This is a genomic window from Lentibacillus persicus, assembly GCF_900112705.1.
GTDB classification, from domain to species: domain Bacteria; phylum Bacillota; class Bacilli; order Bacillales; family Amphibacillaceae; genus Lentibacillus; species Lentibacillus persicus.
This window is the reverse complement of record NZ_FOMR01000004.1, coordinates 115,343-173,013: the sequence shown is the minus strand read 5'-3', so window position 1 is coordinate 173,013 and position 57,671 is coordinate 115,343. Positions and strand designations below refer to the sequence as shown.

60 protein-coding genes (1 of these 60 cut by a window edge) are annotated in these 57,671 nt (G+C 41.1%); all 60 read left to right on the top strand.

The features are described 5' to 3' along the window. The first annotated feature begins 11 nt into the window (after window positions 1-11). The gene (locus BMZ22_RS07010; RefSeq protein ID WP_177183370.1) at window positions 12-779 is read left to right on the top strand and encodes a ribonuclease HII; all 768 of its coding nucleotides are present in this window, start codon (window positions 12-14) and stop codon (window positions 777-779) included. Between the two features lie 12 nt (window positions 780-791). Then, window positions 792-2,051 (top strand): hypothetical protein, encoded by a 1,260-nt coding sequence (locus tag BMZ22_RS07005; protein ID WP_090083563.1) that lies wholly within the window; start codon window positions 792-794, stop codon window positions 2,049-2,051. Beyond that, entirely contained in the window at window positions 2,048-2,326 is a 279-nt protein-coding gene (locus BMZ22_RS07000; protein ID WP_090083558.1) for an EscU/YscU/HrcU family type III secretion system export apparatus switch protein, read from the top strand. Before BMZ22_RS07005 ends, BMZ22_RS07000 begins: the two co-directional genes overlap by 4 nt. Before the next feature lie 90 nt (window positions 2,327-2,416). After that, entirely contained in the window at window positions 2,417-3,577 is a 1,161-nt protein-coding gene (sucC, locus tag BMZ22_RS06995; protein ID WP_090083555.1) for an ADP-forming succinate--CoA ligase subunit beta, read from the top strand. A 43-nt stretch (window positions 3,578-3,620) separates the two neighbouring features. After that, the gene (gene sucD / locus BMZ22_RS06990) at window positions 3,621-4,523 is read left to right on the top strand and encodes a succinate--CoA ligase subunit alpha (protein ID WP_090083553.1); all 903 of its coding nucleotides are present in this window, start codon (window positions 3,621-3,623) and stop codon (window positions 4,521-4,523) included. Window positions 4,524-4,586: 63 nt separating this feature from the next. Continuing rightward, the gene (gene dprA / locus BMZ22_RS06985; protein ID WP_090083550.1) at window positions 4,587-5,480 is read left to right on the top strand and encodes a DNA-processing protein DprA; all 894 of its coding nucleotides are present in this window, start codon (window positions 4,587-4,589) and stop codon (window positions 5,478-5,480) included. A gap of 114 nt (window positions 5,481-5,594) precedes the next feature. Beyond that, window positions 5,595-7,673 (top strand): type I DNA topoisomerase, encoded by a 2,079-nt coding sequence (topA, locus tag BMZ22_RS06980; RefSeq protein WP_090083547.1) that lies wholly within the window; start codon window positions 5,595-5,597, stop codon window positions 7,671-7,673. Between the two features lie 329 nt (window positions 7,674-8,002). Then, the gene (xerC, locus tag BMZ22_RS06975; protein ID WP_090083544.1) at window positions 8,003-8,917 is read left to right on the top strand and encodes a tyrosine recombinase XerC; all 915 of its coding nucleotides are present in this window, start codon (window positions 8,003-8,005) and stop codon (window positions 8,915-8,917) included. Between the two features lie 17 nt (window positions 8,918-8,934). Next, window positions 8,935-9,483 (top strand): ATP-dependent protease subunit HslV, encoded by a 549-nt coding sequence (gene hslV / locus BMZ22_RS06970; protein ID WP_090083541.1) that lies wholly within the window; start codon window positions 8,935-8,937, stop codon window positions 9,481-9,483. A 16-nt stretch (window positions 9,484-9,499) separates the two neighbouring features. Continuing rightward, window positions 9,500-10,900, top strand: coding sequence for an ATP-dependent protease ATPase subunit HslU (hslU, locus tag BMZ22_RS06965; RefSeq protein WP_090083539.1), 1,401 nt, complete (start codon window positions 9,500-9,502; stop codon window positions 10,898-10,900). 25 nt (window positions 10,901-10,925) lie between these two features. Further along, a complete protein-coding gene (codY, locus tag BMZ22_RS06960) occupies window positions 10,926-11,705 on the top strand; it encodes a GTP-sensing pleiotropic transcriptional regulator CodY (protein ID WP_090083536.1) in 780 nt (259 codons plus the stop codon). A 458-nt stretch (window positions 11,706-12,163) separates the two neighbouring features. Continuing rightward, entirely contained in the window at window positions 12,164-12,559 is a 396-nt protein-coding gene (flgB, locus tag BMZ22_RS06955) for a flagellar basal body rod protein FlgB (RefSeq protein WP_090083534.1), read from the top strand. A gap of 2 nt (window positions 12,560-12,561) precedes the next feature. Next, window positions 12,562-13,020: a flagellar basal body rod protein FlgC gene (gene flgC / locus BMZ22_RS06950; RefSeq protein ID WP_090083531.1), complete on the top strand. Its 459-nt coding sequence runs from the start codon at window positions 12,562-12,564 to the stop codon at window positions 13,018-13,020. Window positions 13,021-13,081: 61 nt separating this feature from the next. Further along, window positions 13,082-13,390, top strand: coding sequence for a flagellar hook-basal body complex protein FliE (gene fliE, locus BMZ22_RS06945; RefSeq protein ID WP_090083529.1), 309 nt, complete (start codon window positions 13,082-13,084; stop codon window positions 13,388-13,390). A 107-nt stretch (window positions 13,391-13,497) separates the two neighbouring features. Beyond that, a complete protein-coding gene (gene fliF / locus BMZ22_RS06940; protein ID WP_090083526.1) occupies window positions 13,498-15,108 on the top strand; it encodes a flagellar basal-body MS-ring/collar protein FliF in 1,611 nt (536 codons plus the stop codon). A gap of 15 nt (window positions 15,109-15,123) precedes the next feature. Next, window positions 15,124-16,134 carry a flagellar motor switch protein FliG gene (fliG, locus tag BMZ22_RS06935; protein WP_090083523.1) on the top strand — a complete coding sequence of 337 codons (1,011 nt, stop codon included), beginning with the start codon at window positions 15,124-15,126 and terminating at the stop codon, window positions 16,132-16,134. Beyond that, the gene (fliH, locus tag BMZ22_RS06930) at window positions 16,127-16,879 is read left to right on the top strand and encodes a flagellar assembly protein FliH (RefSeq protein ID WP_177183369.1); all 753 of its coding nucleotides are present in this window, start codon (window positions 16,127-16,129) and stop codon (window positions 16,877-16,879) included. The genes fliG and fliH overlap by 8 nt, the downstream gene beginning before the upstream one ends. Continuing rightward, window positions 16,876-18,195, top strand: coding sequence for a flagellar protein export ATPase FliI (fliI, locus tag BMZ22_RS06925; protein WP_090083519.1), 1,320 nt, complete (start codon window positions 16,876-16,878; stop codon window positions 18,193-18,195). Before fliH ends, fliI begins: the two co-directional genes overlap by 4 nt. Then, the gene (gene fliJ, locus BMZ22_RS06920) at window positions 18,195-18,665 is read left to right on the top strand and encodes a flagellar export protein FliJ (protein WP_245745251.1); all 471 of its coding nucleotides are present in this window, start codon (window positions 18,195-18,197) and stop codon (window positions 18,663-18,665) included. Before fliI ends, fliJ begins: the two co-directional genes overlap by 1 nt. Next, window positions 18,643-19,236 carry a MotE family protein gene (locus BMZ22_RS06915; RefSeq protein ID WP_177183368.1) on the top strand — a complete coding sequence of 198 codons (594 nt, stop codon included), beginning with the start codon at window positions 18,643-18,645 and terminating at the stop codon, window positions 19,234-19,236. Before fliJ ends, BMZ22_RS06915 begins: the two co-directional genes overlap by 23 nt. Window positions 19,237-19,268: 32 nt before the next feature. Beyond that, window positions 19,269-20,525 carry a flagellar hook-length control protein FliK gene (locus BMZ22_RS06910; RefSeq protein WP_177183367.1) on the top strand — a complete coding sequence of 419 codons (1,257 nt, stop codon included), beginning with the start codon at window positions 19,269-19,271 and terminating at the stop codon, window positions 20,523-20,525. A gap of 9 nt (window positions 20,526-20,534) precedes the next feature. Further along, the gene (gene flgD / locus BMZ22_RS06905; protein ID WP_090083974.1) at window positions 20,535-20,999 is read left to right on the top strand and encodes a flagellar hook assembly protein FlgD; all 465 of its coding nucleotides are present in this window, start codon (window positions 20,535-20,537) and stop codon (window positions 20,997-20,999) included. 1 nt (window position 21,000) lies between these two features. Next, complete coding sequence (locus BMZ22_RS06900; protein WP_090083508.1) at window positions 21,001-21,375, top strand: TIGR02530 family flagellar biosynthesis protein; 375 nt, start codon at window positions 21,001-21,003, stop codon at window positions 21,373-21,375. Between the two features lie 84 nt (window positions 21,376-21,459). Continuing rightward, the gene (gene flgG, locus BMZ22_RS06895; protein WP_090083506.1) at window positions 21,460-22,341 is read left to right on the top strand and encodes a flagellar basal body rod protein FlgG; all 882 of its coding nucleotides are present in this window, start codon (window positions 21,460-21,462) and stop codon (window positions 22,339-22,341) included. 150 nt (window positions 22,342-22,491) lie between these two features. Continuing rightward, window positions 22,492-22,698 carry a flagellar FlbD family protein gene (locus BMZ22_RS06890; protein ID WP_090083971.1) on the top strand — a complete coding sequence of 69 codons (207 nt, stop codon included), beginning with the start codon at window positions 22,492-22,494 and terminating at the stop codon, window positions 22,696-22,698. Then, window positions 22,691-23,110, top strand: coding sequence for a flagellar basal body-associated protein FliL (fliL, locus tag BMZ22_RS06885; protein ID WP_090083504.1), 420 nt, complete (start codon window positions 22,691-22,693; stop codon window positions 23,108-23,110). The genes BMZ22_RS06890 and fliL overlap by 8 nt, the downstream gene beginning before the upstream one ends. A gap of 46 nt (window positions 23,111-23,156) precedes the next feature. Further along, window positions 23,157-24,152 carry a flagellar motor switch protein FliM gene (gene fliM, locus BMZ22_RS06880; protein ID WP_177183366.1) on the top strand — a complete coding sequence of 332 codons (996 nt, stop codon included), beginning with the start codon at window positions 23,157-23,159 and terminating at the stop codon, window positions 24,150-24,152. Beyond that, on the top strand, window positions 24,145-25,257 hold the full coding sequence (fliY, locus tag BMZ22_RS06875; RefSeq protein ID WP_090083502.1) for a flagellar motor switch phosphatase FliY: 1,113 nt from the start codon (window positions 24,145-24,147) through the stop codon (window positions 25,255-25,257). Before fliM ends, fliY begins: the two co-directional genes overlap by 8 nt. Before the next feature lie 29 nt (window positions 25,258-25,286). Continuing rightward, window positions 25,287-25,649: a response regulator gene (locus BMZ22_RS06870; RefSeq protein WP_090083500.1), complete on the top strand. Its 363-nt coding sequence runs from the start codon at window positions 25,287-25,289 to the stop codon at window positions 25,647-25,649. Between the two features lie 15 nt (window positions 25,650-25,664). Then, window positions 25,665-26,321, top strand: coding sequence for a flagellar biosynthetic protein FliO (fliO, locus tag BMZ22_RS06865; protein ID WP_090083498.1), 657 nt, complete (start codon window positions 25,665-25,667; stop codon window positions 26,319-26,321). Continuing rightward, window positions 26,314-26,979, top strand: coding sequence for a flagellar type III secretion system pore protein FliP (gene fliP / locus BMZ22_RS06860; protein ID WP_090083496.1), 666 nt, complete (start codon window positions 26,314-26,316; stop codon window positions 26,977-26,979). Before fliO ends, fliP begins: the two co-directional genes overlap by 8 nt. A gap of 15 nt (window positions 26,980-26,994) precedes the next feature. Continuing rightward, window positions 26,995-27,264, top strand: a complete 270-nt coding sequence (fliQ, locus tag BMZ22_RS06855; protein ID WP_090083493.1) for a flagellar biosynthesis protein FliQ — start codon at window positions 26,995-26,997, stop codon at window positions 27,262-27,264. A 3-nt stretch (window positions 27,265-27,267) separates the two neighbouring features. Further along, the gene (gene fliR, locus BMZ22_RS06850; protein WP_090083490.1) at window positions 27,268-28,047 is read left to right on the top strand and encodes a flagellar biosynthetic protein FliR; all 780 of its coding nucleotides are present in this window, start codon (window positions 27,268-27,270) and stop codon (window positions 28,045-28,047) included. Continuing rightward, window positions 28,048-29,133 carry a flagellar biosynthesis protein FlhB gene (gene flhB, locus BMZ22_RS06845; RefSeq protein WP_090083488.1) on the top strand — a complete coding sequence of 362 codons (1,086 nt, stop codon included), beginning with the start codon at window positions 28,048-28,050 and terminating at the stop codon, window positions 29,131-29,133. It abuts the gene before it with no gap. Between the two features lie 83 nt (window positions 29,134-29,216). Beyond that, window positions 29,217-31,247, top strand: a complete 2,031-nt coding sequence (flhA, locus tag BMZ22_RS06840) for a flagellar biosynthesis protein FlhA (protein WP_090083485.1) — start codon at window positions 29,217-29,219, stop codon at window positions 31,245-31,247. Then, entirely contained in the window at window positions 31,244-32,356 is a 1,113-nt protein-coding gene (gene flhF / locus BMZ22_RS06835; RefSeq protein ID WP_090083483.1) for a flagellar biosynthesis GTPase FlhF, read from the top strand. Before flhA ends, flhF begins: the two co-directional genes overlap by 4 nt. Next, window positions 32,346-33,200, top strand: a complete 855-nt coding sequence (locus tag BMZ22_RS06830; RefSeq protein WP_090083480.1) for a MinD/ParA family protein — start codon at window positions 32,346-32,348, stop codon at window positions 33,198-33,200. Before flhF ends, BMZ22_RS06830 begins: the two co-directional genes overlap by 11 nt. A 68-nt stretch (window positions 33,201-33,268) precedes the next feature. Then, a complete protein-coding gene (locus BMZ22_RS06825; protein WP_090083477.1) occupies window positions 33,269-34,060 on the top strand; it encodes a FliA/WhiG family RNA polymerase sigma factor in 792 nt (263 codons plus the stop codon). Between the two features lie 28 nt (window positions 34,061-34,088). Beyond that, window positions 34,089-34,511 carry a DUF6115 domain-containing protein gene (locus BMZ22_RS06820; protein WP_090083474.1) on the top strand — a complete coding sequence of 141 codons (423 nt, stop codon included), beginning with the start codon at window positions 34,089-34,091 and terminating at the stop codon, window positions 34,509-34,511. Between the two features lie 195 nt (window positions 34,512-34,706). Next, window positions 34,707-35,471, top strand: a complete 765-nt coding sequence (gene rpsB / locus BMZ22_RS06815) for a 30S ribosomal protein S2 (RefSeq protein WP_090083470.1) — start codon at window positions 34,707-34,709, stop codon at window positions 35,469-35,471. Between the two features lie 86 nt (window positions 35,472-35,557). Continuing rightward, window positions 35,558-36,442 carry a translation elongation factor Ts gene (gene tsf / locus BMZ22_RS06810; protein ID WP_090083467.1) on the top strand — a complete coding sequence of 295 codons (885 nt, stop codon included), beginning with the start codon at window positions 35,558-35,560 and terminating at the stop codon, window positions 36,440-36,442. A 138-nt stretch (window positions 36,443-36,580) separates the two neighbouring features. After that, window positions 36,581-37,303 (top strand): UMP kinase, encoded by a 723-nt coding sequence (gene pyrH / locus BMZ22_RS06805; RefSeq protein WP_090083464.1) that lies wholly within the window; start codon window positions 36,581-36,583, stop codon window positions 37,301-37,303. Window positions 37,304-37,305: 2 nt separating this feature from the next. Next, complete coding sequence (gene frr, locus BMZ22_RS06800; RefSeq protein WP_090083462.1) at window positions 37,306-37,863, top strand: ribosome recycling factor; 558 nt, start codon at window positions 37,306-37,308, stop codon at window positions 37,861-37,863. A gap of 315 nt (window positions 37,864-38,178) precedes the next feature. Next, the gene (locus BMZ22_RS06795) at window positions 38,179-38,940 is read left to right on the top strand and encodes an undecaprenyl pyrophosphate synthase (RefSeq protein WP_090083460.1); all 762 of its coding nucleotides are present in this window, start codon (window positions 38,179-38,181) and stop codon (window positions 38,938-38,940) included. Between the two features lie 12 nt (window positions 38,941-38,952). After that, window positions 38,953-39,747, top strand: coding sequence for a phosphatidate cytidylyltransferase (locus BMZ22_RS06790; RefSeq protein WP_090083458.1), 795 nt, complete (start codon window positions 38,953-38,955; stop codon window positions 39,745-39,747). Between the two features lie 69 nt (window positions 39,748-39,816). Beyond that, a complete protein-coding gene (gene rseP / locus BMZ22_RS06785; RefSeq protein WP_090083456.1) occupies window positions 39,817-41,076 on the top strand; it encodes an RIP metalloprotease RseP in 1,260 nt (419 codons plus the stop codon). Between the two features lie 123 nt (window positions 41,077-41,199). Next, window positions 41,200-45,492 carry a PolC-type DNA polymerase III gene (locus BMZ22_RS06780; protein ID WP_090083454.1) on the top strand — a complete coding sequence of 1,431 codons (4,293 nt, stop codon included), beginning with the start codon at window positions 41,200-41,202 and terminating at the stop codon, window positions 45,490-45,492. Window positions 45,493-46,214: 722 nt separating this feature from the next. Continuing rightward, window positions 46,215-47,102 (top strand): STAS domain-containing protein, encoded by an 888-nt coding sequence (locus BMZ22_RS06775; RefSeq protein ID WP_245745249.1) that lies wholly within the window; start codon window positions 46,215-46,217, stop codon window positions 47,100-47,102. A 256-nt stretch (window positions 47,103-47,358) separates the two neighbouring features. Beyond that, window positions 47,359-47,826, top strand: a complete 468-nt coding sequence (rimP, locus tag BMZ22_RS06770) for a ribosome maturation factor RimP (protein ID WP_425434270.1) — start codon at window positions 47,359-47,361, stop codon at window positions 47,824-47,826. 15 nt (window positions 47,827-47,841) lie between these two features. Further along, the gene (gene nusA / locus BMZ22_RS06765; RefSeq protein WP_090083449.1) at window positions 47,842-48,954 is read left to right on the top strand and encodes a transcription termination factor NusA; all 1,113 of its coding nucleotides are present in this window, start codon (window positions 47,842-47,844) and stop codon (window positions 48,952-48,954) included. 12 nt (window positions 48,955-48,966) lie between these two features. After that, window positions 48,967-49,245, top strand: coding sequence for an RNase P modulator RnpM (gene rnpM / locus BMZ22_RS06760; protein ID WP_090083446.1), 279 nt, complete (start codon window positions 48,967-48,969; stop codon window positions 49,243-49,245). Then, on the top strand, window positions 49,238-49,540 hold the full coding sequence (locus tag BMZ22_RS06755; protein ID WP_090083444.1) for a YlxQ family RNA-binding protein: 303 nt from the start codon (window positions 49,238-49,240) through the stop codon (window positions 49,538-49,540). The genes rnpM and BMZ22_RS06755 overlap by 8 nt, the downstream gene beginning before the upstream one ends. 16 nt (window positions 49,541-49,556) lie before the next feature. Further along, a complete protein-coding gene (infB, locus tag BMZ22_RS06750; RefSeq protein ID WP_090083442.1) occupies window positions 49,557-51,713 on the top strand; it encodes a translation initiation factor IF-2 in 2,157 nt (718 codons plus the stop codon). Further along, the gene (locus BMZ22_RS06745) at window positions 51,710-51,988 is read left to right on the top strand and encodes a DUF503 domain-containing protein (RefSeq protein ID WP_090083439.1); all 279 of its coding nucleotides are present in this window, start codon (window positions 51,710-51,712) and stop codon (window positions 51,986-51,988) included. The genes infB and BMZ22_RS06745 overlap by 4 nt, the downstream gene beginning before the upstream one ends. Window positions 51,989-52,121: 133 nt before the next feature. Continuing rightward, window positions 52,122-52,463 (top strand): 30S ribosome-binding factor RbfA, encoded by a 342-nt coding sequence (gene rbfA, locus BMZ22_RS06740; RefSeq protein WP_090083436.1) that lies wholly within the window; start codon window positions 52,122-52,124, stop codon window positions 52,461-52,463. A gap of 117 nt (window positions 52,464-52,580) precedes the next feature. After that, on the top strand, window positions 52,581-53,480 hold the full coding sequence (gene truB, locus BMZ22_RS06735) for a tRNA pseudouridine(55) synthase TruB (protein WP_342710173.1): 900 nt from the start codon (window positions 52,581-52,583) through the stop codon (window positions 53,478-53,480). A 20-nt stretch (window positions 53,481-53,500) separates the two neighbouring features. Further along, window positions 53,501-54,439 carry a bifunctional riboflavin kinase/FAD synthetase gene (locus tag BMZ22_RS06730; RefSeq protein WP_090083434.1) on the top strand — a complete coding sequence of 313 codons (939 nt, stop codon included), beginning with the start codon at window positions 53,501-53,503 and terminating at the stop codon, window positions 54,437-54,439. Between the two features lie 166 nt (window positions 54,440-54,605). Then, entirely contained in the window at window positions 54,606-54,875 is a 270-nt protein-coding gene (rpsO, locus tag BMZ22_RS06725) for a 30S ribosomal protein S15 (protein WP_090083431.1), read from the top strand. Window positions 54,876-55,015: 140 nt separating this feature from the next. Beyond that, a complete protein-coding gene (gene pnp, locus BMZ22_RS06720; protein ID WP_090083962.1) occupies window positions 55,016-57,133 on the top strand; it encodes a polyribonucleotide nucleotidyltransferase in 2,118 nt (705 codons plus the stop codon). Between the two features lie 144 nt (window positions 57,134-57,277). Continuing rightward, on the top strand, window positions 57,278-57,671 hold the beginning of the coding sequence (locus BMZ22_RS06715) for a polysaccharide deacetylase family protein (protein WP_090083430.1). Its footprint extends 563 nt past the window's final position; only the first 394 of its 957 coding nucleotides appear in the window; its start codon is at window positions 57,278-57,280; its stop codon lies off the right edge, out of view.

The window sequence follows — 57,671 nt, the reverse complement described above, 5'->3', positions numbered from 1 at the left end:
AGGTGATTTATTTGGCAAAACAATCAATTGCGCTACTAAAACAATTGTTGGAGTCAAACCAATTAGATGAAACAGCAATAAATAAACTTAAATCGGATGAAAGAAAAGGTGTTCAGCAGCTGATTGCCAAATATGAGCGAAAAAAATCCGCCGAATTCGAATTGGAAAACCAATTTATGCGCATGAGTCAATATGAACAAAAATATTATGCGGACGGTTACGATTACATCGCCGGAATGGATGAAGCCGGGCGCGGGCCATTGGCGGGTCCGGTAGTGGCTGCAGCCGTCATTTTACCGAGTCATTTTAAATTGTTGGGGTTAAACGATTCGAAACAATTAAATGAAAAAACGCGTGAAACGTATTTTACAATCATCAAAAATCAAGCCGTCAGCTATGGCATCAGTGTTATTGACAGCAAAAAAATCGATGAGATTAATATTTTTGAAGCTACAAAACTGGCAATGTACGAGGCGGTAAATCAGCTGAATCCTGCACCTGAACATGTGCTGATCGATGCAGTAACGCTTGATGCGTTACCTTGTCCATCTGATGTCATCACGAAAGGCGATCAGAAAAGCATATCGGTTGCAGCGGCAAGCATTTTGGCAAAAGTAACACGTGATAATATAATGAAAGATTTACATAACGCATATCCGTCATACGGCTTTTCATCCAATATGGGGTATGGTACCAAACAACACATCGACGCGATAAAAGAACAAGGGATCACACCTTATCACAGGGCATCGTTTGCACCTGTAAGTCAGGCTGAATAGGGAGAGAGTGTTATGAATGTCTGGAACTTGTCCGAAAATAGAGTGCTGCCGCCAGCCGTTTCAAGGTCAACCCAGGTTCTGCGTCCAGGGCAAATTATCCAGGGCAAAATTACGAAAATATATCCTGATCAAAGAGCAAAAGTTCAGCTTGGAATACAGAGCACGGTTGCACAATTGGAAGCATCTTTGACAGTTGGCGGCAAGTACCATTTTCAAGTACAGCCTTCAGAAGATGTCGTTAATCTGCGGGTTATAGGTAACCAGTTGAATAATCAAAGTGGAAGTATAATTGAATTGCTGAAACAACTCGGTTTAAAAGGAACAAAGGCAAATGCCGGTTTTGTTCAAACGCTAATTAATGAAGACGTTCTTTTTAATAAGGAACAATTGCAGCAAGCATTTCAGCTGTTAAATAAAAACAAGTATTCTCAGACATCGCAAAATATCGTTAAAACTATAATAGTCGCCGGTTTGCCTGTCACTGAATCAGTCTATCAAGCGTTATCAGTTTATAATTCGAATGACATGACACAACAAATAAAATCACTGCTTCGTCTATTAAACAGCAATCAAAAAGACACTGTTCTAAAGCAACAACTTTCATCCCGGTTGAGCCACTATGTTGAAGGTGGAAAGGATTTGTTTCTGTCTTCACCTAAAGAGCAATTTCTGAGTCATATTTATCAGGTATTACGTTCTGTCGGCTTTAATTATGAAAACCAAATTTTTCTAAATAAGGGCAGCGATGTACAGAATTCGATTAAAGCTATGCTGCTTCAGCTGATTCAGCAAAGTGATGGGGCGGTTAACGAGCGCTCACGACAACTGCTTCATTACCTGAATGGGGTGCAAATTCAGTCAGTCAATGAAACGGCAAATGCTATACAGGCTAATTTGCATATACCCGGCCCAAAACTGGGGATGGATAAAGACATGCAGTTGGAATTTTTCAGTCATAAAACTGAGAACGGAAAAATTGACCCTGAACATTGCCGGATTGTTTTTTATTTGACGCTTAATCGGCTGCAGGAGACGGCTATAGATATGCATATTCAAAAGCGGGCAATTTCACTTACAATTTATAATGACCAGGCAAATGTCCAGAAACACGCAGCTGAATTAAGGCCGATTCTTAAAGAAGGTCTTGAATCGATGAATTATAAGCTTTCCGCTATCACGTTTAAACCGTTGAAGGAGAATTACGGAACCAGTGTTCATCCAGTGAAGTCAGATGCCTATAAATCGTCCAGAGGAGTTGATTACCGTATATGAAATATAAGCAGCATCACCATAAAGCTGTAGCTATGCGCTATGATCAGGATAGGGAACAAGCTCCAAAAGTTACCGCCACGGGTAAAGGGAACGTTGCTGAAACTATCATTCAAAAGGCAAATGAGCATAATGTACCTATTCAGGAAGATGTTTCGCTTGTGGAAGTGCTTTCAGAACTTAATATCAATGAAACAATTCCGGAAGAGCTATATCAGGCAGTTGCTGAAGTCTTTGCCTTTATTTACCGAACTGATCAGAGTTTGGGAGGGGAATGAGCAAGATTCGCCATAAACCGCTAATTCTTGTTAAACTGATTGATTTTTTATACAATGGGTATGCAGTGAAATTTGATGGGAGGATGAAAGATGAACATTCATGAGTATCAAGGCAAAGATATTTTACGCGAATCAGGCGTAAATGTTCCGAACGGTCATGTCGCATATACAGTGGAAGAAGCAGTGGAAGCTGCTAATAAGCTGAACAGTGACGTAAAAGTTGTCAAAGCACAAATTCATGCCGGGGGGCGCGGAAAAGCCGGCGGTGTTAAAATCGCTAAAAACATGGACGATGTGCGTACATATGCCGACGAATTGCTTGGTAAAACCCTGGTGACACACCAGACCGGCCCTGAAGGCAAAGAAGTTAAACGTCTATTGATTGAAGAAGGCTGCGATATTCAAAATGAATATTATGTAGGACTGGTACTGGACCGTGCCACATCCCGCGTGGTGATGATGGCATCTGAAGAAGGCGGCACAGAAATCGAAGAAGTTGCTGCAGAGACACCGGAGAAAATTTTCAAAGAAGTAATTGACCCGGTTGTTGGGCTTACAGGTTATCAAGCTCGCAGACTAGCGTTTAATATCAATATTCCTGATGAATTGATAGGAAAAGCCGCTAAATTCATGATTGGGCTTTATAACGTGTTTGTTGAAAAAGACTGTTCCATTGCTGAAATCAATCCGCTCGTTACAACAGGTGATGGGCAAGTGATGGCACTTGATTCCAAACTGAATTTTGATGATAATGCCATGTTCCGTCAGAAAGATATTATGGAATTGCGCGATTTGGATGAAGAAGATGAAAAGGAAATTGAAGCATCCAAATATGATTTGAGCTATGTTGCTTTGGACGGGAACATTGGCTGCATGGTAAATGGTGCTGGTCTTGCCATGTCAACAATGGATATCATCAAGCATTACGGCGGCGAACCGGCGAACTTCCTTGACGTTGGCGGCGGTGCGACAGCTGAGAAGGTAACAGAAGCATTTAAAATCATTTTGTCCGATTCGAATGTAAAAGGCATTTTTGTAAATATTTTCGGTGGTATCATGAAATGCGATGTTATTGCTGAAGGTGTAGTGGAAGCGACTAAGCAGGTAGGTCTTGAAATCCCGCTTGTTGTGCGTCTTGAAGGTACCAACGTAGAACTTGGCAAGCAAATCCTTGACGAATCAGGGTTAAATATTACATCTGCCGGGTCTATGGCTGATGGCGCAGAAAAAATTGTTTCCGCTGTAAAATAATCAATGAAAAGCGATCAGATAATTTTAGAAAGGACGGACGAAAATGAGTGTATATATTAATAAAGATACAAAAGTAATTGTTCAGGGAATTACCGGTGGAACAGCCAAATTCCATACGAAACAAATGCTTGACTATGGCACCAAAATAGTTGGTGGCGTAACGCCTAAAAAAGGCGGTACGGAGGTAGAGGGTGTACCGGTATTTAATACAGTAAAAGATGCTGTCGATGAAACCGGTGCGAACGCATCTGTTGTTTATGTGCCGGCTCCGGCTGCAGCTGACGCGATTCTTGAAGCGGTCGATGCAGAATTAGATCTTGTTATTTGTATTACCGAACATATTCCTGTTATGGATATGGTTAAGGTTAAGCGTGCCATGGAAGGCAAGAAGACGCGTCTGGTCGGACCTAATTGTCCCGGTGTTATTACGGCAGATGAAAGTAAAATCGGCATTATGCCTGGCTATATTCATAAAAAAGGCCATATCGGTGTGGTTTCCCGTTCAGGCACGCTGACATATGAAGCGGTCCATCAGCTGTCTGAAGAAGGTTATGGTCAGACAACTGCAGTCGGTATAGGCGGGGACCCTGTGAACGGTACGGACTTTATTGATGCACTGAAAGCCTTTAACGATGATCCGGAAACCGAAGCTGTCGTCATGATTGGTGAAATTGGCGGCACAGCTGAAGAAGAAGCTTCTGAGTGGGTTAAAGCTAACATGAATAAGCCGGTCGTCGGGTTCATTGGTGGTGCAACAGCTCCTCCGGGGAAACGTATGGGCCATGCCGGAGCAATCATTTCAGGCGGAAAAGGCACTGCTGAAGAAAAAATCCGTATTATGAATGAGTCCGGTATTAAAACGGCAGACACACCAGCTGAAATCGGTGAAACGATGATTAATGTATTAAAAGAAAATGGTTTACAGGAAAAGTGTAAAACACATTAATTCCTCAGCAGGACCCAAAGGTAAATAATCTTTGGGTCCTGATTATAAAAAGGATGTGATTAATTGGAAAAAATTCGAAAACGTCTGATTCATATCCACCGATGCCGTGGTGTGAGTCGCAGAACCGTCCGCAAATTTCTCCATTATGACCCCACTTTAAAAAACATCTACAGTCTTAACGCTTCAGAAATCAGCCATTTCTTTTCGATTGCCCCCAAGAAAGCTTCATTATTTTATTCAGACTTGCGGGACCCTGGATTAAAGCGCATAATACAGCAAGATTTAAAAAAAGTAAATGTCATAACGGCATTTGACGATGCCTATCCCAATGTGTTAAAAACTATTAAAGATATGCCATTGGTGCTTTATGCTTTAGGAGACACGCATTTATTGAAAAGAAATCCGCTCCTGAGCGTTATTGGAACGAGGCGTCCGTCACGCGACGCAATGCGTAAAATGGAAAAATTCGTTTTACCGCTTATTCAAAAAGATTGGGTTATTGTCAGCGGAATGGCAAGTGGTATTGACAGTTATGCTCACCGACTAGCCGTCAATAACAATGGAAAAACCATCGCTGTGCTTGGAAGCGGATTCAACCATGTCTATCCCCGGCACAATATTCAACTCTTTCGTCAAATTGCCGCTGAGGGGCTTATTTTATCTGAATACCCGCCGGACACCCCGCCGGAACGGTTTCAATTCCCTGAACGCAATCGTATTATCAGCGGCTTAAGCTTTGGAACGTTTGTGATTGAAGCAACTGAAAGAAGTGGTACGCTGATAACGGTAGACCAGGCCCTTGATCAAGGAAGGGATGTTTACGCTTTGCCCGGCTCACCATTGACACCGCATTCAGCAGGGTGCCACTATATGATTCAGGATGGAGCAAAACTTGTTCAGAAGCCGGAGGATATTCTTGAAGACTGGGAAAAAACAGAACCAAATTGGCTCATATAACACACATATTTTTCATAACATGTTTGACAAACCAAATGTTACTCTTTAATATTAGTGAAGATTTTCAATTCAAGACGATTACAATTATTGGATGCAATTCTGGGAGGAAACGATATGTCTGATTACCTGGTGATTGTGGAATCACCGGCGAAAGCAAAAACAATTGAACGTTATTTAGGTAAAAAATATAAGGTTAAAGCCTCAATGGGTCATGTCCGTGATTTGCCAAAAAGTCAAACAGGTGTGGATCCTGACGACTCATTTAAACCAAAATATATAACAGTACGCGGCAAAGGCGACGTATTAAAAGATTTAAGGTCATCGGCAAAAAAAGCTAAGAAAGTTTACCTTGCAGCTGACCCTGACCGTGAAGGGGAAGCAATTGCCTGGCATCTGGCCCATGCTTTAAATATCGATGAGGATGCTGAGTGCAGGGTCGTTTTCAATGAAATTACGAAGGATGCGATTAAAGATTCGTTTAAACATCCGCGATCTATTGACCATGATCTGGTGAATGCACAGCAGGCAAGACGTATTTTGGATCGTCTTGTTGGGTATAAAATTAGTCCTTTGTTATGGAAAAAAGTTAAAAGGGGTCTCAGTGCCGGTCGTGTTCAATCAGTAGCCGTTAAGATGATTATTGACCGTGAAAGAGAAATTGAGAATTTTAAGCCTGAAGAATACTGGTCTATTGATGCGCAATTTCAAAAGGGCGATGACAAATTTGAAGGGTCCTTTTATGGTATGGACGGAAAAAAACAAGAGCTGAAGTCGGAAGAGGATGTTAAAGCGGTTACTGAAAAATTAGACGGCAAACAGTTCTCGATTGATAAAGTAAACAAACGTGAACGCAGACGTAATCCCGCCAAGCCGTTTACGACATCTTCACTCCAGCAGGAAGCCGCCCGAAAATTGAATTTTCGGGCCAAGAAAACAATGATGGTAGCCCAGCAGCTTTACGAAGGGATTGACCTGGGCAAGAAAGCCGGAGGAATAACAGGTCTTATAACTTATATGCGTACAGATTCAACACGGATTTCGGAAACGGCCAAACAAGAGGCAAACGGTTATATTGAAGATAATTATGGAAAAAGCTATCTGGGGAATGCCGGAAAGGCCAAAAAACAGGAAGGTGCCCAGGACGCTCATGAAGCTGTAAGACCCACTTCTATTATGCGTGACCCGAAATCTTTAAAACCTGTCTTATCACGTGACCAATACCGGTTGTATAAGCTGATATGGGAGCGGTTTTTGGCAAGTCAAATGGCGCCGGCTGTTATGGATACAATGACAGTTCACTTATTGAATAATGGCGTGGAATTCAGGGCTACAGGATCAAAAGTAAAATTCAAAGGGTTCATGAAAGTTTATGTAGAGGGTACTGACGATAAGAAAAAGGACGAAAATAAATACTTGCCGGACTTGTCCGAGGGAATGACGGCTGAAGCAAACGAAATCACGCCAAATCAGCACTTTACCCAGCCACCCCCAAGGTACACTGAAGCAAGACTGGTAAGGACCATGGAAGAAAAAGGGATTGGACGACCTTCCACATATGCGCCGACGTTGGACACGATTCAGCGACGGGGGTATGTGCAGCTGGACAATAAACGATTTATCCCAACAGAGCTGGGTGAAATAATTAACGATATTTTAAAAGAGTTCTTCCCAAAAATTATCGATATTGATTTCACTGTTAAAATGGAAGAAGATCTGGACTCTGTTGAAGAAGGGAAAGCCGAATGGGTTAAAGTTCTGGATGATTTTTACGGCGATTTCCGGAAACGATTGGAAAAAGCGGAACAGGAAATGGAAAAAATTGAGATTAGAGATGAGCCGGCCGGTATCACCTGTGAAAATTGTGGTCACGAAATGGTTTATAAAATGGGCAGATACGGCAAATTCCTTGCTTGTTCCAATTTTCCGGAGTGCCGTAATACCAAACCGATTTTAAAGAAAATAGGTGTCACGTGTCCAAAATGCAAAGAAGGAGACGTTGTCGAACGAAAATCGAAAAAGAATCGGAAGTTTTTTGGTTGTGACCGTTATCCTGAGTGTGATTTTGTTTCCTGGGACAAACCCATATCAAGACCATGTCCGAGGTGTGATGCATTGCTCGTCGAAAAGAAAACAAAAAAAGAAACACGTGTACAATGTACAAATTGTGATTATAGAGAAAGTGCGGACAACTGACTGCCTGAAATATCAGGCAGTTTTCTTTTTGTCTAAACAGGGTAAGGGCTAAATGTCACAGTTTCATTGGTCCAGGAGGAGTTTTTTGATAATTCAATTCTTATATGTTGACTAATTAAAATGAAACAGATATAATTGCGCATTGGTAAGGTAAATTACTTGACAGTAAACCTTTGAAATTCTGAAATATGAGGTACACATGGGTAACTATACCTATTTCTTTCAAATAGATTGAGGGCATTTCAGAATTTTGTTATTATTTAGTTAAGTTAATTGCTGTTGGAAATTTTATATGATATGCTTTATAGGCTGTGTAATGAGGTGTGAACTTGAATAATTTTCATGAGCAAAGCAAGGCATTTAACATGTTTCTCCAAGTTGAAAAAAATGCTTCACCTTATACAGTCCGAAGTTATATGGATGATATAGGTGACTTCAAAGATTTTCTCATACAAGAGAATATCAGCAATCTGAACGAAGTTGATTACCGTACAATTCGAATATATTTGACCAGATTATATGAGAGAGAATTGGGACGGCGTTCGGTTTCACGAAAAATTTCCAGCCTGAAAGGTTTCTATCGCTTTTTGGAACAGAATGGTCAGGTAACGGATAACCCATTTATCCATATTAGTCTCCCCAAAGCTGCTAAGCCCATTCCAGGGTTTCTTTATGCGGAAGAACTGGAGAAATTATTTGAAATAAGTGATTTAGAGGATCCGATCGGGCAACGTAATCAAGCATTAATTGAAACACTTTATGCAACTGGAATACGCGTTAGTGAATGTCAGCGAATGGAACTAAGTGACATTGACTTTTCCATCGGCACTATGTTTATTCGAGGTAAAGGTAATAAAGAACGTTATTTACCGTTCGGCCGTTTTGCTGAAGTCGCCCTTGAAACATACATACACGATGGAAGAAAAAAATTACTGGAAAAATCATCTTCCTCGAACAATGCTGTCTTTTTAAATGCCAGAGGCGGGCCGCTGACTGCCAGAGGGATGCGGTTAGTTTTAAATAAAATGGTTGATAATGCAGCTATGACCGTTCATGTCCACCCGCATAAGCTGCGGCATACGTTTGCGACACATATGCTGAATGAAGGTGCTGATCTTCGGACAGTTCAGGAACTGCTTGGGCATGAAAACCTATCCTCAACACAAATATATACACATGTCACTAAAGACCGTCTGCGCAGTGTCTATATGAATAGTCACCCGCGTGCTAAGAATGATTTTTAAAAAAAGAGGTGATGTAAGTGACTGCTGGTATGCATGCCACGACGATTTTTGCCATTAGACATGGCGGCCAATGTGCCATGAGCGGTGACGGGCAGGTAACAATGGGAAACGCCGTTGTTATGAAACATAAAGCAAAAAAAGTCAGAACTCTGTATCGCGGGCAGGTGCTTGCCGGGTTTGCAGGATCTGTAGCAGATGCCTTTACATTATTTGAAAAGTTTGAAGGAAAACTTGAAGCTTTTGATGGCAATCTTGCCAGAGCTGCTGTGGAATTGGCAAAAGAATGGCGAAGTGATAAAGTGTTGCGAAAGCTTGAAGCAATGCTGATTGTTATGAATAAAGAAAAGATGTTTCTTGTGTCAGGAACCGGTGAGGTTATTGAGCCTGATGATGGCATACTTGCAATTGGTTCAGGTGGGAACTATGCGTTGAGTGCCGGCAGGGCGCTGGTAAGACATTCAGATGGCTTGACAGCTAAGGAGATTGCCCGAACTTCATTAGAAATTGCCAGTGAAGTTTGTGTCTATACGAATGACCACATAACATTAGAGGTACTTGATGAATAAGGGAGGCCTTGTTTGAATGGGGATTGACTATACGCCAAAACAAATTGTGAATCAGCTGGACCAATATATAGTCGGCCAGACTGAAGCTAAAAAATCGGTCGCCGTAGCGCTTAGGAATAGGTACCGCCGGATGAAACTGGACGAGAAGATAAAAGATGAGATTGTCCCAAAAAATATTTTGATGATAGGACCGACCGGGGTCGGTAAAACGGAAATTGCCCGGCGGCTTGCGAATTTGGTCGGTGCTCCGTTTGTAAAAGTGGAAGCCACTAAATTTACCGAAGTCGGGTATGTTGGCCGTGACGTTGAATCAATGGTTCGTGACCTGGTGGAAATGGCTTTGCGCAAGGTTAAAGAAGAAAAAATGAATGAAGTGAAAGACCGTGCGGAAAAGGAAGCGAACCGCATAATGGTTGAACTGCTCGTTCCTCAGGCTAAAAAGCAGAATAATAATAACATGCGGAACCCGTTCGAAATGTTGTTTGCCGGACAGGAAAGCAATGAAGCGAATGATGAATCGGCAGCAAAAGATGAAGAAATCAAAAACAAACGAAAAAGGGTGCAGTATCAGCTGGAAATGGGCGAATTGGAAGACAGCATCGTAACAGTGGAGATTGAAGAGCAATCCTCCTCAATGTTTGACATGCTCCAGGGATCCGGTATGGAACAGATGGGGATGAACATGCAGGATGCGCTCGGACAATTTATGCCGAAGAAAACCAAAAAGCGTAAACTCCCCGTATCAGAAGCCCGGAAAGTATTAACGACACAAGAAGCTCAGAAACTGGTTGATATGGACGAAGCGGCGCAAGAAGCCATTGATCGTGCAGAGCAGTCAGGAATCTTGTTTATTGATGAGATCGATAAAGTAGCCGGCAAGCAGGATAATCAGGCAAATGTGTCAAGAGAAGGTGTGCAGCGTGATGTCCTGCCGATTGTGGAAGGCTCAACAGTTGTAACGAAACATGGTCCCGTTAAGACAGATCATATGCTGTTTATAGCAGCCGGAGCATTTCATACGGCGAAACCCTCTGATTTAATTCCTGAGCTTCAGGGAAGATTCCCTATAAGGGTCGAACTGGAGAAACTGACAGTTGAGGACTTCAAACGAATTCTGATGGAACCGTCCAATGCATTGTTGAAACAATATTCAGCATTATTAAAAACAGAAGGTATAAATGTTAAGTTCACAGACAATGCTGTAAATAGATTGGCAGAAATTGCCTTTCAAGTAAATCAAGAGACGGACAATATTGGGGCAAGACGATTGCACACGATATTGGAAAAACTGTTGGAAGATTTGTCATTTGAGGCGCCGGATATTAATATGGAAACGGTCGAGATAACAAATGATTATGTTGATGAAAAATTAAGCAATATCATTAAAAATAAAGATTTAAGTCAGTTTATTTTATAGACTGACTGAAATGGAGGCTATAATAATGGAACTTTTAGAACGTGCTCGAAAAATTAATGCAATGCTGCAAAAAACGACAGGCAAATCAGTGAATTTTAATGACATGTCAGCAACACTGAGAGATGTTATTAAAGGTAATGTGTTCATTGTCAGCAGGAGAGGCAAATTATTGGGATTTGCGATTAATCAGGAAATTGAAAATGAACGCATGAAATCGATGCTGGAAGAAAGACAGTTTCCTGAAGAATACACACACGGTTTGTTCAATATTTTTGAAACGACGGCTAATTTGGATATAGACAGTCCATTTACCGCTTTTCCAGTAGAAAATAGAGAACTGTTCAAAAATGGACTGACTACTATTGTTCCAATTATTGGCGGCGGAGATCGTCTTGGGACATTAGTATTGAGCAGGTTGTCTGATAGTTTCAACGAAGATGATCTTTTGCTTGGTGAATATGGTGCTACAGTTGTAGGTATGGAAATATTGCATGAAAAAACTGAAGAAATTGAAGTGGAAGCCAGAAGTAAAGCGGTAGTGCAAATGGCTATCAGCTCACTTTCCTACAGTGAACTTGAAGCAATTGATCATATTTTTGAAGAACTCAATGGCAAAGAAGGATTGCTTGTCGCCAGCAAAATCGCTGACAGAGTTGGTATAACACGATCAGTTATTGTTAATGCATTAAGGAAACTGGAAAGTGCCGGGGTCATCGAATCACGCTCGCTCGGTATGAAGGGGACCTACATTAAAGTGTTAAACGATAAATTTCTCGTGGAATTAGAGAAATTGCGTTCCAGGTAATAAAACACGCTTAGTGAATAGAAAAAACGGCCGTCTAAGAGACGGTCGTTTTTTGTATGCGATGAGGGCTAGGTAGGGGGTCAACTGCCAGTAAATGTCCGATTCTGTTCGGGCCTGCACGATGCAGGTCACAAAGGCGTTGCAACAGGATGTTGCGAATTTAGCCTTTGTTCCCCTTTAATCAGTGAAGAAAATCACTTCACTGATTGAAGATTCACTTTATGAATAAATTTTTTTAGGCTTTCATGGTTGTAAAATTGCAAATTAAAGCCATAATTTTGCATAAACAGGTAAATTTTTAAGTTAAAAGTCCTATGATATAATAACTAATTAATTTCCCTATTATGAAAAATGTCGAAACATGATGGACTTTATAAGATTTTTAAATTACAATATTCGTAAAGTCATTATTAAATGTGTCCGTTACTTTTATGGTAATAAATGGCGAGGGGGATATTATGGAGTTTTTTTCGGGTTCATTTCAGACGCTTGAGAATTCGCTGAAATATGCTTCGGCTAAAAACCGTACACTCTCAAATAATATTGCAAACGTTGATACACCAGGTTATAAAGCAAAGGACGTCAAATTTAAAAACTATTTAAGCGCTGAACTCGAATCTTCCGTCAACGCAGTAAAAACACATCCAAAACATCTGCCTTTTAATCAGTCCGTCAGTCAACCAATACATACAGTTTCAAGGGACAATACAACATATAATCATAACGGAAATAATGTCGATATCGATAAAGAAATGGCTGAGTTAGCCAAAAACCAAATAAACTACCAGGCTTTGGTTGATCGTATCAATGGGAAGTTTTCAAGCTTGAAAACGGTAATCGGGGGAGGTAATTAAACGTGTCAATCTTTCATGCAATAAACACAAGTGCGAGTTCTTTAACGGCTCAACGGCTTCGTATGGATGTTGTCTCATCGAATATTGCAAATGCACAAACAACACGGGCCGAAATGAATGAAGATGGCGAATATGAACCATACAGAAGGAAAATGGTAACGATGGAGCCATCACGCACTAATTTTCGGTCTTTTTTGGAACAAGCTGCAGGGTCAGGTTTTGAATCTTCAGGTACAGGGGTGAAGGTATCCCAGATAACAGAGGACGAGACACCGTTTAAATTGGCTTATAATCCCGGGCACCCTGATGCTAATGAGACCGGGTATGTGGAAATGCCGAATGTTGACCCATTAAAAGAAATGGTTGATTTAATGAGTGCGACAAGATCATACGAAGCGAATATAACGTCTCTGAATGCAAGTAAGAATATGCTCCTGAAAAGTTTGGAAATAGGTAAGTAGCAATGCGTCTACTAAACTCTTTTACGATTAAATCATAAGGAGCGTCAAAAGGGAGGACACAATGAGTTCTTTTTTAAACGGGGTTAATGACACCCAAGCTTTGACTGCACCTAAACTAGCTAAACAAGCTGTTTCACCGAGTGAAGCACACAATAATTTTGCTCAAAGTCTTGAATCGGCGATAAACAAAGTAAATGAGGCACAAAACGTTTCAGATGAAAAGACAGAAGCCATTGCGAACGGAGAAATTGAAGATTTGCATGATGTTATGATAACCGCACAAAAGGCGAGCATCACACTTGAGACTTCTGTGCAAGTTCAAGGTAAAGTCATCGACGCGTATAATAAAATAATGCGCATGCAAATCTAATGACACTAAATGCCGGCTACTACAGTCCCATTTAATATTCAGGTACTAGTAGCTGCTAAAAACATCAGGTCCTAAATGAATTTTGAAAGATTTTGGCGGGGGAATATATGAAGAAAAAAATAGTGGAACTTAAAGATACGGCAGTCTCATTTTGGACTGAGCGTACTAAGGGCCAAAAAGGTATATTTATAGGTTCGGCTGCAATCATTGCTATATTAATCTTTACAATAGTAATATTTTCCTCTGGCTCAAAATTCGTACCGCTGTATAACGATTTATCAGTTCAGGAAGTCAGTCAAATTAAAGAGGAACTGGACTCAAGAGGGGTCTCATATGAAGTTGAAAATGGCGGAAGTACCATTAAAGTCCCTGAATCGAATGTTGATTCATTGCTCGTGGATCTGGCTGGCCAAGGTATTCCCGACAGTGGGAATATCGATTATTCTTTTTTTAGCGAAAATGCTTCATGGGGAATTACGGACAACGAGTTCAGCATGATTAAACTGGATGCCATGCAAACGGAATTGGCTAACCTTGTTAAAGGCGTCGAAGGCATTGATAGTGCAGAGGTAATGATTAACATGCCTGAAGAACCTGTATTTGTCAGTGATTCCGCACAGGAAGCAAGTGCCTCTATTGTTATCAGTACCCAACCCGGCTATGACTTTAAAGGGGACCAAATAAACGCTCTGTACCACCTGGTCTCACAGGCTGTCCCGAATCTGACAAAAGAAAACATTGCAATCATGAATCAGTACTTCGAATATTACGATCAGGAATCACCCGGTGGGACTGGTCAGGAGAATACTTATACATATCAACAGAACGTAAAGAAAGATATCGAAAAAGATATAAAACAGCGACTCCAGCAAATGCTGGGTGCGATGGTTGGCAGAGAAAATGTTATTGTCTCTGTTACCGCAGATGTTGATTTCACTACAGAAAATCGTGTAGAAGAGCTTGTCGAACCAGTGGATATAGATGAAATGGAAGGATTGCCTGTCAGTATTGAAAGCATTGAAGAGACATACGAAGGTAACCCGCCTGTTGGTGGGGAAGCCGGCACAGGTGATGAAGATATTGCGAATTATGAAGGCACTGATCAAGGCGGAGACGGGGAATATGAACGATCAAAAGAAACGATCAATAATGAATACAACCGAATTCGTAAAGAAATCGCCGAAAGCCCTTATAAAATCCGTGATTTAGGCATTCAAGTCGCTGTTGATGAATTGAAAAATGAACAAGAAGGCGAGCCTCAATATTTGACTGCACAGGAACAGGAAACTGTTACTGCCGGCATTTCATCAATCTTGGATTCGATCATCACGACATCCATTAACGGTGCTTACGCTGAAGAGGTACAGCCTGAAGAAAAGACGTCGATCGTTTTTCAAGAGTTTAGTCAGAGTTTTGGTTCACAACAACCAACTGAACAGGCCGTGCCCGTATGGATGTATGTTGCCGGTGGTTTGTTGATTGCGCTCGTAGCTCTACTTATTATTTTGCTGGTGCGCAAACGGAATCGCGGAGAAAAAGAAGAAATAGAACAAACAACGGAGCGTACAATGGCAGTTGAAACCGAAGAAGAAGTACCGGGGATTGAGCGTACAGAGAATTCGGAGTCAGTCGTTCGCAAAAAGCAGCTGGAGAAAATGGCGAAAGAGAATCCTGAAGATTTTGCCAAGCTGCTTAGAAGCTGGATATCAGATGATTGAGAGGAGAGATGATCAATGCCTGAACAAAAAAGCTTAACCGGTAAGCAAAAAGCAGCTATTCTCTTAATATCTCTAGGTCCTGATGTTTCAGCGCAGATATATAAACACTTGTCAGAGGAAGAAATTGAACAGTTGAGTCTCGAGATTTCTTCTGTGAAAAAGGTGGGGTCTGATTTAAAGGAAGATGTATTGGATCAATTTCACCAGATCGCCATTGCTCAGGAATATATTTCCCAGGGGGGAGTCGGTTATGCAAAAATGGTGCTCGAAAAAGCGTTTGGAAATGATGAAGCAAACAGCATTATTGACCGCTTGACGAGTTCACTTCAGGTCAGACCATTTCATTTTGCCAGAAGAGCCGAGCCGCAGCAGATACTTAATTTTATTCAGAATGAGCATCCCCAAACAATCGCTCTGGTGTTATCATATCTTGCCCCTGAACAAGCCGGGGATATCCTGTCAGAATTACCTCAGGAAATGCAGGCGGAAATTGCGAAGCGAATTGCAACGATGGATTCAACGTCGCCTGAAATTATAAGCCAGGTTGAAGAAGTATTGGAACGTAAGATCTCCTCTTCAATTACGGAGGATTACACACAAGCAGGCGGTATCCAATCAGTGGTTGAAGTACTGAACGGTGTTGACAGAGGTACTGAAAAGACAATTCTTGATACGCTCGATATTCAGGAACCTGAACTGGCAGAAGAAATTAAGAAACGTATGTTTGTCTTTGAGGATATTGTCGTCCTAGATAATAGGGCAATACAGCGTATTATCCGTGAAGTTGTTAATGAAGACCTGCGTTTATCGCTGAAAGTCGCAAGCGACGAAGTGAAAGAAATTATATTTAAAAATATGTCGCAGCGTATGGCGGAAACGTTTAAAGAAGAGATGGAATTTATGGGTCCCGTCCGTCTGCGTGATGTTGAAGAGGCGCAATCCAGGATTGTAGAAGCCATACGACATCTTGAAGAAATTGGCGAAATAGTAATTGCACGCGGCGGGGGTGACGATATCATTGTCTAATATTGATTCCAGTCAACCAGAATATTTTGAGACACGGCAAATTAGTATAAGACCCATAAACGTGACCAGCTCTGAGCAAGATAACGACCTGGAAGAGCAAAAACTTAAAAAGCCCGATATTGACAAAGCATACGAAGAGCTGCAGCAAATTAAAGAGGAACAAGCCGAGCTGATTAATCAAACAAGGGCTGAAATAAAAGAAGCACGAAGTAATTGGGGAAAAGAAAAGAAGCAATATATTGAAGAAGCTAAGAAAGAAGGCTTTGAAGCAGGATTTCAAGAGGGAAAGCAGAACGGTTTTAAACAGTATGAACAATTGATAGCAGAAGCTAACAGTGCAGTTAAATCTGCCGGGGAAGACTATCAAACGCTAATTAATCAAAGTGAAAATACGATTTTAGACTTGGCAATTTATACTGCTGAAAAAATTCTTAAGGGAAAGCTGGATGAACAACCTGAACAATTTCTGCCTTTAGTCAAATCTGCTATTGAAGAGATACATAACAAATCCGAAGTTTCGATTTATTTGCATCCATCAAATTATCAGGTTGTAACAACTCACAAAAATGATCTTATTCAGTTTGATGACAGTGAATGGAAGATTTCAATTTATGTAAGCGACGAACTGAGTGAAGGAAGCTGTTTGATTGTACATCCATATGGTCAGATTGATGCCGGGATTGACACCCAGCTCAATGAATTGAGGCAGGCTTTACATGAAGCTATTATGGGGAATGCGCAATGAATCTCGGAAAGTATTTTAAAAAAATCGATGAAACTGATGCGATTAAGCGATATGGTAAAGTTCTTCGAGTAGTTGGTCTAATGATTGAATCGCTGGGTCCGGAAGCGAATATCGGTGAAGTGTGCTTTATACATAGTTCAGCAAAAAATAAATCAGCAGTTATGGCTGAAGTGGTCGGGTTTAATAAAGAAAAGCTTATTTTAATGCCATACGCCGAAGTGACCGAAATTGGGCCTGAGTGTCTGGTGGAGTCAACCGGAAACCCTTTGACGGTAAAGATTGGACGCAGTTTAATCGGAAGAATCGTAAATTCCATCGGAGAACCGATTGACCATTCAAAATTGCCAAAAGGACTAACGAATTATTTAACAGAACACGCTCCTCCTAATCCGATGGAACGGCAGCCTATAGCAGAACCGATTCAAGTTGGTGTCAGATCAATTGATTCATTACTTACCGTCGGGAAAGGTCAGCGTATCGGCATTTTTGCCGGAAGCGGGGTTGGAAAAAGTACGCTTCTAGGCATGATTGCCCGCAACAGCAGTGCTGATGTTAATGTCATCGCACTTGTTGGAGAGCGTGGCAGGGAAGTCCGTGAATTTATAGATAATGAACTGGGAACAGAGGGGCTGAGAAAAACCATTGTAGTTGTAGCAACTTCCGATCAGCCTGCACTCATGCGTATAAAGGGTGCATATACAGCAACGGCGATCAGCGAGTATTTCCGGGATTTGGGTTATCAGGTTAACTTGATGATGGACTCGGTAACGCGGGTGGCCATGGCGCAGAGGGAAGTGGGACTTGCTATAGGTGAGCCGCCGACCACAAAGGGGTACACCCCATCAGTGTTTGCGGCGCTGCCCAAACTGCTCGAGCGCACCGGCACAAGTGAAAAAGGAACCATAACAGCTTTTTATACCGTGTTGGTTGATGGCGATGACATGAATGAACCAATTGCTGATAGTGTCCGGGGGATATTGGATGGTCATTTTATCCTGGATAGGAAACTTGCCGAGCAAGGACAATTCCCCGCAATAAATGTCTTAAAATCTATCAGCAGGGTGATGACTAAAATTGTAAGCCAAGAGCATCAGGAAGCCGCTCAGCAAATTCGCGAGCTAATGGCAGTCTATGAGGAAAACAGTGAGTTAATTCAGATTGGTGCTTATAAGCGCGGAACAAACCGGGAGATAGACCGGGCAATTTCACACCACCCTAAAATCAATGCATACTTGAAGCAGGATACATCTGATTATCAATCGTTCCAAGACTCAATTAACCAAATGTATGAACTGCTTTATGGAGGGAATTCATGATGGGTACAGCTGCTTTGGAAAAAGTTTTACATATTAGGGAAAATGAGAAGACACAAGCGCAAAAAGCCTATCATAAGTCAATTGAACAATTTGAAGAAGTTGGGACACAGCTTTATGACATTCTGCGCAAAAAGGAAACGGCGGAAACGGCATACGAAACTTACTTAAAACAAACAGCACCAATTCAAAAGATCAGGGAGCAGGCCACGTTTATTGAGCACTTAAACAAACAAATTTTAAAATTACAGAAGGACGTTCAGCAGGCCCGGGATGTTATGAATGCTAAGCATGCGTATTTGTCAGAAACATATATCGAGATGAAAAAATACGAAAAAATAATTGAGCATCGTCAAGCAGAAAAAGATGCCAAAGCCAGGAAAATCGAAAAAGATACAATGGACGAGATATCAATCCGGCAATTTATGGACAAGAAAACGGGTGAGCAGCATGGCAGTGAAATCAACAAATGAAGAAAAGAAGTTGAATCCTTTCTTATGGTTTCTTTTTGTTATTGTCATTCCCTTGGCTGCCGTTTTAGTTTTGACCGTTATTATTTTGACTGTATCCGGTATTGACGTGTTTGGCTGGGCAAAAGAAAAGGGTGCGGATATACCTGTTCTGTCCAATGTGATCACCACTGAAGAAGATAAAGAGCAGCAGCGAACAAATGAGAAAATGCAGCAAAGGATAACAACTAAAAATGAAGAAATAACATCTTTAAATCAAGAAATCAGGGATTTGGAAGCAACAGTAGATAAGATGGAACAGGAAATCGTTCAGCTTGAAAATGAACAGGCTTCTGCCGAGGAAGCAGAAGAAGATGAACAACAAGCCGCCAATGAATCGGTCACTGAAATGGCCTCATCTTTTTCGGATATGGACAACGAACGCGCAGCCCAAATCGTACAAAGCCTGGAGGAGAACTTAGCGGTCTCTATCCTGGAAAATGTGCCGAGTGATGTCCGCGGCGAGATTTTTGAAGAAATGGAGCCTGACTATGCGGCTGAACTGACACAATTATTTGTCGGAAATGAAGAATGATTGAAGAGGACTATTTGAAAGGGGGTGATAAATTGAATGCTGTTGGAACGAATGCCCAACAATTAATGGAACTGCCGCTTGGCTTGCAGCAAAACCATGGAACAACATTACCATTAAGCGAGCAAAAAGTATTTCAAAATCTGCTGGTAACAGCTGGAGAGATAATGAAGGATGGGAGCAAATCAGGCGCATTAACAGATACCCGTAATTTGGCTGATAAACTTTTGTCTAATCGAACTAATGAGGAAATGGCGGGGAATGAAATCTCTGAAGCAGAAGCTGTCCACATGATGGTAGAACTTCTTCTCCAAACCATAGTAGGGAGTAATTTAAATCCTTCCGAAGCGTCTCAGGGGATGGCTAAACGTGAAGGATCAATTATTGTATCACACCCTTCCTTACAGTTGACGAATGGGCAAATGCTGGAAAAGCAGTTTTCCCGCATCATTAGACAGGCTGAAGAAATACTGGGTCAATTAAACGGTCAAAAGAGCATTTCGAAGGCCGCCCCGGAACTGCTGAAGTTATTGGAACAATGGTCAACGCTGATTAAAAAAGCCGATCAACATGCCATCATCCAGCCGGAATTGCCGGAAATGAAAAGCGGGAAAGAGCAAACGATTTGGAAAGACCTTGTCCAGTCATTTCAAAAACGTAATCAGCTTGCCGTGAGGGAGCAGTACAGGACGAATGCGAAAGTGACCACACAAGATGTTGTCAAATGGCTGCAGCGAGCGGTTCAAAACCAGTCAAATTTTGATACACCGGCCGGAAAGAGCTTACCTGTTTCGTCTGTGATGCCTGTTTCGAAAGTCGAGCAATATGTTATTCATTTGAACCAAACGAATTCTCAGCCTATCAGTCACCAATTGGTGGAAAAATTTCAAAACGTCATGAAAACGAGCAGATTTATCTCATTGCAAAACGGCACGAGCCAATTGAATATTGCATTACGCCCTGAAAATCTTGGTGATGTGATCGTGAAAATGACACAGATAAACGGGGAAATGACAGTAAAAATCATTGTAAGCTCTGCAGCAGCGAAAGACATGCTGGAATCAAATATGCACCAGCTTAAAAATATGTTCTCGCCTCAACAAGTTTCAATTGAAAAGCAGGAGACAAGTTCCCATCAATCTCAAGCCAGTCAACATGAGGACGAGCGTCAGCAAACGGACGACCATCATGAAGGGCAGTCAGAACAATCTGGTCAGCATAACGGAGAAAATGCGGAAGAGGATGACTTTGATGCCCAGTTACGAGAAGTTTTAACGAATGAGAAGGTGTAGGTGAATGTCATGACGTCGATTGATTCGTCACTTTATTTGCAAAATCGCCCATTGGAGCGTGTGCCAAGTCCTGAGTTGGGTAAAGATGAATTTTTACAGATTCTAATGACGCAACTTCAAAACCAGGATCCAACCAGCCCAATGGATGAGAGCCAATTCATTTCACAAATGTCAACATTTTCACAGCTTGAGCAGACGATGAATATGGCTAACTCGATCGAAAAGCTTGTGCAGCAACAGAATGTATCACCCATACTGCAATATAGTCACATGATCGGCAAAGAAGTGACCTATAATACGTACGATGAGGAAACCGGAGAAGTAGTTGATTCAATTTCAGGAGTTATAAAAGCAGTGAGTCAGGATGAAGGACGAGCAGTCATGATGCTCGAAAATGAGACAAAAATCTATGCCGATTCGATTGTAGAGTTGCGTAATCCCGAGGCAGGCTCTGATTCAGAGGGGAGCGATTAAGATGGATCACCGTATTCATCAAATTCCGCAGCCGCATGTGATGCCGCTGCCAGCTGGAAAAAAGCCGGCAGATAACAAACCGGATATAAGCTTCAAAGATATGCTTCGGGATGCCAACCAGTTAAAAGTCTCAAAGCATGCGGAGCAGCGATTACATGACCGACGTATTACAATCAATGAATCGCAATGGAACGCGATTACAGAAAAAGTGGATGAAGCGAAACATAAGGGTGTAACCGATTCTTTGGTTTTGACAGGTGAGGCAGCTCTATTAGTAAATACGAAAAATCGCACGGTAATTACAGCAATGAATAAACACGAGGCAGCAAGCAAAATTTTCACAAATATAAACGGAACGATTCTAATAGATGAATAGTCTGGACCTGACAGGAAGACTAATAACTGCTGACCGATTGATGCAGTTTGACAGAATCGTACTGTAATAAAGGGAGAGATTTGTATGTTACGGTCAATGTACGCAGGGATTTCGGGAATGAAAGGATTTCAATCAAAATTGGATGTCGTCGGAAATAACATTGCGAACGTCAGTACGGCAGGCTTTAAAAAAGGTCGTGTGACATTCCAGGATATGATGAGCCAGACAACTTCAGCGGCTCAAGGACCTACAGCTAACAGGGGCGGTGTCAACGCGATGCAAGTCGGCTTGGGTTCGCAAACAGGTTCGATTGATAATCTTCATACGCAAGGTTACCGGCAAACGACGAATAACCCGCTGGACTTACAGCTTGAAGGCGACGGCATGTTTGTTGTTGCAGAAGGTTTAGAGGGTGATGAGTCGGATCAGATAGAATTGGAAGATACAGACACCTCCTACACAAGGGCGGGCAACTTTTATTTGGATACAAACGGCAATATAGTCAACCCGGACGGGATGTATCTGCTCGGCTTTGCGGCAGATGACGATGGCAATATTCAAAACAGTGAAGATGGAGAACTGAATATTTCCGCTTTAAATATTCCACAAGACGCACAAAGTTTCAGTGTTCAGACCAACGGTGTTGTAAACTACACTGATGCAGACGGTAACAATCAAGTCGCCGGTCAAGTCGCGCTTGCCAACTTTTCAAACCCGGGCGGACTTGAGAAAGCCGGCAGCAATTTGTTCCGAAACACACCGAATGCAGGTATGCAAGGCGATTTGGTTGTCCCTGAAAATGAAGGGACGGCAACGATTGTCAGCGGTGCGCTGGAAATGTCCAACGTCGATCTTTCTGAGGAATTTACTGAAATGATTACTGCACAACGCGGCTTTCAGGCAAACACTCGAATCATTACAACATCCGATGAAATTTTGCAAGAGCTCGTCAACCTAAAACGGTAAGTTAGGAGGGAGGAGGCTGGTACATAGCTAAAAAGTTCATTGTGAAAGACGAACATAGCAATATTTCTGGAGCGGGTAATTTGCAGCACTTACTTTGCTAGTTCGGATTTTTCTTCAACGAAAACTCTTATGTCCCAGCCTCACCAACATATGATTCAGCTGGGCGATTTATTTACACTCAATGCACTGATGATCGAACAGATTCAGTCTTATCCTGATACAACGATTACATTAACAAATGGAAAGAAAATCGTTGTCAAAGACTCGGAGGCGGAAGTTTCCAGGCGGGCAACAGCTTATTATAAGCAAATTGGTCTTACGGGCAGTATTCAAGAGACAGGTGATGACGATGGGTAAACTTACAAAAATAATGATGACTTCATTTGCAGTGCTTTTACTTGCAGCTGGTGCCGCGTTGGTTATAGTACTGAATATAACAGGCGGCCCGGATGAAGGGAGTGCCCAGTCGATTGATAAAGTTCTGGATCATTCGTACGAAACGCCCGAAATTACAACAGACTTGAAAGATGGCTCGTTTGTACGAATACAGTTTCAGATTGTAACGGATAGTGATAAGGCAAAAAAAGAAGCTGAAAAAAGAGAATTTCAGCTAAAAAATATTCTTATCAAAGAACTTGCCACCATGGAGAAAGATAAATTCAAGTCCGGGCTTTCAGACTTGGAAGCAGCTGTTCAGCTGAAATTAAATGAGGTTATGGAAAAAGGAAAAATTACAGAGGTTTATACAGTCAATAAAATTATACAGTAGTTTCACAGATTTCCGGTAAGAGACTCCATAATGGAGGTGAGAAACTTTGGTGGAGGAGATTCTTTCGCAAAATGAGATTGACGAATTACTGACAGCTATCTCATCAGGTGAGATGAATGCTGAAGAATTGAAACAGGAGAAAGAGGAGCAAAGGGTGCAAGTCTATGATTTTAAAAGAGCACTGCGCTTTTCAAAAGACCAGATTCGCAGTCTTGCACGCATACATGAAAATTATGCCCGTTTGCTGACGACTTACTTTTCAGGCCAGCTTCGTTCATATGTCAATATTTCAGTCGCTTCTGTTGATCAAATTCCTTATGAGGAATTTATCCGCTCGATTCCAAAAATGACGGTCTTGAATACGTTCAGTGTTCAGCCGCTGGATGGCCGAATTTTAATGGAAGTTAATCCGAATATTGCCTACGCCATGATTGACAGACAGCTGGGCGGAAGAGGAAAAAGTATCAACAAAGTGGAAAATTTGACAGAGATTGAAACTATGCTTATGTCTCAGCTTTTTGAAAAGTCCAGTTCAAGTTTATATGAAGCCTGGTCCTCAATAGTTGAAGTTAATCCAATTCTGGAAGATTTTGAAATCAATCCACAATTCTTGCAGCTTGTGGCACCGAATGAGACTGTCATCATCGTTTCACTCAATACAACAATTGGTGAGACAACCGGCATGATTAATATATGTATTCCGCATATCGTACTGGAACCAATTATACGCAGACTCTCGGTTCATTATTGGATGCAAACCCACACGAAAAAGCAGGATCCGGAAGCCTACAAAAAATTGCATACAAACATTCAAGAAGCAGAAGTGGAAGCTAAAACACTTCTCGGTAACACCACTATCACCGTTGATGAACTGCTGCATTTACATAAAGGTGATGTGATCGCATTGAATGAGCCGATTGATCAACCATTGGAGTTGCAAATTAATAATCAGCCGAAGTTTCATGTCCAACCTGGAAAATCCAACTATAAAATGGCTGTACAAGTACTTAAAGAATTAAAAAGGGGGAATGAGGATGAATGACGGAAAACTTTCCCAGGATGAAATTGATGCATTGCTTAAGATAAGTGAGGAAGAAGAGATAACCAGCTCTCATTCACCAGATTTATTAACTACGATGGAAATTGATACGCTGGGGGAAATAGGCAATATTTCATTTGGAAATTCGGCAACAACTTTGTCAACACTATTAAATCAAAAAGTGGAGATTGCAGCTCCCCGGGTATCGGTAATTACAAAAAACGCGTTGGATGACGAATTTAACACTGAGCCTTTAGTTGTTTATGCAGACTACGTTGAAGGGCTGGATGGACAAAATGTTCTTTTAATGAAATCAGATGTCGCTACAATTATCGCAGACATTATGCTCGGCGGGGATGAAACAGCACCTGAGACCACATTAAAAGAGCACCATATAAGCTCGCTACAGGAAGTCATGAATAAATTGACCGAGACTGCAGCTTCCAGCATGTCGACTATTTATGAAGCGCCTGTCAGTACATCCTCGCCCGAAGTAACGATTGGTCAAAGTGGAAGTATTCAAAGAAAAAAAGCTATTGTAAATGAGAATTATTTTGTCAAAGTAACCTATCAATTTAACATTGGAAATTTAATCGATTCTGATATTGTACAGATAATCCCGCTTTCATTCGCGAAAGAAATGGTCAGAAGGCTTAGCGAAGCTTCATCAGTTAAAAGCAGGGAAGAGCGTGCTGTGACGCCAGACAAGACAAAGACAGAAGCCCACCCGCGGTCTGATGGTGATAATAATTCTCCTCAATTTATCGGGGATAATGTAAGCCCGAAGTCATCCATTCAGCAGGCCTCGTTTTCTGACTTTGGACCTCAGGAAAGCATACAAAACGAAAAACGGAATCTTGATATGCTGTTGGATATTCCTTTAAAAGTTTCAGTTGAACTAGGTCGGACCCAAAGATCAATTAAAGACATACTGAAGTTGTCTGCCGGATCGATTGTTGAACTTGACAAACTGGCAGGTGAACCTGTGGATATACTGGTAAATGAAAAATTGGTTGCTAAGGGTGAAGTCGTGGTGATTGATGAGAATTTTGGTGTCCGGGTTACAGATATTATAAGTCAGACGGACCGGCTTATGAACCTGAAGTAACGTACTTAAAATAGGGGGTGTGTGCCAAGATGGGTCAACGCGTATTAGTAGTGGATGATGCAGCATTTATGCGAATGATGCTGAAAGATATTCTTGAAAAAAACGGGTTTGAAGTGGTTGGAGAAGCTCAGAACGGGCAGCAGGCGATTGATCTATATAGCGAATTATGGCCGGACCTCGTCACGCTGGATATAACGATGCCTGAAAAAGATGGTATGACCGTGTTAAAAGAATTAATGGTGCTTGATCACAACGCAAAAATCATCATGTGTTCCGCAATGGGGCAGCAGGATGTGGTTATCAATGCCATTCAGGCAGGAGCAAAGGATTTTATTGTGAAACCTTTTCAAGAGGAGCGGGTTCTTGAGGCAACCCGAAAAGCACTGGGTTAGAAACGAGTGGATATTATGAAATGGAACAGACTGGTTTTTATTTGCATTATAGGGCTGTGTTTGGTCGCTTTCCCAAGTGAAACGGGGCACGCTGCATCGAATGTCAAAGACTGCATCGAAAATCAAGATTGTGGTGAAACAGATAAAACACCTGCTGGTACAGAACAAGGTGAACAACAAAAGACCGAAACTGACGGAAGTACTGGTACAGGTTCATTGCTGATCAATCTGATTAAGATGATCTTTGCTCTACTATTGGTATTGGGTCTTATCTATATATTACTTAAATTTTTAAACAAACGCAGCAATCGGTTTCAGCAAGGGAAAGGGATGGAAAATATTGGAGGAATTTCAGTCGGCCCCAATAAATCTGTTCAGGCGGTCCGTATTGGATCAAAAGTATACTTGATAGGTGTAGGTGAAAATGTTGAACTGCTGGAAGAAATAACAGATGATGCTACCATAGAAGCGATTTTACATAAAAAGCATTCAGTAGAAAATCAGCAAATTAACGGCTTAAGATCGCTTCTTCAGCAAAAATCCGGAAGTAATAAAGAGGAAGGGCAATCAAGCGAATTCAGTAAATTATTTAAATCTGAACTAGACAAATTAAAACGAAATCGTAATAAAATGATTCAAAAACCGAATCAGAAGGAAAATCACGATGAATGAAGTAATGGATATTTTTTCTGCAAATGATCCCGAAAATGTGTCGACTGGTGTACAGCTTCTGCTCTTATTGACCGTTTTATCTTTGGCGCCGGGAATTTTGGTTTTAATGACCAGTTTTACTCGAATCGTTATTGTTCTTTCCTTTGTGCGCACATCACTGGCGACACAGCAGATGCCGCCGAATCAGGTGTTAATTGGTCTAGCATTGTTTTTGACTTTTTTTATCATGGCACCGACTTTCCAGGAAGTAAATGATCAGGCATTACAGCCGCTTTTTGCTGAGGAGATATCACTTGATGAAGCATATGACAGAGCAAGTCTGCCAATTAAAGATTTTATGGCCGGCCATACGAGGCAGCAGGATTTGCAGCTGTTTATGGACTATGCGGGGTCCGATCAACCGGGAACAATCGGGGATATTCCGCTAACGACACTTGTCCCGGCATTTGCAATCAGTGAGCTGAAGACTGCATTTCAAATGGGTTTTATGATTTTTGTGCCTTTTTTAATTATTGACATGGTAGTCGCAAGCGTCCTGATGTCAATGGGAATGATGATGCTGCCGCCGGTTATGATATCATTGCCATTTAAAATTTTATTATTTGTCCTGGTGGACGGCTGGTATTTAATAACTCAATCCCTGTTACAAGGGTTTTAAGGCAGGTGTTGCTGCGTGACCAGTGAGTATGTTTTAACGCTGGCTGAAAGAGGCGTGTATGTGATTTTGGTTGTTGCAGGTCCTTTGTTAATTTTGGCTTTGGCTGTAGGTCTCTTAGTCAGTATTTTTCAAGCCACAACCCAAATTCAGGAACAAACGCTTGCATTCATTCCGAAAATTATCGCTGTATTTTTGGGAATCGTGTTTTTGGGGCCATGGATGCTGACGCAAATGGTAGAGTTTACGGTTAATTTATATCAAAATTTGAATCAGTTTACAGGTTAGCATATGTTGGAGCTTATTAATCTATCAGCTATACCGGTGTTTTTACTTGTGTTTATCAGGATAGCAGCATTTTTTGTAACCTTGCCACTGTTTTCATATACAACGATCCCCACACCTTTTAAGATTGGTTTTTCATTTTTTCTTGCGCTTATTATGTACTATACAGTAGACGCTTCAGGAGTGCCGGTTGATTATAATTATGTCTTATTGCTTGCTAAAGAAGCGATTGTTGGCCTATTGATCGGGTTGCTCGCTTATATTATACTTTCGGCGGTTCAAATCGCAGGCGGTTTTATTGATTTTCAGATGGGTTTTGCCATTGCCAATGTCATCGATCCACAAACAGGGGCTCAAAGTCCATTGATCGGGCAGTATTTTTACATAATTGCATTGCTCTTTCTATTATCGGTTAATGGACACCATTTGTTAATAGATGGCATATTTTACAGTTATCAATTGATTTCTGTTGAAGGTTTTATAGATTTTCAGAATGAGAACATTGCTGAATTTATTATCCAGTCGTTCAATCAAATGTTCCTGATTGCCTTTCAGATGGCAATTCCGATTGTAGGGTGTCTCTTTCTTGTTGATGTTGCACTGGGCATTATAGCAAGAACGGTTCCTCAGCTGAATGTGTTTGTAGTTGGTCTTCCATTGAAGATTTTTGTCAGCTTTGCAGCTATTTTAGTTTTTATGAGTCTTTATATTGTGCTTGTGGAAAATCTTTTTGAAGCTATGTTTACGGCGATGAGAGATTTAATGCGTTTATTCGGGGGTGCTTAAATGCAGCTTAAGTTAAACTTACAGTATTTCGCCGGGGCTGAAGAAAAAACTGAGAAAGCAACTCCGAAAAAACGACAGGATGAGCGAAAAAAAGGAAAGGTTGCTAAAAGCCAGGACATTAACACAGCATTTTTATTATTCTTTTGCTTTATGATGTTATTTGTCTTTGGAAGTTTCATGAAAAACCATATGGTGTCCTTATATCAGCATACTTTTACAGAATACATACATTGGGAAGTTACTTTAAATTCCGTGAACAGGGTCATGATGGAATCCTTTATTGAAATGGGGATAATAGTGGCTCCTGTCATGTTTGCTGCTGTTGTTGCCGGTCTTGCTGCGAATTTCTCTCAAATTGGATTTTTATTTACAACAGAACCGCTGAAATTTGACTTGAAAAAAATTGATCCTATTCAAGGGACGAAAAAGGTATTCTCTGCCAGGGCATTGATAGAGCTTTTAAAATCCTTACTCAAAATTGTTTTTATTGGAACAATTACTAGTTTCGTAATTTGGTTCTATAAAGATGACATGATGATGCTTGCTTTCAAAACCGCTGATAATGCAATTGGTTTTTTTGGAGAAGTTACCATTATTATGGGAGTCGCAGCAGCGATTGCGCTTTTGTTCCTTTCAGTGATTGACTATGTTTATCAAAAGTTCGATTTTGAGAAAAACATTAAAATGTCCAAAAAAGATGTTAAAGATGAACATAAAAATATGGAAGGTGACCCATTAATCAAATCGAAGCGAAAAGAAAGACAGCGTGATTTGGCAACACGACGAATGATGAGCGAAGTACCCTCGGCAGATGTGGTTATAACAAATCCTACTCATTATGCAATTGCGGTCAAATATGATGAAACGAAATTTGCTGCACCTTATGTCGTCGCAAAAGGTGCAGACCAGATAGCTCTAAAGATTAGAGATATAGCCAAAGCAAATGATGTAACGACAGTAGAAGATAAGATGCTTGCAAGAGAACTATATAGTACGATTGAAATCGGTGATGAAATACCGGAAGCGTTTTATAAAGCAGTAGCCGAAATACTCGCTTATGTGTATCGAATTGAAAAGAAAATTTAAGACCTGTTAAAAACTGCCGGCCAACACGGCATAGCTAAATTCGAAAACCGGAAGTGTCGTGGGACAAGAGGGGGACACCTTACATGAAAGCACGTGATTTATCAGTATTATTAGGCGTCATATTAATAATTATTATGCTTGTTGTGCCACTGCCGGGCTGGCTGTTAAGTATACTTATAATATGCAACATATCGCTGGCACTTATCGTAATACTTGTCTCTATGAATACACAAGAGGCGCTGCAATTTTCCATATTTCCATCGTTATTGTTGCTGCTGACACTGTTTCGCCTAGGCTTAAATGTATCAACTACCAGGTCGATATTATCTGAAGCCAACGCAGGTGGTGTCGTCGATACATTCGGCTCATTTGTTATAGGGAACAATCCGTTGGTCGGTTTTGTCGTATTCGTTATCCTGGTTATTATACAATTTCTTGTTATTACGAAAGGTGCTGAACGTGTATCTGAAGTTGCAGCGCGCTTCACGCTTGATGCCATGCCTGGTAAGCAAATGAGCATTGACGCTGATTTAAATGCCGGTTTGGTTTCTGAGCAACAGGCGAAAGAACGGCGCGAAAAAGTGGAAAACGAAGCAGATTTTCATGGTGCAATGGATGGCGCAAGCAAATTTGTCAAAGGCGATGCAATTGCCGGTATTGTCATCGTGCTGATTAATATTATTTTCGGTTTAATTATTGGCATGGTACAAATGGATTTAGGCTTTACGGAAGCAATTAATACATATATGCGCCTAACGGTTGGCGATGGGCTTGTCAGTCAAATTCCTGCTTTACTGATAGCTACAGCCACAGGTATAGTGGTCACCAAAACAACTTCATCCGGCAACTTGGGAAGTGATGTGTCAGAACAGTTGCTGCAATATCCAAAATTACTATTTATCGCAGCCGGAGCTATTTTTCTATTAGGTATGACGCCAATTAATTTTATGCTGACAACCGTGCTCGCCGGATTGCTCACCCTTGGCGGATACGTGCTTCTCAGGCAGACAAACGAAGCTGAAGTGCCTGTTGCAGAGGAAGAGGAGCAGTCAGAGGCGTCTTCTATGAGTGCACCGGAGAATGTTATTAATCTGCTGAATATGGATCCTATCGAATTTGAATTCGGTTACGCCCTTATTCCGCTTGCAGATACTGACCAGGGAGGAGATTTACTGGACCGGGTAGTCATGATTCGAAGACAGCTGGCGATTGAGCTTGGCGTCGTTGTACCGGTAGTTAGAATACGTGATAATATTCAACTTGAGCCGAATGCCTATCGTTTAAAAATAAAAGGAAGTGAAGTTGCTTCCGGTGAATTATTGCTTGATCATTATTTAGCAATGGCACCGGAAATAGATGATGAAATTGAGGGAATCGACACAAAGGAACCTGCTTTCGGGCTCCCTGCCAGGTGGATTAGTGAGGAAAATAAAGATGAAGCGGAACTGTCAGGGTATACCGTGGTGGATCCGCCATCTGTCGTATCCACACATATAACTGAAATCATAAAAAGACACGCTCATTCGTTACTGGGACGTCAGGAGACAAAGCAATTAATCGACCATTTAAAAGAAAATTATCCGATTTTAGTGGAGGAAGTAACACCAGATCCCTTATCGATTGGCGATATCCAAAAAGTTTTAGCAAAGCTGCTTCGGGAAAACGTTTCGGTTCGCAATTTGCCGGTTATCTTTGAGACACTGGCCGATTTCGCTAAAATGACAAATGATACAGATTTACTGGCTGAGTATGCCAGGCAGTCGCTTGCTCCGCAAATAACGAAACAATACGCAGGTGATGATATGGCCTTAAAAGTGATAACAGTATCAGGAAAAGCAGAAAAAATGATAGCTGAGAACATCCAGCAAACAGAATTTGGAAATTATTTAGCGCTCGATCCGGAATCTCAGGAACAAATCGTTAAGACAATTCATGAAGAGGTTGAAAAAATGACGCTTCAGGAAGAAACTGCAGTTGTGTTATGTTCACCGGCTGTCAGAATGTATCTAAAACAACTTTTGGAACGTTTTATGCCGCAAGTCGCCGTTTTATCATATAACGATCTGGAACCTGGGGTTAATGTACAAAGTGTTGGGGTGGTGAACGTGGCATGAAAGTCAAAAAATTTGTAGCACCAACAATGCCTGAAGCGATGAATACGATTCGCAAGGAGCTTGGTCCTGAAGCGGTCATATTGAATTCAAAAGAGGTCTCCAAAGGCGGATTTTTGGGGCTGTTTAAAAAACGGAGTATAGAAGTTGTTGCGGCACTCGATCCGAGCCCAAAACCGCCCCCGAAAAATGATAAGAAACCAACCCGGCAGCCTATCCCTTTTAAGCCCGCCAGCACAGACGGAGATGTATTAAGCGAGGTCAGGCAACTGAGGAAAGTAATCGAACTGCAAACAGCAGATGGTGCTGATTATCCTACTGATTATCAAGTTATCTATCGACATTTATTATCACAGGAAATTGAAGAGACGCTCGCCCATGATCTGATGGATGCGCTAGTGCAGAAACACAAGGCGTCCGACACGCTTTTAACAGACCATAATGCCATTTTACTGGAGATAAGAGCCGAGATAGAAGAACGTTTTCAAAACAGGGGAGTTGGAGGGTTTGCTGAGAGAAAAAGGCTCATTCAATTTGTCGGACCCACCGGGGCTGGGAAGACAACCACCATTGCAAAAGTTGCTGCTTCCAGAATGATGCACGATCATAAGCGTGTTGCATTCATAACGGCTGATACGTATCGTATTGCAGCGGTTGAGCAGTTAAAAACATACGCTAATATATTAAATGTGCCGCTCGAAGTAGTGTACAATTCTGATGATTACAATGAAGCGATTCAAAAATATGCATCGTATGATCTGATTCTCGTTGATACAGCCGGAAGAAACTTTCGGGAAGAAAAATATGTCAGGGATTTGGAAAAAACGATTGCATTCAATGATGAAACCGAAACGTGTTTAGTACTCTCATTGACAGCTAAGGCCAGTGATCTTGCAAAAATTTATGACCAGTTCAAACATTTACCAATACAAAATGTGATCTTTACGAAAATGGATGAAACGCGCCAATACGGAAGCATACTGAATATCACATTAAACAATAATCTTGGTGTTGCCTATCTGACAAACGGCCAAGATGTCCCGGATGATATTTTGAAACCCACACCACAGGTTGTCAGCGGCTTAATAGCAGGTGAACAAAATGATACATGATCAGGCTGCGAAATTAAGACAAAGAATGCATGACGAACTGGTGACCAGGGAAGCTAAAACAATCGCAATTGCTAGTGGGAAAGGCGGGGTCGGCAAATCCAATGTAGCATTGAATTTCTCACTTGAGTTGGCGAGCCATGATAATAAAGTGTTATTGTTCGATCTTGATATCGGGATGGGAAATGTAGATATTCTTTTGGGGCTGGAATCTGACACAACACTTGCAGATATGTTTGAGAATTATTTATCTATCCATGATGTTATTAAAACAGGTCCCAGAGGAATGGCTTATGCAGCGGCAGGCTCTGCGCTGAATGACTTCTTCTCACTGAGCAGACACGACATGGCATATTTTTTTCAGCAATACGAAGAACTGATCCCTGCGTATGATTATATTATTTTCGATATGGGAGCGGGTGCTTCCTTTGAGATGCTTTCATTTGTTTTTGCAGCCAATGAATGTATCGTCGTCACAACTCCGGAGCCTACATCAATTACTGACGCCTATGGATTGATTAAATATATAGCAAATAGTAAACCTGATATGCCTGTATCGGTTATTATGAATCGTTCAAGGTCAGTTAAAAATGGGCAACAAGCTTTGGAAAGGTTCCATCGGGTAATCGAACAGTTTCTGGAAATGGACATTCGAAAACTGGGGATACTTCCAGAAGATAAAACGGTAAGTGACGCTGTTTTGCAGCAAACACCATATATTTTACTTAACGATAAAGCTGCGGTATCCAAAGCTATGAAAGATATTTCAAAACGTTATATCGGCACAAAGACAACGAGATCTCCTGGTAATTTTGTTCAGCGATTAAAACGGCTGTTAATGGATTAATAATGGACTTAGAACGTTAAAACAACCGTACAAAGCTTGATAGTTTAAATAAGGGAGGAGCTGTGAATATGAGTACCGATGAATCTCCTCTATTACAGACGTTGTGGAAACATTGGCTGGAAAATAACGATCGGTCTGCTGCCGATCAATTAATAGATTACTATACATACATCGTCAGTTATCATGTTGAAAGGATTGCCTCCAATTTGCCTGCCAGAGTAAGCAGAGATGACTTAAAAAGCTTTGGATTGATGGGGTTGTATGATGCGTTGACAAAGTTTCAGCATGAGCGTGATTTGAAGTTCGATACGTATGCTTCCTTTCGGGTGCGGGGGGCTATTCTTGATGGGTTGCGGAAAGAAGATTGGCTGCCACGATCAATTAGAGATAAAACGAAAAAGGTTGAACAAGTCTCCCAGGAATTAGAACAATATTTCCAACGCGAACCAACCTCGGAAGAAATTGCTGAACGGTTAAAGTTAACAGCAAAAGAAGTAGAGGAAATCACACGTGATACGCTGGTGGCCAATATCTTATCAATCGAGGAAAAACCAAATAAAACGAGTGACCACAATGAAGGTATTGGTTATTCTATACCTGACCAATCTGCTTTACAGCCTGATGAACAATTGGTTAAGCGAGAATTGAAAGCAGATTTGATTGAGAGCATGCAATCGCTTAATCAAAACGAGCAAATGGTCGTCAGTCTCTTCTACCACAAAGAGCTAACACTGACAGAAATCGGTCATGTACTTGAGTTGACGACTTCCCGAATCTCGCAGATACACCGAAAGGCTCTTTTCAAAATGCGAAAGTCGCTTCAAAAACTGCAAGCAAATTCGAACCAGTCAACTCAATAATGGTTTAATGGAAACAAAGGGGGACATCATGACGTCGATGTTATTGGTCTTAAGTTTGCTGATTCACTTAATAACTTTGACAGCATTCTATCAACTATTTAAACAAGTACAGATATTAAAGCAGGGTCGCTCAGATGACGTAACGAAGCTGATGGAGACATATTTGAAAGAAATAAAAGAAGAAAATCGTCTGCTCGAAACCACCCTTTCCCAAGCTGAAACCAGCGTTGAGCCGGATACAAAAGCGGCAGCCGATAAAACTGATTCATCCGCCTACACACCCGCAACAGACCATGTGGCAGATGACAGCAAGCTGTCGCTTGAAGCGAAAGTGTTACAGCTTTATGATAGGGGGCTAGAGATTGAAAATATAGCCCGACAATTAAACTGTGGGAAAACTGAAGCTGAGTTAATTATAAAATTTAATAAGAAAGCTCATAATAATGCTTGATTGGTCCTGTTTGTTATGATATATTTATTTTTGGTGTAAAGCTGTGTTCGCAAAAAATGCGAGCATAAATACACACGCTTAGTGATTTGCATATTGGGTGCCATTACATCCGCTTTTTCCAACACGGAAAATAAGCTGTGGTCTTATGCAAAAATGATCTGAAGCGGAGGAAAAAACCATTAGGAGGATTTTTTTATGTCAGTTATTTCAATGAAACAATTGCTGGAAGCAGGTGTTCATTTTGGACATCAGACTCGCCGCTGGAATCCGAAGATGAAAAAATATATCTTCACGGAGCGGAATGGGATTTATATCATCGACTTGCAAAAGACTGTTAAAAAAGTTGATGAAGCGTATAATTATGTAAAAGATATTGCTGCAAACGGCGGCTCTGTTCTTTTTGTGGGTACAAAGAAACAGGCACAGGACTCAGTGCGTGATGAAGCGACACGTTCCGGCATGTTTTATATTAACCAGCGCTGGTTGGGCGGAACGTTGACAAACTTCCAAACAATCCGCAAGCGAATCAACCGTTTGAAAGATATTGAGCGTATGGAAGAGGACGGCACATTTGATGTTCTGCCGAAAAAAGAGGTAGTCGGTCTGTTAAAAGAAAAAGATCGTCTTGTTAAATTCCTTGGCGGCATCAAAGAAATGAATAAACTTCCTGACGCAATGTTTGTTATTGACCCACGTAAAGAGCGTATTGCAATTGCGGAGGCACATAAATTGAACATCCCGATTATTGCAATGGTTGATACGAATTGCGATCCGGATGAAATTGATTATGTTATACCGGCAAACGATGACGCAATCCGTGCTGTCAAATTGCTGACGTCCAAAATGGCAGATGCTATTCTGGAAGTGAAGCAAGGCGAGGAAACAGAAGAAGCTCCTTCTGAAGAAGAGCAGGCTGAGGAAGAAGCGGTTGCTGCAGAAACTGAAACAAATAATGAGTAATGTTTAAAAGGACAGGTGATAAGGGGATATGAGCCTTTTATCACCTTTTTTACAAGGAAACGATTTAACTTTAAGGAGGATTCACCATGGCGATTTCCGCAAAACTAGTTAAAGAGCTTCGCGAATCAACCGGAGCCGGTATGATGGATTGTAAAAAAGCACTGCAGGAAACTGACGGAGATATGGACAAGGCAGTTGAATTCCTGCGTGAAAAAGGAATGGCAAAAGCTGCCAAAAAGGCAAATCGTATTGCCGCCGAAGGGTTGGCTCACATAGAGACCGACGGAAATACAGCAGTACTTTTGGAAGTGAACTGTGAGACAGACTTTGTAACAAAAAACGATCAGTTTAAACAGCTTCTTTTTGAATTGGGCAAGCATCTTGTTAAACAAAAACCTAAGACTGTTGAAGAAGCTTTATCCCAACCGTTGCACGGTGATGGTGATACCGTTGAAAACTACATCAATGCAACTGTAGGTAAAATAGGAGAAAAAATTTCACTCCGCCGTTTCGCTTTAATGAACAAGACTGATAACGACGCATTCGGCGCTTACCTTCATATGGGCGGATCAATAGGTGTTTTAACCCTGTTGGAAGGTACAACTGATGAGGATCTCGCCAAAGATATCGCTATGCATGCAGCAGCTGTAAGCCCTCGTTACGTATCCAAAGATGAAGTTCCGGAAGAAGAGGTTAACAGTGAGCGTGAAATGCTGAAGACCCAAGCATTGAACGAAGGTAAACCCGAGCATATTGTCGAAAAAATGGTTGAAGGCCGTTTGGGCAAATTCTATGAAGAAATTTGTCTCCTTGAACAGGACTTCGTGAAAGATCCTGATCAAAAAGTGAAAAAATATGTATCTGACAAAGGTGCAGAAATTAAGACGTTCGCACGCTATGCAGTCGGTGAAGGAATGGAAAAACGTGAAGAAAACTTTGCTGAAGAAGTAAAAAACCAAATGAATAAATAATAAAGCAGCTGGAATAGGGAACGCGGAAAGTGGTTCCCTATTTCGCTAATGCTTGATCACAACAGTGGGATGTCCCTTCACTGATATAAAGTTCACTTTATTGCTATTTAACATATTAGAATTCCGATGGAGGTAATCATGACAACAGCCCGATACCGTAGAATTGTGTTAAAATTAAGTGGCGAAGCATTAAGCGGCGAACAAGGCTATGGAATTGAACCACAAGTGATTCAGTCGGTCGCATCACAGATTAAAGAAGTTGCGGAGCTTGGAGTGGAAGTAGCTGTCGTTGTTGGCGGCGGCAATATCTGGCGCGGCAAAGTCGGAAGTGAAATGGGAATGGATCGTGCCACCGCTGACTATATGGGAATGCTGGCAACAATTATGAATTCTCTGGCACTCCAGGACAGTCTGGAAAACAACGGCATACCAACTCGTGTGCAAACGTCAATTGAAATGCGGCAGGTTGCCGAACCATATATCAGGAGAAAGGCAATACGCCATCTTGAAAAAAAACGTGTTGTCATTTTTGCTGCAGGCACCGGAAATCCTTATTTTTCAACTGATACAACAGCGGCATTGCGTGCTGCTGAAATCGAAGCAGAAGTTATTTTAATGGCTAAAAACAATGTTGACGGTGTTTATTCAGATGATCCAAAAGTGAATAACGATGCAGAAAAATACACGGAAATTTCCTATATGCAAATGCTGAATGAGGGACTGGGCGTAATGGATTCTACTGCCTCCTCATTATGTATGGACAATGACATTCAATTAATCGTATTTTCGATTACGGAAGAAGGCAACATTAAACGTGTGGTTCGAGGCGAGCCAATTGGTACAACAATAAGGGGGGACTGATGATGTCCGATCAAACCATTAAAGAAACGCGGAGTAAAATGGAGCAAGCTGTTCAGGCCTTTTCTAAAAGTCTGGCAACAGTACGTGCCGGACGCGCTAACCCGGCAATTTTAGATAGTGTTGTTGTTGATTATTATGGTGCTGCGACACCACTGAATCAGTTGTCAACGGTTTCGGCACCGGAAGCAAGGCTTTTAGTCATAACACCTTTTGACAAATCAGCCATAAGTAACATTGAAAAAGCTATTCAAAAAGCTGATTTAGGTCTTTCCCCATCAAGTGATGGCAATGTTATTCGAATTAATATACCAGCGTTAACCGAAGAACGCCGCAAAGAATTGGTGAAAGTTGTCGGCAAATATGCTGAAGAAGCCCGTGTCCAAGTCAGAAATGTGCGTCGTGAATCAAACGATCAATTGAAAAAAGCCGAAAAAAATAATGATTTGACCGAAGATGAACTTAAAAAAGAACAGAATAACGTGCAAAAAGAAACCGACAAGCACATTGATAAAATTGACCAGCTTGTTAAAAACAAGGAAAAGGAAATATTGGAAGTATAACGATGAAGGTGTAGTCAAATATGATGCTGTAGCCCTCTTGACCAAGAGGGCTTTTGTTTCCGGCTATATAGATTCAATAGTGGTTTGGACAGAAGCAGCCATACATACAATAGCTTTAAAATATGGGAAAAACTTTGCTTGTATTGGCAAGCCGGGTTTTTCGGATATTTTAAAGGTTTTTAATAAAATGTTGACTAACAGTGATATAATGATATCTCAGCCTAATATGATAATAATAACCCGTCTCTTTTAGTTTTCAGATTTGAAAGTGATTGGTTATATCAATGTTTCATCAATGCTATCGGAGGACAAATCATGTCAATGAGACTTCCCTTTTTTAACAATAAAAAAACGAAACTGAACGAAACACCGGAATTGGATACTATCCCAAAACATGTTGCAATCATTATGGATGGAAATGGCCGGTGGGCAAAAAAACGTGGTTTACCACGTGTTGCAGGCCATAAAGAGGGAATGGATGTTGTAAGGCAAATCGCTAAAGCAGCGTCTAAATGCCAGGTTGAGATTCTGACGTTATATGCGTTTTCAACTGAAAACTGGAGGCGCCCAAAGTCAGAGGTTGACTACCTTTTAAGGCTCCCTAAAGAGTTTTTACATATATACTTGCCTGAATTAATGGAAAATAATATTAAAATTGAAACAATGGGGTATGTCGACATGCTTCCCGATCATACGAAAGAAGCAGTCGATTATGCAAAAGAAAAAACAAAAGACAACGATGGATTAATACTTAATTTTGCTTTAAACTATGGAAGTAGATTTGAAATATTGCAAGCTGTCAAACAAATTATTACGGATATGGAGAATGACGAATTGTCATTTGATAAGCTGGATGAACAGCGGTTCTCGGAATATCTGTATACGACAGGGCTTGCAGAGCCGGATCTTCTAATACGGACAAGTGGTGAAAAGCGGCTGAGCAATTTTATGTTATGGCAGATCGCATACTCTGAATTTTGGTTCACAGATGTTCTTTGGCCCGATTTCAAAGAAGAGACCTTTGTACAGGCGCTGGATGATTATCAGCAGAGAAAACGGCGGTATGGAGGCGTATAAGGAGCAAAACAAATGAAACAGCGAATTCAAACAGCTATTATAGCCTTTGTTATTTTTATACCATTGGTTGTTATTGGCGGATTTATTTTTGAAATATTTGTGGGTCTGCTGGCAGTGATTGCGTTAGTTGAACTCACGCGCATGCGTCAAATAACCAATTATTATGTTCCAGTCATCCTGGCAGTTTTTTTCTTATTGCTCTTATTGCTGCCAGAAACGGCGGGTATACTACCCAGTATTGAAAACACCGAACTGATTATCTTATTCGTTTTAATTATGTTGTCATACACAGTGTTGGTGAAGAATAAATTTACCTTTGATGATGCTGGTTTTGTATTACTTTCGCTTATTTATGTCGGAATGGGATTTTTTTACTTAATACAAACACGAGATGGTCAAAGTTCTGACGGCCTTATCAACCTGTTTTATGTTCTGGTTGTAATATGGGCCACTGACACTGGTGCCTATTTTTTCGGACGGGCTCTGGGCAACCATAAGTTATGGCCCCAGATTAGTCCGAATAAAACGATTGAGGGTGCAGTAGGCGGTATAGTGCTTTCTGTCCTGGTTGGAATTGCTTTTCATATTGCCTTCCCTTTTTCGTATGATATGATAATTGTGATAGCAGTAACTGTATTGGCATCAGTTACAGGACAAATTGGTGATTTGGTGGAGTCAGCGTTTAAACGTCATTACGATGTTAAAGACTCAGGTAACTTATTGCCTGGTCATGGTGGTATACTGGACCGTCTTGACAGTCTGCTTTTCGTTTTGCCTGTTCTCCATTTCATCAATTTCTTTGCGTAAGTGTCCCGATAAGAACAAGAGAACGTGTAATTGAAATAATCTCTATTATGAAAAAGGGCGGTGCTTGTATTGACCACAGTTATAGCGTTCATATTTATGTTCGGTCTGCTTGTATTCATACATGAATTTGGTCATTTAATATTTGCCAAGCGGGCTGGAATGCTTGCTCGTGAATTTGCGATCGGTTTCGGTCCAAAGGTTTTCGCTTTTACAAAAAATGAAACAGTCTATACAATCCGTCTGCTTCCAATCGGAGGTTATGTGCGTGTTGCCGGTGAAGATCCGGAAATAATAGAATTGAAGCCGGGACAACACATCGGTTTAGAATTCGATAAAGATGAAAAAGTAAACAAAATTATTGTTAATCATAAAACAAAGCATCCCAACGCTCGTATTATCGAGGTTGAACATGCTGATTTGGATCACGACCTGATAATTCAAGGCTATGAACCGGACGAAGAACATGAAAAATTAAGCTTTCAGATTGATCGGAAAGCGTCCTTCGTAATGGATGAGGAAGAAACCCAAATTGCTCCATACGACCGGCAGTTTGCCTCCAAAAGTGTCGGTAAACGTGCCATGCAATTATTCGCAGGCCCAATGATGAATTTTATACTCGCTATTGTGATATTCTTAATCGTTGGATTCAGTCAGGGTGTACCGGTTGATGAAGCACAAATATCCGGCGTAGTCCCTGATACGCCTGCGGAAGAAGCCGGGTTCCAGGTCGGAGATGAAGTTGTACAAATTGACGGCAATGCAATTTCAACCTGGGAAGAATTTACCACAGTTGTCCAGGACAATCCGGGAGAAGAACTGACAATGACCGTTCAACGTGATGGTGGAACCGAAACGTTAACGATAACGCCTGCCAAAATAGAAGGACAAGGCATCACAATCGGGCAGGCTGGTGTTGAGAGAGCTTTTGAAAAATCCTTTTTCGGAACATTTCAGTATGGATTTGAACAGACCTACGATACAACAACATTGATACTAACTAACCTTGGTATGCTTATAACCGGGCAGTTACCGATCGAAACACTATCGGGACCTGTAGGTATTTATGATGCAACTGATCAAGTTGTCCAATCCGGTTTCGTGACTTTCCTAATGTGGACGGCTATTTTAAGTGTCAATTTAGGTATCGTAAACTTAGTGCCAATTCCCGCTCTTGATGGAGGGCGGCTGCTGTTTGTGGGAATTGAAGCAGTTAGAGGCAAACCAATGGATCCTCAAAAAGAAGGTATCGTTCACTTTGTTGGTTTCGCTTTATTAATGCTATTAATGATTGTCGTCACCTGGAATGATATTCAGCGGTTATTTTTGTAAATATTAATTAAGAAAGTGTCAAGTTAACACTTGCTTTAGCTGTAACCCTTGTCTAAAAATTAGTGGCAAGGGTTTTCTATCACTATCACAATTACTGACCTATAACTTGGAGGAAAAAAGGTAATGGATATTTCAAAACAAGAAAAAATGGCTTTGTTGCTGAAACAGCTGGAAATCCCCAAAAATTACATAGAAAAATATTTCATAGAAAGTAAGTTAATAAAACTGGAAGTTCATAAACAATCAAAAAAATGGCATTTTCATATTCAAGTACAATATTTGCTGCCGACTGAAATATATGCGCTATTAAATGCCAGGCTGCAGGAAACATTTCAGCAGTTTGCGCAAATTGACCTGACATTGTACACTGAAGATAAAACGTGCGATAACGACACTGTATGCGCGTATTGGCAGACATTCCTCCAATCTGTTTCCAATTTGTCACCTGCTTATAAAGACTTAGTTTTAAATCAGACCCCGGAAGTAGACAATAATAAAATTATGTTAACTGCCAGGAATGAAGCTGAAGGAAACGCGCTAAAGAAGAGGCTTGAAGAACCATTTAAAAATTTCTGCCAAAAAATTGGTGCAAAAACTTACCAGATTCAAATTGATGTAAAGCCTGAAATGGAAGCAGTGAAAAAATTCAGGGAGCAGAAGGCGCTGGAAGATCAGGAGCTTGTTTTAAAAACGGTTAAAGAAAAAGAGGAACGGGATAAAGTAAAACAAAATGAGGAACAAAACAAGCCGTTTATGCTTGGCTATAGAATCCAGGACGAACCGCTGCAGATGGCGGAAATCCAGGAAGAAGAACGGCGTGTCACGGTTCAGGGCTATGTTTTTTCAACAGAAATCAGACAGCTTCGTTCCGGGAGAAGTTTGCTCATTGTAAAAGCGACCGATTATACAGATTCACTTCAGATAAAAATGTTTTCAAAAGGTGATGAAGACGCAGCTGCATTCGAACAATTAAAAGAAGGCATGTGGATAAAAGCAAGGGGAAGTATTCAGACGGATATGTATACGAATGAGTTGGCCATGATGGCAAATGATATTCATGAAGTTAAAGTGGCAACTCGGCAGGATACGGCTCCTGAAGAAGAAAAGCGCACTGAGTTTCATGCTCATACCACAATGAGCCAGCTGGACGCTGTGGTTTCACCGTCTGCACTTATTGAAAAAGCTGCGAATTGGGGGCATAAAGCGATAGCCATAACTGACCATGGAGGTGTACAAGGCTTTCCCGAAGCACATGCCGCCGGCGAAAAGCATGGCATTAAAGTTATCTATGGTGTCGAAGCTAATCTGGTTGACGACGGTGTCCCAATAGCCTATAACGAAAAGGACACCGATTTGGAGAATGGAACCTATGTCGTATTTGACGTGGAAACGACAGGACTTTCAGCCGTTTACGATACGATTATTGAACTTGCAGCAGTTAAGATTCATAAAGGCGAGATAGTTGACCGGTTTGAATCGTTCGCCAACCCGCATCACCCTTTATCCCAGACTACTACGGATCTAACCGGCATAACTGATGATATGGTCAGGGAGGCACCAGAAGTTGACGAGGTGTTGAGGGATTTTCATGAATGGATGAAAGATAGTGTTCTTGTAGCTCATAATGCCAGCTTTGACATCGGCTTTTTAAACCAGGGTTTTCAACGAATCAATTATGAGAAGACCGCTAACCCGGTTATTGATACGCTGGAACTGTCACGATTCTTGTATCCACAGCTGAAAAACCATCGCCTCAACACGATGTGTAAGCACTTGGATATTGAATTGACACAACATCACCGGGCTATATACGATGCTGAAGCAACAGGTTACCTTCTATGGAAATTGGTGAAAGGTCTCCTTGCAAAAGAGATAACAAACCATAACCAGTTAAACAACCATATGGGTGAAGGTGACGCTTATAAACGTTCACGGCCATCACATTGTATATTGATTGCTCAGAGTCAAGAAGGTCTGAAAAATTTGTACAAGTTAGTGTCTTATGCCCACGTGAACTATTTTTATCGTGTGCCAAGAATACCACGATCACTTTTACAAAAGCATCGGGAAGGGATTCTTGTCGGATCAGCATGTGATCAAGGTGAAGTGTTTGAGGCTATGATGCAGAAATCAGCAGAGGAAGCAGAAAAAGCAGCTGAATTTTATGACTATATTGAAGTCCAGCCGCCTTCTAATTACGCACACTTAATTGAAAAAGAACTTGTACAGAATGAGTCTCAAATTTTGGATATTATTACGAAATTAACTGAGATGGGAGAGCGTCTTAACAAACCAGTATTAGCGACCGGGAACGTTCACCATCTCGAAGAACATGATAAAATTTACCGGCAAATACTGATTGCATCTCAAGCCGGGAACCCTTTAAACAGACAAACACTTCCGGATACATCTTTCAAGACAACCAATGAGATGCTTGAAATTTTTGGGTTTTTGGGTGAAGCCAAAGCTAAAGAAATCGTTGTGAATAACACCAAAGCATTGACAGACAGAATTGAAGATGTATCACCGGTTCAGGAAGGCCTTTACACACCAACGATTGAGGGTGCCGAACAAGAGATACGAGACCTTTGTTACAATAGAGCTAAGCAGATTTATGGTGATCCAGTCCCCGAAATTGTTACAGACAGGCTTGAGAAGGAATTGGAGAGCATTATCGGGCATGGCTTTTCAGTTATTTATTTAATTTCGCATAAGCTTGTTAAAAAATCACTTAATGATGGATATTTGGTGGGGTCCCGTGGTTCTGTCGGATCTTCGCTTGTTGCTACTATGTCGGAGATCACCGAAGTCAATCCATTGCCGCCGCATTATGTATGCACTGAATGCCATTACAACGAATTTATTACCGATGGCTCAATTGCAAATGGTTTTGATTTAGAGGATAAGCCATGTCCGGAATGCGGGACAAATTTGTTAAAAGATGGTCATGATATCCCGTTTGAGACCTTCCTGGGTTTTAAAGGTGACAAAGTACCGGATATTGATTTGAATTTCTCCGGGGAGTATCAGCCGATAGCCCATAATTATACAAAAGTTTTGTTTGGTGAAGAAAAAGTATATCGCGCGGGGACAATTGGAACGATAGCTGAGAAAACAGCGTATGGCTATGTGAAGGGTTACGCGTCAGATAAGCAGCTGGTTTATAAAAATGCAGAAGTTGACCGTCTTGTACAAGGTTGCACAGGCGTAAAGCGGACAACCGGGCAGCACCCGGGGGGCATTATTGTCGTACCGGAAGATAAGGAGATTTTCGATTTCACACCAATCCAGTATCCGGCTGACGATCGAAACAGTGAATGGCAGACAACCCATTTTGACTTCCATTCTATTGATGATAATTTATTAAAGCTTGATATACTTGGTCATGATGATCCCACGGTTATTCGAATGCTTCAGGATTTAAGCGGTATTGATCCTAAAACAATTCCGACAGATGATGAAGAAGTTATGAAAATATTTTCGGGTCCGGAAGCACTCGGACTGACACCAGAACAGATTAATTGCAAAACAGGTACATTGGGTGTGCCGGAGTTTGGCACACGTTTCGTAAGGCAGATGCTTGAGGATACGAAACCCAATACCTTTGCAGAACTTTTAATTATATCTGGCTTATCACATGGTACAGATGTCTGGCTGGGAAATGCAGAAGAATTGATTAATGAAGGTATCTGTGAACTGCCGGATGTAATTGGTTGCCGTGATGATATTATGGTTTATCTGCTCCATAAAGGGCTTGAACCTTCTCTCGCCTTTACTATAATGGAATACGTGCGTAAAGGCAGAGGGTTGAAAGATGAATGGATCGACGAAATGAAAAAGAATGGCGTGCCTGATTGGTACATTGAATCCTGTAAAAAAATTAAATATATGTTCCCTAAAGCTCACGCTGCAGCCTATGTGCTTATGGCAGTTCGGATTGCATATTTCAAAGTTCATTACCCAATTTACTTTTATGCAGCCTACTTTTCTATCCGGGCAGGCGATTTTGAGCTGGAGACAATGGAAAAAGGGTCAGCTGCCATCAGAGAACGCATTGAAGCTATTACTGCTAAAGGCAACGATGCTTCACCAAAGGAAAAAAGTCTATTGACAGTTTTGGAAGTGGCACTTGAAATGTGTGAGCGCGGATATTCATTCCAAAAAGTTGACTTATATCAATCAAAAGCATCGGAATTCATTGTTGACGGTAATACGTTGATCCCGCCGTTTGACGCAGTGGATGGACTTGGGACAAACGCTGCCATTAATATAGTGAATGCACGCGAAGAAGGTGAATTTCTGTCTAAAGAAGACCTCCGCCAGCGGAGCAAAATTTCCAAGACAGTGCTGGAATACCTTGATAATCATGGCTGTCTGGAAGGAATGGCTGATAAAAACCAATTATCATTATTTTAGATAATTTAAGGTTTAATTTTAAACATAGAATTGAGCTGCTCAAACCTTCGCAATTGATGTAAACTGCAACGTAGTGAAGGTTCTTCCTACTGATTTCAGTAAGTGCTATGCCACCGCTCCGGAAATACACTCCGCTTTCCGCGGGCGGCTGGTGAGCCCCCTTGTGCTGGGGCGCTTCGTTGTCTCACCTATGCCTCTGCTCCCGCTGGAGTCTCCGTGTATTTCCTTCGCTATGGTTGGTTTGATCGTATAGCTAGAAACAGTAAGCATCCCCAGCGCAGGCAATATACGAAGACTCCTATGGGAACAGCACGTGTCCGAAGACCCCGCAAGAAAGCGGTAAGGTTCAAAGGCTAAGAACGCCACGTCCTGTGGCAACGCCTTTGTGACCAACATCGTGTTGGCCCGAGGCCGTGCCCATGGAAAGCGAAGTATATTGCCGGAGCGGCTTTAAGCATTCAAGTGTATTTTCGAAGCGGCGGAAGACGCACTAACTCAAATTTAAAACTAGTTCGCAGTTTATGGATGTTGTGGCAATATGACTGCTTCTTAAAACGCTAAGATGAATTGCTATCTTACACCACGATAAAGCAGTAAAATAAAATGCTGGATTTATTTTTATCTTATTTTCTTAAAATTTGCTATAATATGGACCGGGTTTTTCACATAATCGATGCTTGATATAGAATACTATCCAAAAAATGATAAAAGGAAGCGATATTTTGGAATTAAAAAATGCACCTACTATACGACAGTTTCTTATTGATAATTCTGAGCGCTTTGGAGAACAGTTGCTTGGTGAGGCAGAAAATGTCCGCAGCAAAATTGAAGAAATTCAGCTGATTGGCAATATTGATCTCTTATACAATGCCCGTAAGCTGGTACTCCTTGTTGTTGACGAAGAAAAAGAGAAAGTTAAAGTGTTTGCAGAAGAAGAAGGTATTGCATGGGCAAAATATTCACTTACTCTCGCCCTGAAAATTGAATGGGTTCAGGCAATACGGCGCACGTTGTGGGACTTTCTGTATGAATATGATAAAATGAATAAAAGTACCCACAACCTTGATGAATTCTACAAAATGGAAAGTAAAATAAATAAATTAATGGATGACTTTCTGAACGGTTTCTTTATAAGCTACTCGTCTTACAAAGATAAATTACTCGAGGAGCAACAGAAACTGGTAGAAAATTTATCAGTCCCGATTATCCCGATTTCAACTACAATTAGTATTTTGCCGTTAATCGGTTCGATGGATGAGTACAGGTTTGTTGTTATTGAAGAAAAGGTTCTGGCTGAAATTGCTGAGCGGCGCATACAAACATTAATTATGGATCTGTCTGGCATCGCGGATATGGAAACTGAAGCAGTTAAACTGTTTAAAAAATTATTAGATGGTATTTCAATGATGGGATGCGAGGCAGTGATTACCGGCCTGAGACCGGACATCATTAAGAAAATGATAGAATTGGGCGTAGAATTAGGGCCAAATGCCGAAACAAAAGGGTCACTTCAAAAAGCTCTGACTGCTTACTTACGTGATGTTGCTGAAAATACTGGATCCGGCATCTCTGAAAGCCGCAAAATCTTGATAAATGGTGACAATCATTAAATTGCAAGCATGCTTTTGGCAACTTCTTGCAACATAGTGCTCAATATGATATAGTTCTATTGGTAAGCAATGGTACGAACGGTTTAAGGAGTGGGGGAGTCCCGCTCTTTTCTTCATTCTTGGATCTTTTCACATGTCTTCCCTTGCCACCTCGCTTGGCAGGGGTTTTATATTAATAAGGGGCTAAACGCAAATGAAAAGGCCTGCCGCAGTCCATACTAATCAATAATAACAATTGAATAAAGGAGGATATGTGTTGAGCGAAATTGTAAACACGGCGGAAGAATTAGTGACTCCGATTTTGCAGGAAAAAGGATTAGAACTAGTAGATGTTGAATATGTGAAAGAAGGGAAAAACTGGTTTCTTCGGGTTTATATTGACAAAGAAGGCGGTGTTGATATTGATGAATGCGGCCTTGTCTCTGAAAAACTTGGCGAGAAACTGGACGAAAAAGACCCTATAAAAGGAACATATTTTTTAGAAGTCTCATCGCCCGGTGTAGAGCGACCATTGAAGTCAAAAGAGGATTTTGAAAGAAATATAGGCAGCAATGTATACGTTAAACTATATGAGCCAATAAATGGTGAAAAAGAATATCAAGGGCTGTTGGATGCATTCTCTAACGAAATGGCAGTCATTAAATATCGGATAAAAACACATGAAAAACTGGTTGAAATACCTTTCAATAAAATTGCTAAAGCCAGACTATCCGTATCATTGTAAGGGGGAGACTTAGAAGTGAGCAATCAGCTGTTTGATGCGATTGATTATTTGGAACAGGAAAAAGGAATTGATAAAGATATATTAATGGAAGCTCTTGAGGCTGCTTTAATTTCTGCATATAAAAAGAACTTTAAGTCAGCAACAAATGTGCGCGTTGATATCGATGAAGAATCAGCGACCATGCGTGTCTTTTCAAGAAAAACAGTCGTTGAGGAACTTGAAAACAGCCTGGAAGAAATCACCTTGCAGGAAGCAAGAGAGATTAACCCGAATTATGAAGCAGGAGATGTTATAGAAGTTGAAGTGACACCAAAAGATTTTGGCAGAATTGCTGCTCAGGCTGCTAAGCAAGTCGTTACCCAGCGAGTCAGAGAAGCCGAACGCGGTGTTATTTTCAGTGAATATGCAGACCGCGAAGAAGATATCATGACTGGTATCATTTCACGAAAAGATCCACGTTTTGTATATGTTAATCTGGGAAAAATTGAGGCGAAACTTGCTGAATCTGAACAAATGCCTACTGAAGATTACTATGTTCATGACCGTTTGAAAGTCTTTGTCAATAAAGTCGAGAATACCAGTAAAGGGCCGCAGATATACATTTCCCGTTCCCATCCAGGGCTTCTGAAACGTTTATTCGAAATGGAAGTACCCGAAATATATGATGGTACGGTTGAAATTAAATCTGTGGCGCGTGAAGCAGGCGACCGCTCCAAAATATCTGTTCATGCAGATGACCCGGAAATCGATGCGGTCGGATCCTGCGTTGGACAGAGAGGTCAGCGGATTCAAGTTATTGTAGATGAATTAAAAGGCGAAAAAATTGATGTAGTTGAATGGTCTGAAGATCCTGTTGTATATGTCTCCAACGCACTGAGCCCTTCCAAGGTGGCTGACGTGCTTGTAGATGAAGAAGATAAAGCAACAACAGTTATCGTTCCGGACTATCAGTTGTCTCTGGCAATTGGTAAACGAGGTCAGAATGCGCGCCTTGCAGCCAAACTGACAGGCTGGAAAATTGACATAAAGAGTGAAACAGAAGCTCGTGAACAAGGACTTTTAGACGAAGAAAACGCCGATCAGGCTGAAGAATCCTATTCTGACATTGACGAAGACTTGTTTGAATAAGGAGGAATAGACATGCCCAAACAGAAAAAAGTACCGCAGCGCAAATGTGTGGTCACAAATGAAATGAAGCCGAAGAAAGAATTGATCCGTGTTGTACGTAATAAAGAAGGCGACGTTTTTATTGATCCAACAGGAAAAAAAAACGGGCGCGGAGCTTATCTTTCAAATGACTCAGCTGTTATTGAAAAGGCCGAAAAAACCGGTGTTTTAAATCGTCAGCTGGAAACAAATGTTGACCCGACTATTTATGAAGAACTTAAAAAATTAGTTGAAGGTAAGCCGAATGAATGATCGTTACTTAAACATTGTCGGCTTAGCCTATCGTGCCCGAAAATGTTCAGTCGGGGAAGAAACGATTATTAAGGATATACAGAAGAAAAGGGCTAAACTCGTCCTTCTGGCAAATGATACAGGGGTTCAGACGCGAAAGAAAATCACTGACAAATGTAACAGTTATAAAATCCCATTTGAAGTAGTTGATGATAGAGAAACATTAGCACACGCTATTGGAAAATCCCACAACGTAGCTGTAGCTATATTGGACGCGGGGTTTGCCGCCAAAATCAAATCACTGCTGGGGAAATAATCTTGGGGGTGGACTTATGAGCAAAATGCGTATATATGAATATGCAAAGCAAAATAATACGACTAGCAAAGAAGTCATTCAATATTTAAAAGACTTGAATATTGATGTCAAAAACCACATGTCAACGGTCTCCATTGAAACCATAGTGGAACTGGATAAGAAATTTGGTTCCAACAAATCAAATGAAAAGGCAGCATCCAGTCAAAATAATCAAAACCAAAATTCATCCAATCAATCAGGAAATACTGGCAACAAACCGCAAAGGAATAATCCAAATAACAAGGCAAAAGGTCAGAACCACAACCGCAAAGGACAGCAAAATAAAAATAATCGAAACAGGCATAATAAAAAAGGAAACCGCAATCGTCCCGCTTCTGACTCAAATCAGCAGAAACAGCAGTCGAAACCAGTTAAAAAGACACCTGAGAAAATCACTTACAGTGAGACATTGACAGTAACTGATTTGGCGCATAAATTAAATAAGGACCCGTCTGAAATCATTAAAAAACTGATGTTTCTTGGCGTCATGGCAAACAAGAATCAGGACCTTGATGATGACACGGTGGAACTCTTATGTGAGGAGTTTGGCGTGGAAGTAGAAAAAGAAATTATTTTAGAAGATACTGATTTTGATAAATATCTTGAAGAAGACAATCCGGCTAATTTAACTGAACGACCTGCAGTCGTTACAATAATGGGGCATGTTGATCATGGTAAAACTACCCTGTTGGATTCAATACGTGAAACAAAAGTGACTGCAGGTGAAGCAGGCGGGATAACTCAGCATATAGGTGCGTATCAAATTGAAAATGATGGCAAAAAGATTACGTTTCTGGATACACCTGGACATGCTGCATTCACCAGCATGCGCTCACGCGGCGCTCAAATAACCGACATTGCAGTGTTGGTGGTAGCGGCGGACGACGGTGTTATGCCTCAAACGGTGGAGGCGATCAATCATGCGAAAGCTGCGGAAGTTCCGATAATTGTAGCAGTTAATAAGATGGATAAAGAAGGAGCCAATCCTGATCGTGTGATGCAGGAATTGACGGAATATGAATTGATTCCTGAAGATTGGGGAGGCGAAACCATCTTCGTAAATTTATCCGCCATCAAGCATGAGGGTATAGATGAACTCCTCGAAATGCTGGTCCTTGTCTCGGAAATGGAAGAGCTGAAAGCGAATCCGGATGCTAATGCATTTGGAACCGTTATTGAAGCACAGCTTGAAAAAGGAAGAGGATCCGTTGCTACGCTTTTAATTCAAAACGGCACATTGCATGTTAGTGACTCGGTTGTTGTAGGCAATACGTTTGGACGTGTCCGAGCAATGGTTAATGATGAAGGCAGACGCGTTAAAACCGCTGAACCATCAACACCTGTTGAGATTACTGGCCTAAACGATGTCCCTCAAGCAGGCGATCAATTCCTCGTATTTTCCGACGAGAAAAAAGCGCGTCAGGTCGGGGAAGCCCGTCATCAAAAACACATCCGGGAAAGCCGGTCGGAAACATCGAAAGTAAGTCTTGATGACTTGTTTGAGCAGATTAAACAAGGCGATATGAAAGAAATAAACATTGTAATAAAAGCAGATGTTCAAGGTTCTGCGGAAGCATTGGCATCATCAATTAATAAGATCGATGTTGACGGCGTGAAAATAAAAATTATTCATACGGGCGTTGGGGCAATCAAAGAATCTGATATTATTCTTGCCTCTGCTTCCAATGCAATTGTTATCGGGTTTAACGTGCGCCCTGATGCTAACGCCAAAAAAGCTGCAGAATCTGAGAAAGTGGACGTTCGACTCCACCGTGTTATCTATAAAGCCATCGAAGAAATGGAAGCTGCAATGAAAGGTATGCTCGACCCGGAATACGAGGAGAAAGTCATCGGGCAGGTTGAAGTCCGTGAAACATTCAAAGTTTCGAAAATCGGCACCATTGCGGGCAGTTATGTAACAGATGGAAAAATAACACGATCTTCAGGTGTACGACTGATTCGTGATGGTGTCGTTCAATTTGAAGGCGAGATTGACAGTCTGAAACGTTACAAAGACGATGTAAAAGAAGTGGCTCAGAACTATGAATGTGGTATAACGATTAAAAACTTTAATGATATTAAAGAAGGCGATATTATTGAAGCATTTGTCATGGAGGAAATTGAACGTACATGATAGTGTATGCTGAAGTTGAATGTCTGTTGTATGAAAGCCATTCATTAAAGCAAAAACGTTCTGTCATTAAACGAATCAGTGCAAAGTTGCGGAATGATTTGAACGTCGCCGTTACGGAACTTGATTATCATGATTTGTGGCAGCGGACCCAGTTCGGAATTGTGACGCTTTCCAACGAAAAAAAACATGCTGAACAGGTGATACAAGCTGCTCTTAAGCTTATCGACACATTTACTGAAATTGAACGGACGATTACACATGTAGAGTCTCTTTAACGCTGGACAGTGATTATCGTTTATTATGTGAAGTAAAGAGCTTTATTCAATTTTTTCTGCAGTGGTGAATATTCCTGCTGTACTACACCGAGGGCTGTAACGACAGACGTTTCATTATATAGAGGTGAATAAGATGAGCGATATCCGTGCTAACCGTGTAGCAGAACAAATGAAAAAAGAGATGGGTGAACTTATTGGTCAAAAAATAAAAGACCCGCGCATTGGGTTTGTTACCGTTACAGATGTGGAAGTGACAGGTGACCTTCAGCAGGCTAAAGTGTTTATTTCCGTTCTCGGAAGCGAAGAAGAAAAGCACGATACACTTGTAGGTCTTGCTAAAGCTAAAGGGTTTATCCGCTCTGAAATCGGTCAGCGCATCCGGTTGAGAAAAACACCCGAAATTACATTCGAATTTGACGAAGCTTATGAATATGGCAACCGAATTGAGAAAATACTTCGTGACTTAAACAACTGAGCAGTATTGCAGATTAATCTGACTCATCAGCGAGTCAGATTTTTTCCTTGCAATTTCGGAAAATTAAAGGTGAATTTAAATCAGCGAAATTTTCCGCCGACAATAGGAGCTGGTGATATGGTGCATGGCATTTTACCTCTATGGAAACCCAAAGGGGTGACCTCACATGATTGCGTAATGAATATACGCAGGCTATTCCATACAAAAAAAGTCGGGCATACCGGTACTTTGGATCCTGAAGCTGAAGGTGTTCTGCCAATTTGTATTGGAAAGGCCACCAAAATTGCATCTTTTTTAACTGAGACCAAAAAGACATACATAACAAAAGTTAAACTGGGGTGTGCAACTGAAACTGAAGACAAAGCTGGTGCAGTGGTTGATGTCAAAAGGGTTTCATCACCCCCATCTCAACAAACGATTGAAAACGTGTTAAAATTATTTCGAGGTCAAATAACACAAGTGCCGCCAATGTATTCGGCAATAAAAGTTAACGGAAAAAAATTATACGAATATGCCAGAGAAAATGAAGCGGTTGAACGTCCGCAGCGCAACGTCTTTATCTATCGGCTGGAACAGCTTGAACAGAAAGATTCACATGACAGTTTCTGGTTAAAGGTTGTTTGTTCTAAAGGAACCTATATACGTACGCTATGTGTTGATATCGGTCATAAGCTTGGCTACCCTGCGCATATGTCTGATTTATTCAGAACAGGTTCCGGTGCTATAGACAAAAAAGATACATTTACATTTGACGCGATTGAAACCGCGGTCAGTCAAAACAGGCACAAGGAATTATTGTTACCGATCAGTAACGGGTTGACGCATATGGCCCGGTTATATGTGAATGAAAGTACCAAAAAAAGGATCCTTCATGGTCAAAAATTGAAGAAGACGCCTGAAATGCCGACAAGCGAGCCGTTTCTGGTTATGTACGATAAGGAAGTTCTGGCAATCTATAAAACACACCCGAAATATAACAACATGATTAAACCAGTACGTGTTTTTAATGATCAATAAGCAAAGTGCAGGTGAAAAAATTGCGGACTATCAAATTAAGCTATCCTCATACATTATTAATGGATGAATTACCAGAAACAGTAGCGGCAATCGGCTTTTTCGATGGGGTTCATAAAGGGCATCAGCAACTGATTAACACAGCTGTTAATAAAGCAAGGGATAAACAGATGGAGAGTGCGGTCATCACCTTCCATCCACACCCATCCGTTGTACTGAAAAAGGATGTTCAGCATGTGCAATATATAACACCGTTGCATGTAAAACAAGAGCTTATGCAGCAGCTTAATGTTGACCGCCTGTACGTCATTACATTTGATAAAGATTTATCTTCACTGGAGCCGCAAGCTTTTATTAACCACTTCATTATTAATCTAAACATCAAACACCTTGTAACCGGGTTTGACTTTTCATATGGTCACAAAGGGCTGGGCAATGTGGAAACACTTGAGGACCACGCACAGAGCAAGTTTAATTATACTATTATCACCGAGGTTCAGTCCGACGATCAAAAAATAAGTTCCACACGAATCAGAGAGCTTATGAAATCCGGGGACATTAAGAAAGTAAATAATTTGCTCAACCGCCCTTTGATTGTCACGGGTACAGTTGAGGAAGGCGAAAAACGCGGCAGGGCTATTGGTTATCCGACGGCAAATATAAAGGTTTCTCCCGACGCTTTGCTTCCCAAAATTGGTGTATACGCCGTCAAAGTGCTTTTTAAAAATGAAGTGTACGAAGGAATGGCCAGCTTAGGATATAACCCGACATTTACCAATGACAGGGAGAAACCCATAATCGAAGTGAATATATTTGATTATAACAACGATTTATATGGCGAAGAGCTTATCGTCGAGTGGCATAAATATATCCGGGATGAAGTAAAGTTTTCCAGTGCTGAGAAACTTATCGAACAAATTGCACAGGATGAAAAAGAGATCCGAAACTATTTTTACCGGTAAGTAATTGTCATTGTGAAAAGCTTTTTACTGTTGAAGTTTTGCATCCTGATGCTTGCATTTTTACCACAAAACATGTATTCTAATAACGTAACCATCGCTAGGCAACACGTAACTCCGGCGGTTGCTTGGGGATTGGGGATACAAATTATTTATGGAGGTGAGCCGAATGGCTATCACAAAAGAGCGTAAGAATGAAATCATTAGTGAGTATAAGGTTCATGACAATGATACTGGCTCCCCGGAAGTACAAATTGCAGTATTGACCGAGGAAATCACTAAATTAAACGAGCATTTACGCACTCATAAAAAGGACCACCATTCACGCAGAGGTCTCTTGAAAATGGTAGGTAAGCGTCGTAATCTACTGAACTACTTGCGAAATAATGACGTAACGCGCTATCGTGAATTAATTAAAAGCCTCGGTTTGCGCAGATAAGCACATTTGCGGAGGCTGTAATGGTTCAAAAAGCAGGAGATATTCCTGCTTTTTTTCTACTTATACACATAAAATTTACATTTATGCTTATTAACTATAAAATAGAAGCAGTACGTTTTTTGAAAGGAGTTTTAATACGAATGACAGATGAGAAGAAAGTGTTCTCCACGGAGATAGCCGGCAAGACGTTTACGGTTGAAACCGGAGAACTGGCAAAACAGGCAAACGGTGCATGTATGATCCGTTATGGAGATACCGCTGTATTGTCGACGGCAACTGCATCCAACGAACCAAAAGACCTGCCATTTTTTCCGTTAACTGTAAATTATGAAGAGCGGTTATATGCTGTAGGCAAAATACCCGGAGGTTTTATCAAACGTGAGGGACGGCCAAGCGAAAAAGCGACATTAACATCCAGGCTGATTGACCGGCCAATTCGACCACTCTTTCCTGATGGATACAGGAATGAGGTACAAGTTATAAGTACCGTTATGAGTGTTGATCAAGATTGTTCTACAGAGATAGCTGCAATGATCGGTTCATCTGTAGCACTATCCATTTCTGACATCCCGTTTTCCGAGCCGATAGCAGGGGTGCACGTCGGACGTGTTGACGGTCAATTCATTATTAACCCCACGGTAGAACAGGAAGAGAAAAGTGATATTGATCTTACTGTGGCCGGCACAAAAGATGCGATCAACATGGTGGAAGCAGGAGCAGATGAGGTGCCGGAAGACGTTATGCTCGAAGCAATTATGTTTGGACATCAGGAAATTATCCGTTTGATTGAATTTCAGGAAACCATTATCGAAGCGGTAGGTGTCGAGAAGCGGGAATTCACTGCTGAAACTGCAGACGAAAAACTTGTTCAACAACTTGAAGGACAGGCAAGAGAAAAATTGCTGAAAGCCATCCAAACCGAAGGCAAGAAAGAAAGGGAAGAGGCTATTAGCAACACTAAAGATGAAATCGTTGCTTTATATGAAGAGGAAGAAGAACAGGTTATTAAGCAGGTTAAATCTGTTTTAGAAGATATGGTTAAAGAAGAAGTCCGCCGGCTTATAACAAAAGAAAAAATTCGTCCTGATGGCCGGAAAGTTGATGAAATCCGTCAATTGTCATCAAAAGTGGGTGTACTGCCAAGAACACATGGTTCAGGATTGTTTACCCGCGGACAGACTCAGGCGTTAAGTGTATGTACGTTGGGTGCTCTAGGTGATGTCCAAGTCTTGGATGGCCTTGATTTGGAAGAATCCAAACGCTTTATGCACCATTACAACTTTCCACAATTCAGTGTTGGGGAAACAGGTCCGATAAGAGGTCCGGGACGTCGGGAAATAGGTCATGGGGCGCTTGGCGAACGGGCACTTGAAAAAGTTGTACCGAATGAAAAGGATTTTCCATACACGATTCGCCTTGTTTCCGAAGTTTTGGAATCTAATGGGTCAACTTCGCAGGCCAGTATTTGCGGCAGTACCCTTGCAATGATGGATGCCGGCGTTCCAATAAAGGCACCAGTTGCAGGCATTGCCATGGGGCTTGTCAAGTCCGGTGAAGACTACACAATTTTGAGTGACATCCAAGGAATGGAAGACGCGCTTGGTGATATGGACTTTAAGGTAGCTGGAACTGAACAGGGTGTTACAGCGTTGCAAATGGATATCAAAATTGCTGGCTTGTCCAAGGAAATTTTAGAAGAAGCATTGTCACAGGCTAAAAAAGGACGTATGGAAATTCTTGATTCTATGCTGTCAACGATTGATCAACCTAGGCAGCAATTATCTGCTTATGCACCTAAGATAATGACGATGCATATCAATCCTGACAAAATTCGTGATGTAATCGGCCCAAGCGGTAAGCAAATCAATAAGATTATCGACGAAACAGGTGTCAAAATTGATATTGAGCAGGATGGAAGTGTCTTCATTTCTTCACCAGATGCAGAAATGAATAATCAAGCCAAGAAAATTATAGAGGATCTTGTTCGAGAAGTGGAAGCAGGGCAAGTTTACGTAGGTACAGTCAAACGGATTGAAAAATTTGGCGCGTTTGTGGAATTATTCAAAGGTAAAGACGGTTTGGTTCATATATCTGAACTACAAGAAGAACGTACGAATAAAGTTGAAGATGCTGTTTCAATCGGCGATCAAATAACAGTAAAAGTTAAAGAAATTGATAATCAGGGACGCGTGAATTTATCACGTAAAGCCGTATTAAAAGAAGAACGGGAAAAGCGCGAGCAACAGAAACAGTCATAATCAATTAAAACAAGAAGCTGGAGAACCAGTTTCTTTTTTTATGACAGCACATTTTTACTATTAAGAGACATATTGAAGCCATTATTATTTTTTAATCTCATAACATGTCCACCCTCATCATACGAATTAGTGAGGGGGGATATGATGCATCGTTATCGGGGCCTTGTACATATTTGTGTATTTATAGTGATCGTAGTCATTTCTTTTGATTATTCGTATAATCCGTTTCAGCCAAATGATACAGCAACCTTTTCCAGCCAGGTAACTGAAGCGGCCAAGCAGGAAGACCCTCTGTATAAAGAGATAAAGAGAAAAAGTTCAAATTATGAAGAAGCTCCCCAGAATGCCGTTATTGATGAAGTTTGGAAAAAAATGCCCGGACGTTATGGGGTGAAAGTAAACATTGACAAATCCTATGAACAAATGAAAAAAAATGATTACTTTGATGAAACGCTGCTTGTCTATGATCAGATTCCACCCGAAGTTACAATGGATGATTTGCCTGCTGCACCTATTTACCGAGGGCATCCTGATAAAA

What these genes read in the sequence shown, in the direction of transcription:
- BMZ22_RS07005 (WP_090083563.1), top strand. Translation starts at nt 792, where the DNA reads ATGAATGTCTGGAACTTGTCCGAAAATAGAGTGCTGCCGCCAGCCGTT.
- BMZ22_RS07000 (WP_090083558.1), top strand. Translation starts at nt 2,048, where the DNA reads ATGAAATATAAGCAGCATCACCATAAAGCTGTAGCTATGCGCTATGAT.
- sucC (WP_090083555.1), top strand. Translation starts at nt 2,417, where the DNA reads ATGAACATTCATGAGTATCAAGGCAAAGATATTTTACGCGAATCAGGC.
- sucD (WP_090083553.1), top strand. Translation starts at nt 3,621, where the DNA reads ATGAGTGTATATATTAATAAAGATACAAAAGTAATTGTTCAGGGAATT.
- topA (WP_090083547.1), top strand. Translation starts at nt 5,595, where the DNA reads ATGTCTGATTACCTGGTGATTGTGGAATCACCGGCGAAAGCAAAAACA.
- hslU (WP_090083539.1), top strand. Translation starts at nt 9,500, where the DNA reads ATGGGGATTGACTATACGCCAAAACAAATTGTGAATCAGCTGGACCAA.
- codY (WP_090083536.1), top strand. Translation starts at nt 10,926, where the DNA reads ATGGAACTTTTAGAACGTGCTCGAAAAATTAATGCAATGCTGCAAAAA.
- flgB (WP_090083534.1), top strand. Translation starts at nt 12,164, where the DNA reads ATGGAGTTTTTTTCGGGTTCATTTCAGACGCTTGAGAATTCGCTGAAA.
- fliE (WP_090083529.1), top strand. Translation starts at nt 13,082, where the DNA reads ATGAGTTCTTTTTTAAACGGGGTTAATGACACCCAAGCTTTGACTGCA.
- fliF (WP_090083526.1), top strand. Translation starts at nt 13,498, where the DNA reads ATGAAGAAAAAAATAGTGGAACTTAAAGATACGGCAGTCTCATTTTGG.
- fliG (WP_090083523.1), top strand. Translation starts at nt 15,124, where the DNA reads ATGCCTGAACAAAAAAGCTTAACCGGTAAGCAAAAAGCAGCTATTCTC.
- fliI (WP_090083519.1), top strand. Translation starts at nt 16,876, where the DNA reads ATGAATCTCGGAAAGTATTTTAAAAAAATCGATGAAACTGATGCGATT.
- fliJ (WP_245745251.1), top strand. Translation starts at nt 18,195, where the DNA reads ATGGGTACAGCTGCTTTGGAAAAAGTTTTACATATTAGGGAAAATGAG.
- BMZ22_RS06915 (WP_177183368.1), top strand. Translation starts at nt 18,643, where the DNA reads ATGGCAGTGAAATCAACAAATGAAGAAAAGAAGTTGAATCCTTTCTTA.
- flgD (WP_090083974.1), top strand. Translation starts at nt 20,535, where the DNA reads ATGACGTCGATTGATTCGTCACTTTATTTGCAAAATCGCCCATTGGAG.
- BMZ22_RS06900 (WP_090083508.1), top strand. Translation starts at nt 21,001, where the DNA reads ATGGATCACCGTATTCATCAAATTCCGCAGCCGCATGTGATGCCGCTG.
- flgG (WP_090083506.1), top strand. Translation starts at nt 21,460, where the DNA reads ATGTTACGGTCAATGTACGCAGGGATTTCGGGAATGAAAGGATTTCAA.
- BMZ22_RS06890 (WP_090083971.1), top strand. Translation starts at nt 22,492, where the DNA reads ATGATTCAGCTGGGCGATTTATTTACACTCAATGCACTGATGATCGAA.
- fliL (WP_090083504.1), top strand. Translation starts at nt 22,691, where the DNA reads ATGGGTAAACTTACAAAAATAATGATGACTTCATTTGCAGTGCTTTTA.
- fliY (WP_090083502.1), top strand. Translation starts at nt 24,145, where the DNA reads ATGAATGACGGAAAACTTTCCCAGGATGAAATTGATGCATTGCTTAAG.
- BMZ22_RS06870 (WP_090083500.1), top strand. Translation starts at nt 25,287, where the DNA reads ATGGGTCAACGCGTATTAGTAGTGGATGATGCAGCATTTATGCGAATG.
- fliO (WP_090083498.1), top strand. Translation starts at nt 25,665, where the DNA reads ATGAAATGGAACAGACTGGTTTTTATTTGCATTATAGGGCTGTGTTTG.
- fliP (WP_090083496.1), top strand. Translation starts at nt 26,314, where the DNA reads ATGAATGAAGTAATGGATATTTTTTCTGCAAATGATCCCGAAAATGTG.
- fliR (WP_090083490.1), top strand. Translation starts at nt 27,268, where the DNA reads ATGTTGGAGCTTATTAATCTATCAGCTATACCGGTGTTTTTACTTGTG.
- flhB (WP_090083488.1), top strand. Translation starts at nt 28,048, where the DNA reads ATGCAGCTTAAGTTAAACTTACAGTATTTCGCCGGGGCTGAAGAAAAA.
- flhA (WP_090083485.1), top strand. Translation starts at nt 29,217, where the DNA reads ATGAAAGCACGTGATTTATCAGTATTATTAGGCGTCATATTAATAATT.
- flhF (WP_090083483.1), top strand. Translation starts at nt 31,244, where the DNA reads ATGAAAGTCAAAAAATTTGTAGCACCAACAATGCCTGAAGCGATGAAT.
- BMZ22_RS06830 (WP_090083480.1), top strand. Translation starts at nt 32,346, where the DNA reads ATGATACATGATCAGGCTGCGAAATTAAGACAAAGAATGCATGACGAA.
- BMZ22_RS06825 (WP_090083477.1), top strand. Translation starts at nt 33,269, where the DNA reads ATGAGTACCGATGAATCTCCTCTATTACAGACGTTGTGGAAACATTGG.
- BMZ22_RS06820 (WP_090083474.1), top strand. Translation starts at nt 34,089, where the DNA reads ATGACGTCGATGTTATTGGTCTTAAGTTTGCTGATTCACTTAATAACT.
- rpsB (WP_090083470.1), top strand. Translation starts at nt 34,707, where the DNA reads ATGTCAGTTATTTCAATGAAACAATTGCTGGAAGCAGGTGTTCATTTT.
- tsf (WP_090083467.1), top strand. Translation starts at nt 35,558, where the DNA reads ATGGCGATTTCCGCAAAACTAGTTAAAGAGCTTCGCGAATCAACCGGA.
- pyrH (WP_090083464.1), top strand. Translation starts at nt 36,581, where the DNA reads ATGACAACAGCCCGATACCGTAGAATTGTGTTAAAATTAAGTGGCGAA.
- frr (WP_090083462.1), top strand. Translation starts at nt 37,306, where the DNA reads ATGTCCGATCAAACCATTAAAGAAACGCGGAGTAAAATGGAGCAAGCT.
- BMZ22_RS06795 (WP_090083460.1), top strand. Translation starts at nt 38,179, where the DNA reads ATGTCAATGAGACTTCCCTTTTTTAACAATAAAAAAACGAAACTGAAC.
- BMZ22_RS06790 (WP_090083458.1), top strand. Translation starts at nt 38,953, where the DNA reads ATGAAACAGCGAATTCAAACAGCTATTATAGCCTTTGTTATTTTTATA.
- BMZ22_RS06780 (WP_090083454.1), top strand. Translation starts at nt 41,200, where the DNA reads ATGGATATTTCAAAACAAGAAAAAATGGCTTTGTTGCTGAAACAGCTG.
- rnpM (WP_090083446.1), top strand. Translation starts at nt 48,967, where the DNA reads ATGCCCAAACAGAAAAAAGTACCGCAGCGCAAATGTGTGGTCACAAAT.
- BMZ22_RS06755 (WP_090083444.1), top strand. Translation starts at nt 49,238, where the DNA reads ATGAATGATCGTTACTTAAACATTGTCGGCTTAGCCTATCGTGCCCGA.
- infB (WP_090083442.1), top strand. Translation starts at nt 49,557, where the DNA reads ATGAGCAAAATGCGTATATATGAATATGCAAAGCAAAATAATACGACT.
- BMZ22_RS06745 (WP_090083439.1), top strand. Translation starts at nt 51,710, where the DNA reads ATGATAGTGTATGCTGAAGTTGAATGTCTGTTGTATGAAAGCCATTCA.
- rbfA (WP_090083436.1), top strand. Translation starts at nt 52,122, where the DNA reads ATGAGCGATATCCGTGCTAACCGTGTAGCAGAACAAATGAAAAAAGAG.
- truB (WP_342710173.1), top strand. Translation starts at nt 52,581, where the DNA reads ATGGTGCATGGCATTTTACCTCTATGGAAACCCAAAGGGGTGACCTCA.
- rpsO (WP_090083431.1), top strand. Translation starts at nt 54,606, where the DNA reads ATGGCTATCACAAAAGAGCGTAAGAATGAAATCATTAGTGAGTATAAG.
- pnp (WP_090083962.1), top strand. Translation starts at nt 55,016, where the DNA reads ATGACAGATGAGAAGAAAGTGTTCTCCACGGAGATAGCCGGCAAGACG.